Below are 57,671 nucleotides of genomic sequence, written 5' to 3'. Positions count from 1 at the left end.
TCGAGAAAGCTGCCGATGCCGGTCTGCGTAGTCTTTTTGTGGGTTTTGAAACTTTTTCCCCTCAAAATCTGAAACAAAGCAACAAAAAGCAGAACCTCGAAAAGGATTATGCGAAGGCCGTAAACCGGCTGCATTCGCTGGGTATCATGATTAACGGAAGCTTCGTGTTCGGGCTCGATGACGATGATCGCGATGTCTTTAAGCGAACCGTCGACTGGGGCGTAAGCCAGGGTATTACCACCGCGACCTATCATATATTGACACCTTATCCGGGTACCGATTTGTACAAAAACATGGAAGCGGAAGGCAGGATCATGACCCGGAACTGGGACCGGTACGATACGCGGCACGTAGTTTACAAAACGATCGGGCTCGATGCGGAAAAATTGGAGGAAGGATACTGGTGGGCCTATGATAATTTTTATAGCTGGAAAAACATAATAAAATCCAGTTTACAACATGATTCCCTGAAATATATCGCCAAGCATTTTTTCTACACCGGCGGCTGGAAAAAATTTGAGCCGCTCTGGAATTTTATCATTAAAACAGGCGGGTTGAATGCCATGCTGCCGCTTCTGGAATCGATTTTGTCGAAAGTGAAAACGGGAAGAACATCCGAAGGACTGCGCGATCGGATCGAACTGGATGCTAACCCATTAATATTGAATTGAATGTGCAGACGTAATTATTTGATAGCGGCCTCGGTTATGTTCGCCGCAGAAGTCTGGATCGCGTTGTATGTGCACGACGACCTCGTCAGGCCATGGGGAGGCGACGTGCTGGAGGCGCTTCCAGTACTTCCATATCCTCGGGTTACTTGGTTTGGAGGATAACGCGGTTGCCCGGATGGTCGTCTGGACTACCTTTTCGTGGTTGGAAATTGCTGGTTATACGTTGGGTATTGTGTTTGTGCCGGGATCAGAATGGATAATAGACAAAAGGCATGCTGTATGAAGTGGTTCGTAAATGAAGGTTCGATTGTGCGGGATATCTGGGGAAAAGCGGATACGATCCTGTTCATATTCGCGGGAGCGTCGGCCGAGTTCGCGCTGAACAAGTCGGTAGATTGGCTGTACTTTACCGGGAAACTCCCCGCAGATCCGCTGGGCAGGCTGTTTTCGACGGTCGGATATGCGCGCCAGATTGTGTTCGCGGAATACGACGATGCCATGCGCGCAATCCGGCAGATCGCTTCGATCCATCAGGGTGTCGAACGCAGCCGTAATGCCCGCATCCCCGACAGTGCCTACCGCGATGTGCTTTTTATGCTTATCGATTATTCCATTCGATCATTCGAACTGCTCGAAAGAAAGCTGACTATTGCCGAGAAAGAGGAGATATTCGAAGTTTTTCACGCGGTCGGCGAGGGCATGGGTGTGCCCGGGCTTCCGGGCGATCTGCGCGAATGGGAGCGGATGCGCGCCGCACATTTGCAGGAGAATCTCGTTAGAAGCCATTTCACGGTCGATTTGTACAAGCAATACAGAAAGCATTTGGGTGGGTTCCGCTATTATTTGTTACGGCATGTTCAAATGCGGCTTGTTCCCCAAAAGGTGAATAATCTGATCGGACTGGGAAGCGACCGGCTGCTCGGGATATTGCTTCCTGTTTATAAAATAAGCCGGTGGATCGGTGCAGGGGCATATCTTCGCAATCTGTTGTTGCCGGAAGAATATAAAATGCAGGTAATCAGGCTTGATGAGGCCGGGCATTGATCACTTGAAATCCCTGGACGCCGGGAAAATTTCCGCTTGCGGATTTTTGAGCGGTAGTATCTTCCTGGATTTGCCCCGTGAATCGGGTTGACCCTTTTCATCAACCTCTGACAAGGTAAGCACATCGGCTCCCTGCTCTTCGATGGCTGCAAGTTTCCGAAGCAATCCGGATACATTGAAACATTTGCCCGCTACGACATGGATCACCTGGCCTTCCTTTTGCACCTTCCCTTCGATCATCAGCAGTTTCGACCTCAGTATTTCTTTACGGTAGGCATCGAAGATATTCTTAAAAACCACCAGGTTTGCCGTGCCGGTTTCATCTTCGACTGTAATAAAACAAATGCCGCTCGCTGTGCCCGGTCGTTGTCGGACAAGCACCAGACCGGCCACTTTGACAATCTGACCATCGTTAAGATGTTGGAGATCGATACTTCGTGTCGCACCCAGTGCATTCAGCTGATCCCTTACAAAACTGACAGGATGTGCTTTCAATGAGAGGGAGGTGGCAGAATAATCATGAATGACGTGTTCGGACAACGTCATTGCGGGCAAGCGAACATCGGGTTCGCTGTTGCTTGCCGGAGCATGTCCCGCGAAGAGCCCGGCCGGCCTGTCGGTCAATGCGGAAATCTCCCAGAACGCCTGCCGCCGGTCGAAGCCGATGGAACAGAATGCGTCCGCGTCGGCGAGCTTTTCCAGCGTAGTATTTGAAATGCCGATTTCGAGCAATTGATGAATATGGGTAAAGGGCCTGGTGCGGGAGGAAACCAGGATATGCATTTCTTCCTCCTTCAATCCCTTGACCTGCCGGAAGCCGAGCCGTAGGGCGCAGCGTTGGTCGGGGATATTTTCGAGGGTATTGTCCCAAAAGGAGTAATTGATATCTACCGGCCTCACTTCTACGCCGTGATTCCGGGCATCGATCACGATTTGTGCGGGCCGGTAAAAGCCCATGGGCTGGCTATTAAGCAAAGCGGCGGCAAAAACATCGGGGTGGTGGTATTTGATCCAGGACGAAACATAAACAAGCAATGCAAAACTGGCCGCGTGGCTTTCCGGAAATCCATAGCTTCCGAAACCTTCGAGCTGCTTGAAAATACGCTCGGCGAAATCCTTTTCGTAACCTTTCTTCATCATGCCACTTACCAACTTTTCCCTTAATCTGGATACTACGCCCTTTGCTTTAAAAGTTGCCATGCTCCGACGTAGTTCATCAGCTTCGGTAGGGGTGAAATCGGCGGCAACGATGGCAATATTCATAGCTTGTTCCTGAAACAGAGGTACTCCCTTAGTCTTTTCCAGAATTTTCCTCAGTTCCTCACTTGGGTATTCTTCTTTTTCTATTTCATCTCTTCTTCTTAGGTAAGGATGTACCATATCTCCCTGAATCGGTCCCGGCCGCACAATGGCGACTTCAATGACCAAATCATAAAATTCCTTAGGCTTCCAGTCTAGGCAGCATTGACTGCTGTGCCCGGCTTTCGATCTGGAAAACGCCGATCGTGTCGGCCCGGCAAATCATATCGTAAACCTTTTCGTCATTTGGGGGGATGCTTGCAAGGTCATGGACAATATTATAATGCTGTTTAAGTAAATCAAAAGCCTTTCGTAAGCATGTGAGCATTCCCAGTGCAAGCACATCGATTTTCAGAAAACCCAGGGTATCGATATCATCTTTGTTCCATTCGATGCAGGTGCGGTTTTCCATTCGGGCATTGAGAATAGGGCAGAGGTCTGATAATTTACCCTGGGTAATCACAAAACCACCCGTATGCTGGCCCAGCTGGCGCGGGAAACCCTTGTATTGTCCCGCCAGATCGAGGATTTTGGCCAGGTGCGGGTCGTTGGGGTCGAAACCATGTTCGGAAATGATTTTGCCATCGAACCATTCATCCGAAAACTCCCATAACGAGCTGGAAAGCCGGTTAACCGCATCCATGGACATGCCCATAGCCTTTGCAACATCCCGAACGGCGCCCTTTTGCCGGACCTGTGTAACCGTTGCGACAATGCCTGCCCGGTCGCGGCCATATTTGTTGTAGATGTATTGCATCACCTCCTCCCGGCGCTCATGCTCGAAATCCACGTCAATATCGGGAGGTTCATTCCGGGCCGAGGAAATGAAGCGTTCGAAAAGCAGATCGATTTCTTCCGGATTTACTGCGGTAATCCCGAGGCAATAACAAATCACAGAATTGGCTGCGGAACCGCGCCCCTGGCAGAGTATTTTTTGTTGGTTCGCAAAGCGCACAATGTCGTACACCGTCAGGAAATAGGCGGCGTAATCCATTTCTTCGATGAATTTAAATTCGTGTAAGATTTTAGCATGCACATCAGGAGGGATTCCATTCTGAAAGCGCTTTTTAGCACCGATCCAGGTAAGGTGTTTCAGTTCCTCCATCGGTGTCCGTCCTTCCGTTGTCAGCTCTTCCGGATATACATATTTCAAGCTGTTCAACGAAAACCGGCAGGCGTCGGTAATTTCCCGGGTGCGTTCGATGGCCTCGGGAAACTTAAAAAAGAGCCGTTGCATTTCCGCGGCTGGTTTCAGATAGCGTTCTGCATTTTCATGTAAGCGAAAACCGGCATTGTAAATGGTGCATTTTTCGCGGATACAGGTAAGTATATCCTGCAATTCACGTCGTTGCAGGTTGTGATAATGCACATCGTTGGTTGCTACCAGGGGAATATCGAACCGTTTGGAGAGCTGGTCGAGGCGGTAGAGTTTTTTCATGTCATCGCCCTGATAAGACCTTACCGCGCCGAGGTACAGATGGGCACCGAGTTTTTCGCGGTATTCTTGCAGGTTTTCGGCAAAAGAAGGATCGAAATCAAATGATTCGTTGAGTGCCGATGGCGGAACCGCGATAAATTTCATACCCTTTGCATTACGGTAAATATCAGTTTTATAAAGATGGCATTGGCCTTTCTCGGTGCGCAGGTTTCCTTCCGTGAGTAATGCGGAAAGCCGGCTGTAAGCCTCCCTGTCGGTAGGATAGGCGAGCAGGCTGGGGCCATCGAGCAGATCCAGACGGCAGGCTGGTATGATACGGAAATCCTTGTTTTTCGCAGCTGCATGCGCGCGTACGATACCGGCGAGCGTATTGCGGTCGGTGATGGCAATAGCCTTGTAACCCAGTGCGATGGCGTGTTCTACCAATTCTTCCGGGTGCGATCCGCCCCGCAGGAAGCTGAAATTGGTGGTTACCTGTAATTCGGTATAATTCATGTCGATGAAGTGTAGTTTTTCAGGCAAAAAAGCCGTGTATAAACCATTCCGGCTGCTCCTCTCCTTCTTCTTCGGAATATGGACCGAACCGGAACAGCCAGTAGCGCCTCCCTTCCCGGTCTTCTACGGTATAATAATCGCGAAAGAGGCCTTGTTCCAGCCACCATTCCTGTTCTATGCGCTCGGGTCCTTCGGATTTATCGATATAATGTACCTTGCCTTTGTACACGAACATGGTAGGCGGATAATCCGGTATAGGGGCGGTAACCTGAATGGTTTCCGGCTTTGGCAAAAGGAAAACGGGCCTCTGCCTGTCGGTCCGCCAGCCGGTTCGGGGTTTTTCATGTAAAGAAGGTGCCCTTTTAACCGATCTTTCGGGCCAATGGTGCTCCTGGGGCAGATACCGTTGTATCGCTTCCGCGCCTGTACGTCCGGTAATGGCATCGAGCAGTTCGGTAATCGCCGTATTTTCGAACCCGCCGGTTGTGTCCCACATCGTTTCCTGGGTTATGGTAACAGCCTCCACTTCCGGAGCTTCGAGAGTGAACAGCTCGATGCCGAAACCGGGAGCAATGGTTTTGATTTTGAGTTCAAAAAGCCGGAAAAGGTGCTTTACGTGATACGAGGCCCGGTTGGTCACAATATCGATTTGCTGCGTTCGGCCGTCTATCCGGAAGCAGGTCAGGACGCCACGGCGAAGTCCTTTACCTTCTCTCATCAACCGCGCGCAAAGCGTTTCCAGTAATTTCTGCAAGGCTATTTCAATGCCGGCAGCCGTCACGATCGGTTCCAGGCATGGCAACCGTTCCTGGTAGGGAACAACCTGGCGAATGGGTACGATAAATTCCTGCGCATAGCCAAGTGCCTGCTCCAACCTGTCGGGTAAAATTTGCCCAAATCGCCTGCGCAGCATTCCTGCCGGTATCCGTATGAAATTGCCGATCCGGTAAAAACCCAGCTTTTGCATCTTTTCGAGGGTTTCCGCGGGAATGCGCAACGCTGCCGGCGGTAATTTTTCCAATGCGGTGCGCTGGCCGCCGGGTGGAACGATCGCTCCCGGCGGACCGAAATGCGCATATGCCCACGCGGTCCCGATGGTATCGGCCAGGGCCGTTCGTATGGTATATCCCGCCTGGCTGAGCTTGCAGATCAGGTCATCCATGTATGCGCGCTCACCTCCCCACAGGTGCGCGCAACCGGTAACATCCATAATAAGTCCATCCGGTTCGTCCAATGCGACGGTGGGGGAGTAGCGTAAACACCATTCGGCCAGTGCCTGCAATGCATGCCGGGTAGTGTCCGGCTCGTCGTCCAGCACCACTAGCGAAGGGAGAATAGCCCGTGCATCGGCCACGACCATGCCGGTTTCAATGCCCATTTCCGAGGCTTCTGCATTGGCGGCCCGCACGATCATCTTTCCCCGCTCGGGCGTTGCCAGCACAAATTCGAGCCCGAAAAGCTCAGGCCTGAGGCGGATCCGGTGATCCGTTGCCAGCTGTGGGAACCATATGGAGACGAAGCGGTTGGGCATTTCAATAGATTGTCGATGAGTGTATTATAGAGAATTGATATTATAAATACCTCAAAATGGATTACAATAATATCAAAATGCTTTGAAAGTTGCCAGTAATTTTCTTGCTTTGCTGAAATTATTTTGCACACTTAAAAATGGAATGTTATGACTTCACAACAAGCTCCCTCGCTCTTTGAGCAAATCAGGAAATCGGACGACGGCGGCAACGAATTTTGGAGTGCCAGGGATCTGGCAAAAGTGCTGGAATACACGGAGTACCGTCATTTTAAATCAGCCATTGAACGTGCAAGAGAAGCCTGCATGAATAGCGGGCAGAATATAGGGGATCATTCCGAGGATATCCTAGGAATGATAAAACCGGGAAAAGGAGGCAAAAGACACGTGGAAGATGTAAAGCTATCCCGCTACGCCTGTTATCTCATAGTCCAGAATGCCGATCCGGCGAAAGAAGTAGTTGCATTGGGACAGACTTACTTCGCGGTGCAGACTCGTTTGCAGGAAATCAGGCAAATGGAGGAGTACAATCAATTGAATATCGAGAACGAAAAGCGGCTATTCCTGCGCAGCGAACTGACGAGGAATAACCTTCTGCTGGCGGAAGCCGTAGCCCTTGGGAGTGCCGTTAACTCAAAATATTGTGATCCAGGGGATTCAGGAGCGATAGTATGTGTATCCGGCATTGTGTTTGGCTGTCTGAGATGATAAGTTTGCAGTCCGGTTCGCGGGCCGGACTTTGCATTCGCGTCTCATATCTATCCATACACGCATGAAAATGGTAAATCAACTGATTCCGATAGTCGCAGCTTCACTGTTGCTGATGCCGGTCGCAGGTCTCGGCCAGAGCAATAAACAGGTTGTTAATTATCTGGACATCCCGGGCCCGATTGTGTTTCAAAAGAAAAATTACCGGCTGATATGGTCGTCGCATCCCGATGCTTCGCTTTACAAGCAGGAATATCTGGTCGCCGGCGACGGTTTTCCGAATTATAAATCGATGATAACCATTGACTTTGTGATCGCGGTAGCCGGCGTGGACGATGCCGTCCAGACCAAGCTTCGCGAACTTGACCAGTTAAAAAACACGCTCGATGTTAACTACGAAGTGATCGGCAACGCCGCCACTGGCGAGAAAATCATCGATTGTTTGCTCGGACAGACGGCGCAGAACGACGCCAAAAGTATTTACGAGCACGATGTGTACCGTTTCAAAGCGGTTACGGCGAAGTCGGGTCAAAAAGGTATCTTATTATACGCACTCAGTAGCCGCGCTTACGGCAACGATATCAAACCTTTTCTGACGCGCCTGAAAACGGAACGTAAAACGCTCATCACGGATGTGGCCAGGGCGCCGATTCCGGATATTACCATTAAAAAGTAAAGTCAGAACCAGCTACATGGAAAAGGAAACGGACCGGTACATCGGCCCGCCCACTACGCGGTACGCGTATGCAAGGGAATTTTGGGTTGAATGCCCGAAATGCGGGAAGGCGGCGCTGGTGCTTAAAAAGGATCTGGTGGGAATCGGCGACGATAAGCTGATTTGCCATCATTGTAACCACTCCGAGGGGGCAGATGAGCGCCTGCGTTATACGGCTATCGTGAGTCGGGCTTGCCGGAATTGCGGCGAATCTATCGAGGTGAGTATTCCGAATAATAAGGAGAAAGTTGCTGAACTCCGATATTCTTGCCCGCATTGCCATGTGCCTGAGGTTTACAAGCCTGCCAATGTCCCTTACCGATTGAAATACAGCAAGGAAAGGCTCGCAGATCCGGTGTTTGGACTCCCTCTCTGGTTCCGGGAAAATGTGAAGGGCGATACGCTTTGGGCCAGCAACAAGGAACATTTACTGGAAATCCGTAATTATGTAACCGCCCGGCTGCGCGAAAGACAAACCATGCGCATCACCACCATGGTCGAGAAGCTGCCGCAGTTCATTAAGGCTGCCAAAAACCGGGAAGCGGTTTTGAAGGCTATTGAACGGATGTTGAAGAAGTGAAGGGGGCGGAAGGAGGAAAGGGGAGGAGGGTTTTAAAATCATAGATATGGAAACGGATGCCGTCACTTTTTCCCGCAGCTTATATTCCCAATGAGGTGAGGAATATCGATTTTATGTGGATGTTCGAGAGACGGATTTGGTTAACTTGCGGGAATAAAATCAATCCCACCGAGATGTTTAAAAAGCTCCTTTCCGCATTCCTGATCCTCTCTGCATTGTCGACCAATGCCCAGCATGTGCTCGATTCGTTGCTGATCGAAGGCCATTACCGTGTTTTTGCATACAATCCGTCGCTGAAAGTCAGGCCGGGCGCAAGTATGGTATTTGTGATGCACGGGTCGGGCGGCGAGCCGCTGGGTTTTGCGCGTCGTGGGGCGAAGCTGGAATCCCTGGCGGAGTCGGAGAATATTGTTGTGGTTTATCCGGGCGGGTATAAAAAGTATTGGAATGAATGCAGGAAAGCTTCCACCGCGGTTGCCAACGTGGAGAACCTGAACGAAGAAGCATTTTTCGATGCGCTGATCGATCTTTTTGCTTCCCGGTATAAAATCAATAAAAAGCAGGTCTTTGCAACCGGCTTTTCCGGGGGAGGGCATATGTCGTATAAGCTGGCGCTGACCATGCCTGGCAAGATCCGGGCTGTTTCGGCAATAGTTGCCAACATGCCTACGGATGAAAATATGGATTGCACGCCGATGAACATGGCCATTCCGGTTATGATAACGAATGGCACCGCAGACCAGACCAATCCTTACAATGGCGGCGAAGTAAAAACCCCCGGCGTTACGCTGGGAACTGTTCGCTCGACGGACCAATCATTCCAATACTGGGCCAGGCTCGATGGTTATACCGGTGAACCGGTGAAATCCATAATGCCGGATGGCGACACTTCCAATGATATTACGGTGGAAAAATACACCTATCAAAAGAAAGGAAAGCCGGAAGTGACACTGTTGAAGGTCGTCAACGGCAGGCATGAGTTTGTGACGGATTTCGACATGTTCGAGGAATCCTGGAAGTTTTTTAAGCGACAGATAGGTAAATAGTTGCCTTACCAATTATTTGCCATCGGCTGCAAAATCGTCCGGGAGCTTTTTAAACCATAAATTCACCACCCGGCCATTCGATACTTTGATACCGGTGACTGCGCCGGAAGGATTGCGGACGACTTCGATATTTTGAACAAACCACCAGGGCGCATTGAGCTTGTCCTTACCGACAATCTTCAAATCAGCCTCCCCATGGTGTATATGCCGTATTTTCAATTCATTACCCTTTTGAGCAATGGTGTAAATCGTTTCAAGCTCGGGGCTGTAATATTGGCCGACGAACGGGACAAGATCGGTGGCGACGGGTTCCTGCCCGTTGACTCTGGTTCCCGGATGGTTTCCGTTTTGCTGCAAGGTAATGCGATTGACTTTGCCGTCTTTGGCTCTGTGAAATACCACCGAAGCTTCTACGACTTTCAGGAAAAACGTCGAGTCCGACGACGGGAATATGGCTGCCGATGGTTGACCTGTGGCCTGGGTGTAGTAGTTGTTGCCGTCCCGCCAGAATTTTAGCACGAAACCGGGAGCTTCGTCCAGTGCGTACGAGCCGGCATAAGCGCGGAACAAGGTCGAGTCAAAAGCATAGGCGCCGGATGGGGCCGGTTTGGGACTTACAGCGGCAGGTTTGCCTTCCTTCATGAAGGAGGATAAATACAGATCCGCCATTTCCAGGTTCTTTTTGGGAGGGTTGAATTCCGCCTGGTTGCTTAGCACAATGAAGCCGTAATCTTCTTTCGGAAAGTAAATCAGCGAAGAGCGGAAGCCGGCATCGGCCCCATCGTGGCCGTAGTAAGCCAGGCCTTTGTGCTTGCCATGAACCAGTCCGAATGCATACGTAAGCGTATCGCCTTTAGTGAGCCGACCACGTTCAAGCATTTGTTTCATGATCGTCGCAGTGCCTATTTGCGGGTTGCGGAAATTATCGATCCACAAAGCCAGATCGTTCACGGTCGTGAAAAGGCTGGTCGCCCCGACGTTGCCATAGCTTAATATGCTTTTGCTGAACATCGTCGGCCCGATGGTACCGGGCGTGCGGTGAAAAGAGTAGGCGCGCCCTTTGACAATGCCTTCCTGGTTATCAAAAAACTGGGTATTCTTCATGCCTAATGGTTTGAATACGTTGCGTTCCATCCAGTAAGCGAAGGGTTGCCCGGTGACGCGGCTTGCGGCTTCGGCCAGGAGCGTATAACCCGTATTACAATAGGCATAAGCACTTCCAGGTTCGAAATTTAGCTCTTTCTGACGGGTAACGAGGTTCATGACGTGCTGTTTGGTGATCACGTCGTCGAGCTGCCAGCCGGCCATAGCCAGCAGGTTCCATTGATCGCGCAGGCCACTGGTATGGTTGAGCAGGTGCCTGATAGTGATGGTTTTACCAAAATCAGGTACTTCCGGGATGTATTTGCGGATGTCGTCGTCAAGCGAAAGTTTGCCTTGTTCCGCCAGCAGTACGATGGCGTAAGCGGTAAACTGTTTGGAAACGGAAGCAACATGAAAAATCGTTTCCGGCCCGATTTTGGCTCCCGTTTCCAGGTCGGCTTCACCGAATCCTTTGGCGTAAATCAGTTTGCCTGCATGGACTACGCCCACTGCCGCACCGGGCATTCCGGGTTTGTTCCATTCCGCAAATAGGGAATCCGTTTTAGCTGCCATGCGGGATGTCTGGCATTCAGCGGGCAGAATGCCTGCGGCAAATACCAGTGTAAGGATGTTGAGGCGTAGCGACGCTTTCATACCGGTGATTTTGGTTAAAGTCCGAATACAATACAATATAAGACTTGTCCGGAGGCGTTGCGAACAGTTCAGGTGTGAAGGCCGAAAGAAGGTGATAAGCGGCAGTTTAGTGGTTTCGGTAATCAAAAGGTATTTCCAGGTAGTACCGGACACTGACCGGCTTTCCGCTTTTGATAGCCGGCTTCCATTCAGGCATGTAATGGATAAGTGTCAATGCAGCCTGGTCGCAATCGTATTGCAGGCTTTTAACGACCATTGCTTCCGTTATTTCCCCGGTTTCGGTAATGTAAACGACGTATGTACATTACCGTTTATTCTGAATTTCGGGACGGCGTCGGGTATTTCAAGGTATTTATCGATGTATTTTCGAAGTGCAGGCTGCCCGCCGTGAAATCGTGGCTGTACATCCACGTCATCGGGTATGAAGTCGTCGGGGATCATTAACAGCTCTGCACCTTCGAGCGCATTGGGCATATTGTCGTGGAAATGGCGACCGAGTGCTTCATCGTTGGGGATTTCCTCTATAATTGTATCCGGAATGTCGGGTGAGTTCTTGCTGATATCCGGCGCCGGTTTTTCACAGGTAAGAAGCGCCGCATGGAAAACCATAGCGAACAAAAGCGTTGGGTAACTGGTCACGGCTATGAGATTTTATTTAATTAATATAAAATAAAATTATATATAAAACTAAATAAAAAAAACATTGCCGCCAATCTTTAAGCTCTTTGGGAGATATAAAAAGGAGCAACTTCCGCCGCTTTTTGCGGGTGTTCCTGAATGTCTTTTTTCAGATGTTGAAACCGCCCCGACACCCATTCCATATCCCACTCACCAGGCTCGCCGTTGCGGATTTTTTGCAATTCCACATGCCAGCACGGGCGGCCCACTCCCGGCATCCCCGGTTCGATCCGGCTGGCCATCGGCGTTACCTGCCATCGCGACACACATGCGAGCGGGTTCACCGCGCGTGGATTGTTCCGGTGGAGGAAACCTGTAACACGGCTTTGTTCGACAGCAAGCTGTAACCGGCGCGATTCTGTGAACGTAATTTCCCGTAGCTCGCCTACAACCGCAGCAAGCGATTCGCATTTAAGGGCTTCTTCTACGGCCCAGATCACGTCTTTTTCTTTATTCAAATCGATGAAAATAATTCGATGCGGCTCCACACCGAAAATTTTCAATGCTGTGGGAAATACTATCGGTTTAATGCCGACCCAGAGACATATGCCATATTCGCCCATCAGTTTTCCCAGCAATCCCGCCATAAAGCCGGTGGTAGCCGCAGCGTTTTCCGGACCCATGCTGATAAACTCATGCACCGCGCCGATGGGAAAAGAATGGCTCGGGAACGAAGCATTCATAATTCCCAACCCAAGATCGATCTTTTTGGCTCCGGGGAGCGTGCTGAACCCCTGCAATGCAAGAATATCTTCTTGCAACCTGTTAAACATGCCGTTTTTCAGGAGCGGGAGAGCCATAAGGGAACGTTTGAGTTATAATATTGGTATTTTTAATATCAAAAAATAGGTTTCAAAAATAGCAAAAATGCCGACAGTAAACAAGATGAACTCTTCGTTTAATGTATGGGATGGGTAAGGCAGGTGAGGTAACTGCTTTTAAACAACACATAATTAGTGTCAACCAAGCGGTGTTGTTAAAGCAGAATCCTATGAAAAAAATCCTGGCCCTAGCCGTTGTGGCATGGGCATGTTCTGATAAGAATGTTGAAAAACGGGACAGTTGCGTGCCGGTTGAGCAAATGACGGTTTCGTCGGATTGCTATGACGGGACGGGTGGGCTTTTGCTGACCGCTAACACGCCGACGTCGATCGGCCTCGACTGGGCCATTGCGCCTCTGAAGGATACGTCAGGTGCGCAGACGTACGTGCCCTATTATGCCAGCAGCACTTCCAACCAACTGGTCCTGCCCGATAGCATTGTTCAGAAATACCCGAAAATCGGTGTAATGTATGTGGGGGCGTACGGTTGTCCCTCCGATATTTATTTCAGCTTTGTCCGCAGGGTGGATAAAGATTCCTGTACACGCTGGTATTTGCAGGAGCGGTTTGTGAAGCATGAATAAAGCCGGAGCGTGTAGCCCCGGCTCAGGAAACGTGTGTCGGCTACTGCGCCCGTACGTCGATCATCCAGTCGATGCCGTACTTGTCCTTGAAAGCGCCGAAAATGTCGCCCCAGACCTGCTTTTCCATCGGTACGGTAATGGTGCCGCCTTCACTGAGCTGTTCGAATTTTTTGCGGAGGTTGGCTTCGTCGAAACCGCTGAGCGAAAGCTGGATCTTGTCGCCTGCGAGCGGGCCCGGCTGCGGACTGTCGCAACCCATAAAATCGACTTCTCCTCCCATAAGCGATGCATGCATGATCTTCTCGCGCAGTGCGGCCGGGCAGCTGTTGTCGACCTGTCCGAATGTCATCATGTTCAGCTCGCCGCCGAAAATACCTTTGTAAAACTCCATCGCTTCGTGGCAATCGCCTTCGAACATCAAATACGGATGCAATACGGCCTTTTCCATAATTTTTTGTAGTTAAGGTGGTTGTATGGTGTAATGTGGGCAAAGGTAATTTCCGGCCCATAACACCTGCGGGGGATAACAGGACAACCGGAGGGGGGCAACGCGACAACCCCCTGGTTCTTAAAGTTTTCTTAACTTGATGTTACGGTACCAAACCGTGCTGCCCCAGTCCTGCAAGCCGATCCGGCCGTTATAGTTTCCGCTGGCTATGGGTGCGGCTTTCAACCCGCTGTTGGCGACTTTCTGTTTCCAGTCGGCACCGTTGAGGTTATGTTCCTGCACGATAAATTCGTTTTGATAAACCGTCAGTTTGCCCTTCTTGACGATGAAATGGATCTTGTTCCATTCTCCCTGCGGGTTACCCTCGCGCAGGCGGGCGTTCGCGATGCCGAAAAAGTCGCTGGCGCGGTGCGTATTTTCCCGGGCGCCTTCATAAATTTTGTCGTCGATCACCTGCAATTCCAGTCCGGTATCATGCATGTTTTTGTATTTGGGCGATTCCTGAACGAAGAAGAAAATGCCGCTGTTGGCATATTTACTCACTTTCCACTCCGCTTTGAACTCAAAATCGCCGTTCACTATTTCGTCGGTGACGATGTCGCCTCCGTTTTTGGCCTTGTTGCCGGCACGCTCGGGCACATTCAGTTTAATAGCGCCATTCTCGATGATCCAGGCCGAACCTACCGACTTGCCATTGTAGGCGTGCCAGCCTTTCAGGTCTTTGCCATCGAAAAGCAGTTTCCAGCCTTCTTTCTTTTCGGCGGCAGTGAGCGTGTTCAGCGCCTGGGAAAATGCGTTCAGGGAAAGTAACGCGGCGAATGCTGTAACGAAGAAACGGGTCATAGGGGGCTTGATTTAATGTTTCGACAGGTTTTAGCCTTGCAAAATACTGATAATTTTTCATGAAATTACCTTATTTTGCTCCTTCCAAACTCGCTACCTGACTTATGCGGCCTCGTCTTTTCGGGACAAAAATAGCTGAGGTTGATCCCATCGGATTTTTACGCAACAACCGCATCATGCTGCTGCCGATCCGCGGAATACACGCCGTTTCGGCAGGAAGGCCGAAAATGGACCTGACTCCCGGTGCGACGCAGAAAGTTTTTTGTAACTACCGAGCATATATCGGAGTTTAGGAGCTGTTGGATAAATAACCGTTGGTTGACTTCCGCATTCAAAATTGCCGTTTCGGCCCCGGAAAACGGGCGTTCCGCGATTTGCATTTTCATTCCAAAAGCCGCGTTGCCAAATTGGGGCAAACAGCAGAAGGTTTGTGTTATGCCTGTCATCCAATTCAACGCCCACAAAAAGTACCATGTGCTTCAAAGCAAGACCCGTGTTTGGGAAACCCACAATGAACTGACGCCCCATTATCGCATGATATTCATCCGCTCGGGGGAAGGCCATTTCAGCCTGGATGGAAAATTATACGATTACACCCCGCATGGCGTAATCATGCTTCGCCCCGGCCAGCATCCGATTTTTCAGGAAGACGGCAGCGCCGAAATTTTCCTTATCGCATTCGACACCTGGCTTTCGGACGATTTTTTAAAGAAAAAAGAGTTCAGCCCCGATTTTGCCGACATTTACAAACAAGCGGAACATCTCTGCGAGGGCGTGCGGCTTACACAGGGCAAACCATTGCAGAACGAGCGCGACGCGCAAACCATTACTTACCTGATCAACCAAATCCTTTTTGAAATAACCCAGCAACCTACGTCTCATAACAAACTCATTCGTGGCAGCATCGATCTGATTGTCACGATTCTGGCCAGGAATAATTTCGAAAGCAGAAAGATAGAGGAAACGGCCGGTCGCCAGAACCTCGCCGAGTCGATTATCCGCTACCTCCGGGAAGAACTGCACCAGAACAAGAACATCCGCGTGCCGGAACTGCTCATGCGGTTCAATATTTCGGAAGAGGTGGCCAATATCTGTGTGCTCAACCAAACGGGCATGTCGCTTCGTAACTTCATTTTCAAATACAAGGCTGATCTCTTCAAAAGCCGGATGCTGAAAGTCGATATCTCGGAGCTGACCAGCTATTTGTCCGTTTGAGACAGTCGCTGTGTGAGCGCGGCATAGCGCATTCGGGGCCGGGTGAGAGGTGTTGTACGAACGACTTATTTTACGGAAGTATATGCGCTGCCGGATTCCGGGTAAAAATCCCGACCTTCGTGCAGCAAATAACACACATACTTTCAGTTGTTTACGTATGAGGCGCGTCTCCATCCTGATCATTCTGTTTGCATGCATTACCAATACGGTTACCGCACAACGCGAAGCACCGCAGACGTCGTTGAACCACTATGTCGAATTTTTGAGCGAGTCGTCGGAAATAGTTATCCGACGGTTTAAAATGCTCAGCGAATACCAGGACGATGTAAAGCGTTACCGTAAAAAGTCGGACTACGGGCTGCGCTTGCCGTCGTCGGGGCCCCTGGAAGAATATTACTATCAAAAGGCGCTGGCCGGCACCGGTATCGAAGCAGGGAAGAGAAAACAGCTCAATGCGGGCGCGGAGAACGTCTGGAAGGTGCTCGGCAAGTTGGATGAAACCTGCAAGGCACTTGAAACTTACGTGCGTTTAAAGGACTACGAACGGGACAATCTTAAAAAATCAGACGGACTGGTCGCTGAAATGCAATCGCTTTTTGAGCGCTACGCGCACGATAAAAACGCGCTTTACACACAAATCAGGCAGGTTTATACCAGTCTTGCCGATCGCTCCGCCACGGACCCTTATCTGATAACCGAAAAAGGCATGGGAGAGGTGATTGCCGCACAGCAGCGGTTGCTCGAAGCATTGCCTTATTATTTAAACGACGCCACCAAAGCGGAATGGCCGGTAAACCTCGTGCGCCAGAGCATGCTGGACGACGAAAAGGCATTGGCGACCATCGGAAATACGGCCTCACAGCTACAATATCCCGCTTCGGATATGGTCGGAAGTTTTAAATCGGCGCTGGCTTCGATGCAGGATGTGAAACGGAGGGCGCTGGATGACCATAATTTCGCGGCTCAGCAATCGGCGCGGCATGGAAACGAGGTGTACATGTCGCTGGTAGAGCATTTCAATCATGATATGCTGGAATTTTACAAGGCATTTGTCGGGTACAGCAAGCCCGGGCATCTGCTGCTGGGCTATCCGGCATTCAGCCCGGTAATGACTCCGGAACGTTCCGTCGAAACCGCACCGGCGGGTAAAGCAACCCCGCCGTTTCAGGACAGGTCGTTTCAGCTGCTGAACGTGAAAAGGGCACCGGCACCGGCCAGTCCGGCGCTGATCACGACTTTAAATCAATATGTTGATTGGATCAATCAGTCGCTGCGGCAAATGCATTTACTCCAAATGATCCTGCGCAACTATCAAAGCTCGGCGGAATATTACCGTGATCCCGCCAAAGCCCAAAAGCGGGCGAACCTGAGCTATTCGCATGAGGATTTCAAAGTGCCTTCATCCGAATACGCCTTGCTTTTAAGTGCCAGTACCTCTATTCCCGAACCTTACCGCAAATCGGTAACCGGCCAGGCCGAGGTTCTAATGAACGTTTTGCAGGAAATGGACGGCCTGAGCATTGAACTGGTGCGCTATACCTCCGAAAAACAATACCTGAAAGACCAGCTCCGCCGTTCTGACGCTATTCTCGATCGTTATATCGTGCTTTTTGATGTTTTGGATAAAAAGAAAGAGCAACTCTACAACGACATCCGCCGCATTCACGAAAGCTATCCGAACGCGCTGCCCGCAGGCTCGTGGTATGTTGCGGGCAGCGCGATGCTTAAAACCATGGATAACGGGCACGACGTTATGTTCGGTTTACGCGACTATTTGCGGGGCGAATCTTCAAAACTTCCCGAAACCACGGCACTCGAAGCGGACAGCCGCCAGCTGATTGCCGACGAATACAAAAATATGAAGGGCCTGAAACGATATGGCCGAAGTAACGGGCTTTGCCCATACACGCCCTATGAAGACCTGGGCGCCAATGCCGGCCGGTTTGCCGAAAGCGTGAAAAAATATAAACCCGCTTCTTCGGGCTATGCGGCGCATCCTTACGAGTCTTTTTATTATTTCTACAATAACGAGCTGGTTTACGAGTACAACAATTTTATAGAGCTCTCGAAGGCGGGGCTTTTGAAAACCATCAATCAACCCGACGTGTTCGCGTTCCGGCGTACGAAACCGCAGAAACCGGTGCCGCCACCGGAGAAAGAGGAAAAGTCGGGAATTGAAGCACCAACGGACGGGCCGGACGAACCGGTTAAAAGCATAGCCCAGGCCCAATCAACAAGCATGGAAGCCGGGGCTCCCGCACGTACAGATACGCGTCCGCTCACGAGCGAAGCCGCACCCGTAACGCGCGACACCGTTTACGTCGAGCGTGTGCGCGTGGATACCGTGTATGTCGACCGCAATGCGCAATTGCAAAATGTAACCCGTTCGCTCGAAGGATTCGCGCCGAACAATATGGTGCTCTTGCTGGATGTGTCGTCCTCGATGAACTCGCCCTACAAAATGCCTTTGTTGAAACGCTCGATCAAATCGCTGCTAACGCTCGTGCGGCCCGAGGACATGATCTCCATTGTATTGTATTCGGGCAAGGCCAGGGTGGTGCTCAAACCGACTTCCGGCGCCAAAGCTGCGGAAATAGCCCGGATGATCGACCTGTTGCAATCCGACGGCGATACCGACGGTAACGAGGGCATTAAACTGGCCTATAAAACCGCCAACAAACAATACATCCGCGCAGGTAACAATCGCATTGTACTGGCTACGGACGGCGAGTTTCCGGTTAGCGACGAGGTCGTGGATATGATCCGGCAGAATGCACATCAGGACGTGTATCTGAGCGTTTTTACTTTCGGGCGTAACGAGCACACCGGGCAAAAGCTCAAAAAGCTAAGCGAACTGGGCATGGGTTCCTATGCGCACGTAACCGACGCCACCGCCGACCTGCAACTGATCCTGGAAGCCCAGGCAAAGAAGCTGGCCGGCAGGTGACGGGTGTTTTACAGATCGGTGTAATGTTTTACGAAGCTGATCCAGTCATTTCCCGAAGGAACAAAAATGTACTTTCCCGCCGGAGTTATCAGTAATTTGGTAGGATAACCGGGTACTTTATACGTATGTTCGATTTTGTTGTCCGACATTGCTACGGGGAATGAAAAGTTCTTTTCGGTCATGTAGGTAGTTACTTTTGCTTCCGTATCGCGGCATGCAATCGTCAGCAGGGCGATTTTATCGGCATTGGTTTTGATACTGGATTCATAGAATTTCTGCATTTCGGGATGTTCGGCGCGGCATGGCCCACACCACGTTCCCCAGAAATCGACCAGCAGCCATTTCCCTTCCGCGGCGCTGTTCGAAAAGCGGGATTTATCCAGCATTGAAAGCGAAATAGGAGGGGCGGTTTGAGCGTAATTGTTTACACTGGCCATCCAGAATTTCGGAAAATCAGCTTGCGGGCCATTTATTTTTAGGTAGGCAGTTTTCAACCTTTCTTTGTATTCGGGTTGTTGTAATGCAATTTCAAGCAGTGTGGAAAGTAAATTGTTCTGATCCGAATGGGCAGTAAGGTATTGAAGATATTCCTCCCGGAAAGAGCTTTTTTCTTTTCGAAACATGATGTACATATCATAAAAGTAGGCCCATTGATGTTGCCTGTCAATTACATCCGGGCTGTAATCGTAGGCCGTTTTCAGGAAAGCTTTCCGCTTGCCCGAATCAGGCTCCCGTTCCGATTTAATTACATTCATATAAGCATAAAGGTACCGGTGCCAGGCACGTTGTGTCAGCTCGTTTTGCGTAGAGTTTTCCGAAGCCTTTGCTAATCCTTTTTCAAGTCCGGCATTTGCCGTTTCCAGCAATTTTTCTGCCTGTGGTTTCAATTCCGGTTTGGAATTGAGTATCGGATAAATCATCAATGCGTAACGGCCCGTGCGGTTGCGGTAAATGTCTGGCCCTGAAAGCGTCTCTCTTACAAAGCGGCCGGTAATATCCGCGAGCTGCCTATCGTCGTTTATATGCTCCCGGATCTCCAAGTACAGGTATAATGGTTTGATAATCTGTTTTATAAGTTGGCTGGTATCGGCCATAATGGCCGGCATCAGTTTTTTGTGGAATGCCTGAACCCGGCGAAACGCATTGATTTTGGAAGTGTCCATACCAGCAGGGAACGAACGGTCTAAAATCTGCTGGGCAAATTCTTCATGGATAACATTGGGTAACCGTTCGGACGACAGCTTGTTGCTCTCAATTTTTCGCAGATAAAATAAAGCCGAATCGGCATTAAGTTCGGTGGAAGTGTATTTGTAAAAATTATTGAGATACCTTATAGGGGCATTATCCGGCCGTGTTTGTGCGAAGGATGCTGTGAATAATAAAACACCTGTCGAGATAAGAAACGCAAGGGCTATTTTCATGGCTGTGATTTTGAAATGGTTTGGAGGTATTTCCCATACCGAATTACGTAATTAAATGCTAAGCCTGTTGCGATTTCATTAATAATTGATGATTGATTGCAAAAATCCAATTGCGATCAGGATCGGTCAACTACCAGCCTTCATAAAGGCCAAAAAGCCGGCTCTCATGATGAGAACCGGCTTTTTGTTCTTTCAATCCACGGAATCAACCTTGCTGTGAAGGAAAATTGATCATCCAGTGCACTCCGTATTTATCCTGAAACGCCCCGAAATAATCGCCCCAGAACTGATCTTCCATCGGCATTTCGATGGTGCCGCCGGCCGAAAGGCCATTGAAATACTGATCGGCCTGTTCACGGCTGTCGGCGAAAATGGATACGTAGTTGTTATTGCCAACGGTGAGCGTCTGGCCCATGGAAGGCATAATGTCCGAGGCCATCAGCAACTCGTCGCCAATAGGCAATGCGATATGCATGATCCGGTTTCTTTCGTTTTCGGGCAAATTCTCCGAGCCTGGGGTGCCGTCCATTCTGTGAACGCCCCGAAATTCACCGCCAAAAACGGATTTGTAAAAATTGAAAGCCTCTTCCGCAGTTCCGTCGAAGTTGAGGTAAGGATTGATTTTGGGCATAGCTAAAAGATTTTAAAAAGTGATTGAATTGATTTTAGATTGTTGACGGGTGCAAAAGTATGGCCTTGCACCGTCATGCATGCGCCCTAAAACGGACATTCGCAGGGGGTGGTCGCGACAAATTGAAGCGCTTTTTTCCAGACTTCAAAATTAACAAATAAATATTGCGCAAGTAAATACTTGCATATATGTTTGCAAGCAAATACTTGCATGTTATGAAAGCGCGAAGAGATGTATATCAGGCCATTGCCGATCCCACCCGCCGGGCGATCATCGGAATGCTGGCAGAACACCCCCAGAATGTCAACGCCATTGCTGAGCGCTTCGACGTAACGCGCCAGGCGATTTCCCTTCACGTCAAGATACTGAGCGATTGCGGGCTGATATTCATCCGGAAGGAGGGGCGGGATCACATTTGCGAAGCACGCCTCGACCAGCTGAGTGAAGTATCTGCCTGGGTTGAGCAGTACAAAAAGCATTGGGAAGCGAAACTGGATTCATTGGAAAACTATTTGGAACAACTAAAAAGAGAGCGATATGGAAAATGAAAAAAGCAGTACGCACGACCGCGAACTGATCATCACCCGTAAGCTGAACGCACCTGTCGAACTGGTGTGGGAGGTGTGGACGCAGCCGGAGCACATCGCAAGGTGGTGGGGGCCAGATGGTTTTACGAACACAATCACGGCGATGGACGTCGTGCCGGGCGGTATATGGGAGCTCGTCATGCATGGGCCCGACGGGAAAGACTACCAGAACAGGAGTATATTCAAGGAAGTGGTTCCCTTAAAGAAGATCGTGTACCAGCACTTTGCCCCCAACTTCCTGACCACGATAGAGTTTGAAGCACAGGGAGAGGAGACGTTCCTGCGGTGGCATATGCTGTTCGAATCGGCAGAGCAGATGATCCGGATCGTGAAATCGAACAACGCGGCCGAAGGCCTCAAGCAGAACGTCGAAAAGCTCTCGGTGTACCTGGAAAGGAGAAAAGCATCGCGGCAATCATGAAAGCCATTGCAGCGGCATTGCTTTGCACCCTATTGAATTTATCCGTTCACGCACAGCAAATAAAAATGGAACAGCAAAAAACAACCGGTTATGCGCCTGTCAATGGCCTGAAAATGTATTACGAGATGTACGGAAGTGGTGGTATACCGCTCCTGCTGATCCATGGGGGCGGTTCTACGATAGAAACCACATTCGGCAGGATACTGCCCGAGCTGGCGGCATTTTCCCCGATCATCGCCGTAGAAATGCAGGCTCACGGCCGTACGAGCGACCGCGACGCGCCCGAGTCGTTCACGCAGGACGCCGACGATGCGGCCGCATTGCTCAGGTATTTGAAGGTGGAAAAAGCCAATGTTCTCGGTTTCAGCGACGGCGGCTGCACGACGATGCAACTGGCCGGCCGCCATCCGCAGCTGATCAACAAGATCATCGTAGTTGCTTCCAACTACACGCGGGCGGGGATGATCGACGGCTTTTTTGATATGATGGAGAATGCCTCGCTCGACAACATGCCTGCGCCATTGAAGGAGTATTATCTCAAAGTAAACCCCGATCCGAAGGGCCTGCAAACGATGTTCAATAAAGACCGCGAACGCCGCCGCTCCTTCGCCGACTGGCCACAAAGCGACCTCACGCGCATTCAGGCGCCCGCGTTGATCATGACAGGCGATAAGGATGTGATCAAAACAGAACACATTGTCGAAATTTCAAAACTGATCCCAAATGCCGAACTCGTGATTCTTCCTGGTGTGCATGGTGCTTTGCTGGGGGAGATTTGCACGGCAAAAGCCGGTAGCAGGCAGCCCGAAATCACGGCGATGCTCGTAAAGGAGTTTCTGGAAGAAAACTAATCAGCCCAATACTTCCCTGATCTTTGTCCATTTAATTTCCGGATAGCGCGCATTATCCAGCGGGTCCAGTTTCGGCTGACCGCCGAGCATATTGAGAAGATATTGCATACCCTGCCAGGGCGGAAACACCTGATCCCTGGCAGGCGCGACGGTACGCATGATTTTGATTGTTGCTTCCAGAAACCGTAGTCCTCCCAGCCGTAGTAACCCAAAATCCTTTCCGTAGGCGTGGCTGGCGGCCTGCTGCAAACCGCGGATTGTCGCTACCTCGCCTGCGATCCGTAAAAAGCGTGGCGCTTGCGGGTCGAGCGCGGCCGCGGCGGTGAATGCGGCAGTGTTGGCCATCGTGGTGAAATCCATTGGCTGACCGGCATTACCCCAGTAAATCACGCGTTTCAGTTTGGGAAGGATCAATGGAGCCCGGCCTGCGAGTAGATCGGTGAACATGCCGTTTAGAATGGACGTCGCATGAATAGGCGTCGCATCGAGAATTCGGGCGAATTCGCGCCGTAAATCGAGGTTACGATTGGAGCCCCGGGGAAGTCTGGTAAAATCGATGCAATAATCGGACGGTATGAACCGGGGCACGCCGGCGTGGAGCGAAGCTTTGAGGAGGGCCGATTGCGTATCTACGATCACATCGCGCAAGCCCGACAATGCCGAAACTACGCATTGTGCATTCCCAAGCGCCTCTGTGAGCGTCAGGGTATTCTGATAATCGACGGGTATTATAATTGCACCGGCTTTTTCGAGCGGTTCCATTTTCGAGAGCGGCGTATCCTTGCGCACGAGCGCTTTCACATGTGCATGGCGGGCGAGCAATTCTTTGGTAATCAGTACTCCCAGGTGCCCCGTCGCACCTGCTACGACGATAGTTTGGTGTGTGATAAATTGTAATCCAATCATTTGGTGCCGATTTCTTTACATGTGTGGTATGGTTTGAAATCGATGTCGAAACAATTATGCCAACTAAAAGAGAGGCATATGCCTCTCTGAGGCTGTTCTTCCCTAAAATTGGCATTGATCATCGTCAGAAAACCGGCGGATAATGGATTCCCAATCTTTCACACCTTTTACTTTATGGAGAGGCATTGCCTGATCACCAGCCGCGAGAAGCATAAAGCTACAAATCCAGAATGTAATCATGCCGCACTACGTCGCCTTCGGGTACCTCCCTGAAAAAGCGAAACTGTTGTTTGGTAAGCACATTGATGGACGCACGGTTTTCGGGAGCAACCAGCGCAACGAGCGATTCGACCTTCCCGCATGCGCGGGCATAGGCAACGAGCCTGCCGGTAATTTCCGACGCGTAACCCTTGCCCCAGAATTCGGGCAGCAGCGCATAGCCGATTTCCGTGAAGCCGTCTTCGAAAGGAACGATTTTGCCGAGGCCTACATATAAATCGCTGGCCTGTTCATAAACCGCCACAAAGCCCATATCGCTCTGCTGGCCGTCGGCGCGAAGCGATGTCTCGAACCTTCGCCGGGCACCCTCGAGATCGAGGCCGCAGCCGCTGATGTGCAGCATTACATCCTGCCGCGATACGAGCCGGAAATAGTCTTCGAAATGGCCGGGAGTAAATTTTTCGTAGCGTAAACGTTCGGAATAGAATTGCATTGTGAAGTGTAAAATGGGCTTTTAATAAATTTTTGATCATGGCAACTGCCTGTGGGATGTCTTTCGCAGTGCTGTCACTGGTTTGAACAAAAAGTTTACAAAAAGAATTTGCCGGTTAACGGAATTCCTGCATCGCCCGGCGCTTTCGTTATACCGCGCTAACAAATTGTATAGCGGTGTACGGCGCACACCGGATGTGGTGTTTTTGTTTGCTAATTGAAGCCGACGATGGTTTCAGCAACCGAAAGGAAACAGATCATGGAAAATCAAAGGATAACGAGGAGAATAGCAAGCATCAAAACGCCGCCCGTCCAACCCGGCTTTCTCGGACCCGACCATACTGCCCGGGCGGTGATTTACAACGAATTCGCGCACAGCGACCCGTTCATTTTGCTGATGGACGATTTTCTGGATAAAAAAGACGATAAACCCGTGGGCGGGCCACATCCGCACGCCGGTTTCGAGACCGTTTCGCTACTGCTCGAAGGAGAAATAGGTGACGAAACGCATACCATGAAGCAAGGCGATTTTCAAATGATGACGGCCGGAAGCGGTATTGTCCATTCAGAAACCATCGAAGGCCGGTCGAGAATGCGCCTGCTTCAACTGTGGCTGAACCTGCCGAAAGCCGATCGCTGGGCCGAGCCGAGGGTTCAGGACCTGGCATTCGACAATGCCCCGGCTGCCGAAAAGAATGGCGTCCGTATGGTTTTATACAGCGGCTCCTTCGCGGGTTTGCATTCGCCGGTTAAAAACCATGTGCCATTGGTCGTGGCGGATATGCGGCTGCAACCTGGTGCCCGACTGAATGAGACATTGCCGGCATCCTACAATGCGTTTTTGTATGTAATCGAAGGGGAAATTAGAATAGGAGATGATGAGCAGAATTTGAGAAGCAACCAGATTGGCTGGCTGGACAGGGGAGAAGCAGGAGCGATAAGCGACATATCTGTGCTGGCGGGTAACGTAGGCGCACGCGCGGTGCTGTACGCAGGCGAGCCTCAGCATGACGAAATCGTTTCCTACGGCCCTTTTATTTCGGATCACCAGGACGAAATCAAGGGCCTTTACAACGATTTCCGGCATGGAAAAATGAAACACGTTTCGACTCTCGGGGACGGACAACGGTTTCATTATTAATCGAAAATCCCCATGAAGGGAAAAGCGTTTTAGCGGGCGGTCAATCTTTCTTAATTTGTAGGCACATTCAAATCCAACTGCAATGAAAAGACAAAGATTGACCGTTCTTTTGCTGGCCCTCCTTTTGATACCCGTGTCGACCTTCGCCCAATCACCACTGAAAGGCTCCGTCGAACGCATTAAAGTGCATGGCAAGTCGCTGGAAGGCAACCTCGAGGGCAACCCGGCCGACCCGGATGTTTCGGTGTATCTCCCGCCGAGCTATAAAAAGGAACCGAAGCGCCGCTATCCGGTGGTTTATTTGCTGCATGGCTTTACGGATACGGACGCGCAGTGGTACGGATTTGTGAAGCATTGGATCAATTTTCCCGTCATTGCCGATAAGGTCTTTACTTCCGGTCAGGCGCAGGAAATGATCATCGTGACGCCGAACGCGCTTACACGCAGTGGCGGAAGTTATTATTCGAATTCCATCACTGCCGGGAATTGGGAAGATTTTGTTTCAAAAGAACTGGTAGCCTATGTCGATCAGCATTACCGGACGATTGCCCGGGCGGCAAGCCGTGGTTTGGCGGGGCATTCGATGGGTGGTTACGGCACGATCCGCATCGGTGAGCGCCATCCCGAGATTTTTTCAAGCATTTACCTGCTGAGTCCCTGCTGCCTCGCACCGGGTAACCCGCGCTCGGCGGAAGCGCTCGCGAAAATCGAGGCTGTGAAAACCCCCCGGGGATATCTCCAAAGCTGATTTTATGACCAAGGCTGCGCTTGCTTATGCGGCCGCCTGGTCGCCCGACCCATCCAGACCGCCATTTTACACAGCGCCGATCGTCGAAAACGGAAAGCTAAACCCGGCCGCGGAAATTAAATGGAATGCCAACATGCCGCTCACCAGCATCGATCAATACATTACCAATCTGAAACAAATGAAGGGAATCGGCTTCGACGCCGGTGACCGCGACCAGCCGATCGCCGCTAATATCAAAATCCTGCACCAGGTGCTTGATAACTATAAAATCGAACATTTCTACGAAGAATATCAAGGCGATCATATTAATAAGATCGGCGAGCGGATTGAAACGAAAATGTTGCCGTTCTTTTCGAAAAATCTGGCTTTTAAACGATAGTTATGCTGGTGTTCAGCTGTCCATGTGCTCTTTGCTTCCCACTCCTTCCATGAAGGCATCGATGTTGTCGGGGGAAATGAGGACCGTTCTTTTGCCTTTGATTTTAATCAGCACAAGGTGGTCGCGCCGGGTTACGTACCAGATCATTTTACCGTAAACAGCATTGTAGAATTGGCCGAAGTAACCCCAGAAACCCCCGACTCCGAATGTGCGGATCGTGAATTTCAGGTCTTCTCTCGGTATCGTCCTGACATCCTCGAATGTTCCGCGGGTGTAGGTGAGATCGCCGATCGGACGATGTATCGTCAGATGGTGGTCTGTCAGGGTATAAGCAACCGGTCGGTAAAAGTAAGCAAAGCCATAGACGGCCACCAAAATCGCTGTTGAAATATAAGCGCCGGCCCTTGCTCCGCCGGAAAATGTAAGAAACTCGAAAACGGATATACCGACGAACAGCACCGTGATCGCGACGGTGATGATCCTGGTTGTCTTGTCAAGTGAAGCATTGTATTTCATGGCAGTCGGGTAGAAGGTCGTCGTGCCTAAATATAAGCATTCTGTGTCTTAAATCCGGCAAGTTTTGGCGATTGGTGGGGAACAGACGCTGCGTTTAGTCGGTTGTTTGTTGTGGATTACACTAAATGCCAAGTACAATGAAAAAAGTAACGTTAGGAAAAACCGGGTTGCAGATTGCGCCCATTAATCTTGGTGGAAATGTTTTTGGATGGACGCTCAACGAGCCGGAATCTTTCGCAATTCTGGATGCGTTTATAGACGCGGGATTCAATTTTATAGACACCGCAGACACCTATTCGTGGTGGGTGGATGGCAATAAGGGAGGCGAATCAGAAACCATCATCGGCAACTGGCTGAAACAGCGCGGCAATCGTGAGCAGGTCGTGATAGCGACCAAAGTCGGCTCGCAAAACCGCGAACACCCGATCGATATCAGCAAAGCATACATTCTCAAAACTGTGGAAGAGTCGCTGAAACGGCTTCGTACGGATTACATTGACCTTTACTACACGCATTTCGATGACGAGAAAACGCCGGTGGAAGAACCGCTGGCTGCTTACGAGCAATTGCTCAAAGACGGAAAAATCCGGTACATCGGCGCATCGAACCTCAGCCCGGCGAGGTTGAAAGCATCCCTGGAAGCCTCCGAAAAGGACGGTTTGCCCCAATACCAAGTATTACAACCGCATTATAACCTTATCCAGAGAGCGACTTTCGAGCAGGAATATGCTCCTTTGGCCGATCGATATAACTTGGCCGTGCTTCCCTACTACGCACTGGCTGCCGGTTTTCTCACAGGTAAATACAGGTCGGACGCCGATTTGGGTAAAAGCCAGCGCGGTGCCGGCATGAAGGACCTGCTGACACCCGGGAACCTTCGGATTCTGGATACGCTCGACAACCTTGCGGGAAAGCACGATACCGTTCCGGCTGCTATCGCGCTGGCCTGGCTTTTACACAAACCGCTCATCGTCGCCCCGGTTGCAAGCGCTACCAGCAAAAAGCAGCTGGAAACGCTTGTTAAGGCGACAGAGATAAAACTGGATCCGGAAGATCTGTCGACCTTGGATGAAGTAAGTGCCTCGTAACAGATAGCAGGGAGCGAGACCTGCTCCCTGCATTACTTATTGCACCACCAGCTCCTCCGTTGCTCCGGCATTGCCGGATCGTGCTTTCAAAATGTAAATCCCCTGTTTGAGCGATTCGATATCCAATGGCTCTTCCGGCGATTCGAGGCGGGAGGTTTGTAACATATTGCCTGTTTTGTCGAATATCTGTACATCCACCGGGTATTTCCATGAACCTTTCAACCGCAGGTTCAGCGATCCGGATGCCGGATTTGGAAATATCGTGACAGCGTTGAGCGCATTTTCGATGCCCCGTTTCTTTTTAGCCGAATAGGTAAAGGCGATGACTTTGCTCTTAACTGCCGGTTTATCCAGGTCAACTGTACCGAGCTCCTGCCCGGACGCACTCCGCACGGTGAGGAGGGACCCGTTTCTGATGAAATCGAGTTGCGGACGAAGTTCCTGCGCATTCGCTATGCCAATGCCCGAAGCCGCAATGGCGGAAATCAGAAGTTTGATATTTTTCATAGTGTATTAAATAAATAGTGATGTAATTATTTGTGATCGAGGGTAATGCCTGTGAATTCGAAGTTGACCTGCCATTCGTCGTAAACAGGGTCGAATGGGTTAATCGTAATGATATGATCGTTTATTACCGTCTGGCCGTTGAGGGTTACCGAGAAGCGGGGCTGATCGAAGGGATAATACACCGGGGGATCGGAAATAGCCAGCATCTTCAATTTCAAGGTGTATTTGCCAACCGGCTCATCTTTGGCGAATATTCCCAGCACGGAGTTTTCAGAATCGACTAACAGCTCCGAAACGGGGTTACCATTGGCGTCCACCACCGCGACTTTGTTTCCATTCGGGTCCAGGATTTCGAATCCCAGTATGTAATCCGCATTTTCAAACGAAAATGGATCGGAAGGGTTTAGCTCATTCCTGAAACCACTGAGCTGAATGCTTAAATCTTTCGTAGGAGTGGCCGGCGGGTTGTTGTTGGCGCCTGCGATCGTTGAGAATAATACTGTCCATGGGTCGAGCCCGGGGCAGCTTCCAGAGTTTTTGATGATAAGCGTGTAGTTTTTTCCATTATCGAGTGTCCCTGCTGGCAATACCATCGAGGTCGACGTGGTCGGGGCATTGTTAAAGCCGTTCACCGGGTTTCCGTTAATAAGGATCGTGACCAGATACTGTTCATTGGGTTCCTGCCACATACTCGGTTCCCACGTCATCGTCACGGGCAGTGCAGGGTCTATTTTGTCGTTGTCGTTAGGGAATTTAGGAAAGGGCTGGTCCTGACATATGGTATAGCTGAATTCAGGGGACAATTCGGTTTCAGCGCCCAGGGGACCGACAGCCAGCACGCTCACCTCTATGCCCTCGTGGTCATCATACATTAACTGATCGACAATTTCTTTTTCCAAGGCTTTCCCCGGTGTGTTAAAGACAGTGACCTGGCCAGCCGCCTTTTCCTCGACACGGACTTTGAAATGGTCGACAAGGCCCAGGTTGACTGTCCCTGCGTTCCATTTGAATATCTTACCCAAATAGGTTTTGTAAGGGATAGGTATTTTTTGGTCCGGTCCGGCCATGGCGAGCAATGTTGCGTTTTTGTCGGTTTTGATCCGCCAGACGTTGGTGCATGTCGAATAGACGATGCCTTTTTGAGGCAGCACTCGCACGAAGAGATTGGTTTGGTCGGCCATTGCCGGCAGGGTCACCAATGCGTTCGTTACATTTCCGGGAGCAACCTGTGACCGGACTATGTTTGCAAACGCATCGTCTGTGGCAACTTGCACAAGGTATTGAGCTGCACCGGGCGCTGTATAGTAATCAACGCCGAAGCCCAGGGAACTTACGATGGTGGGTGGGTCGTTAGGTTTTTGGTTGAGGGCTTGCAAAACGCTTGTGGGAGGTGTATGCACCTTTATACTGTCGGTCTTTGACCACGCTCCCACGTTGTTAAAAGGGTTGTTCCTTCCGGCACGGACACGTATATAGTAATACTTGTCTGGTTCCAGCGCATTAGCCATGATGGTGCCTGATTCCGGAAAGCTTCCGGTATGGTTAGTACTCTCCGAATCGACGATATTGATAAAATCTTTTTCCTTGGCAATCTGAAAGCTATATTTCTCCGCACCTGCCACCGGTTTCCATTGAATCTGGGGATTATTCCATGCATTGCCGATAAACCCGACACCGGGAACTCCATGCCAAAATTCCGCTTTTTTTGTCGCTTAAAATAAGGGCGTTTGTCGGTGTATATTGCTGATATAACTGGCATAATAGGTTCACACCTCTACAAAAGTTTGCGTCGGCTTCTGTGATTTTTGCTCTTACAAATATGGTTTCGTCCGGAAGGAAAGATCCGACAGCGTTTCCCGTATATACTACGCCTCCTCCCGGCTTAAAAAGCTTGTCGAAATTGCTTACTTTGATTATCTGAGGATTGTCCGAAAAGTCATATTTGCGGGACATTTGCACTTCCACTTCTTTTACGCGTGGGTCATCATCCCATGAAAAGTTAATTTTTACTCCGGGCCAGGGTTCGACATTGGAGGCTGTGTTGACTGGATATATTTTGAAGAATGGAAAATTATTGTCGCACACGCCAACCGCACACCATGCTTCTTCGACAGCCAGGTATTCGGCTGAGTTCAATCCATAGAGCAGTTCAGCTGCATTAAGCGTATATGTTTTCAGTGAAGAATAATTTGAATAAGCTTTCAGATCTGGTATCACATTCCAAATGATTTGAATAGCTTTTTCAACACCTATTCCCGCCAGGTTTTCGTAAGTATAGCCCAAGTCATTTTTGCCGGTTCCCTGAAATCCGACTGATAGCAGGTAAAACCACCTCGAAGCGACTCCGCTTGCCTTGTAAGGGTTGGCTCCCACGCAGGAGTCGGGGTAGTATTGACCGTGATAGGTATCCGCGAGAAGATACGTTTTTGGATTGCCTATGTCAAAGTTCAGGGATAACACTTCGGGCGCCATTATCCATTGATAGTTCTGAGGAGTCGAATTGTTGATTTTATTCCTGATATATACGCCGAAGATGTTACAAATTCCTTCGTTAATAGCAATGAATTCGGAGCACTCGATATCTCTTTTTGAATAGATACCTGTCTTATACCTGATGATGGAATGAGTCATTTCATGAGCAAGCGCATCTATTGTAATTTGAAATGGCTTGTTGTCGTTCAGATTTCTCTCGAAATTGAAGTATCCACCATTGGCATTGCCAGAGTAGTATGTAAGGCCTTTAGAGCCGGTCTCAAACTGATTCTTCATTCTGATATCAATGGGAACTGTTCCTGTTCCGTCGCTTCCTTTCCACGTGAACCGTTGATCAAACGTTTGCATCACACGTTGAAATCCCGAGAAGATTTGAACGGCTTCCGTGCTCAAATACGGAGTTTGATTATCCGTGTATTGATCGTCATATGGTAGCTTGTCTTCGAACTGGACCGATGTTCCCTGATTAATTCCTTGTAACATAATAGCGGGAAATCCATTTTCCGGTAACGTCTGCAACCGATAAACTTTTTCGCTCTGCGGATCCTGATTCACTGTATATTCGAGGGCACGGAATGTCTGTGAGCCATCAAAAAAACTCAATGCAGTTTTGTCTACGTTCTTAGGATTGTACAAGGTTTGCGCAAAGCCGGCGTGGCAGACGAGGCAAATGAAAATTATACAGGAGGCAATTGTAAAGTGTTTCATGTTTGTAGTGTTGTGGAGATTAGCAGCCTACTTTATATCCAAATTAATGTCACCGAACTGAAACCCGACTTGCCATTCGTGAAATGGGGAGGCGGGGTTTACAAAATCGACTGTAATGACGTGATTACTGATTACCGGTTGTCCATTAAGTAAAACCGAAAACCTCGGCTGATCGAAAGGATAGTAGGCAAGTGGGTTGAAAATGTTGACCATTTTCAGCCTTAGTTTATACTTGCCTTCCGGCCTGTCGTTGCCCTTCGCTACAACACCGGAGTTTTCCGAATCCACCAGCAGTTGTGTAACAGAGGCACCATTCGGATCAATGAGCGCGAGTACATTACCATCCGGATCAATCAGTTCAATGCCGAGGACGTAGTCGGAGGTTTCCCAGGCCAAACCATCCAGATCGTTGCGGAATCCTTGGATTTCGATTGTAAAATCCACCAGTTTGGGCGCCTGGGGTTGGTTAGAGCCGCCAGAACCCACGGCAGTGAAGAATGTCGACGGTACCAGCAGCGCTGCGCATGAAGACGAGTTCCTGACTGTTACCGTATAGCTTTTACCATTGACAAGTGTACCAGCGGGGACAGTCATAAAATGGTTCGTGGTGGGTTTGTCTTTAAATCCCGGTATCGCAACTCCTCCGTCTTTAATCGTTAACAAATACTGGCTACCAACCGCAAATGACTGGCTCGGAAACCATTCGACTTTAAAATCTTTGGTAGGGTCGACCTTTCCCAAATCGCCGGGGAAGAAAACAGCCGGGTGGTCCGGACATATATTATAATCGAATGGGAGTGACTGTGCAGTTTTGGCGCCCAGTGCATTCACAGCAATCACCGATGCCTGTAAGCCGTTGTCATTCAATAAGAGCGGATCCTGAATGAGAAAATCAAATTTCTTACCCTGAGTGGGGAATGTCGCTGTGACGCCGGACGGTTTTTTGGTGAGGACAAGTTCAAAATAGTCAACAGTATTCATGTTAAGCGTCCCGCTTTTCCATTCTATCACATTCACGCCAAAGTCTTTGAATGGAAAGGTAGTTCCGTTCGGCGGTCCCTTCATTAATGCCAAGGCTTTGGCTTCATCCACTTTAATGCGCCAAACGTTGCTGCATACCCCGAAAATAGGACCGTTTTTCGGAAGCACGCGCACAAATAGGTCTGTCAGATTGGCTAACGGTGGAAATAGCATGGTGGTACTCGCCAGATTCCCCGACACCGTCTTTGTCCAGATAATGCTATTAAATGTATCATCTGTTGCCACCTGCACGACGAAATTCGACGCGCCGGGTACCGGGTCCCAGTTGACCTGTCGACCCAGGGTTCCTACTTCAAACGGCGGATCATTCAGTTTCTGAGTTTTCGCCTGGCTGATCGCGGTCGATGGCATCGAGGCGGTGATGACGAGTGGATCGGACCACGCTCCATGGTTGTCTTTCAGTTTCAGAAGATCGAGTCTCTCGGCCCGGACACGTGCGTAATAGGTTTGGCCAATGGTAAGGTCGGTTCCGATTTCTCCCGTTTCCATGAAATTGCCGGTATACGGGGCAATGCCGTCGTAAACGAGTGCGGTAAACATGGAATCACTAGCTACCTGCAACCGGTAGCGTTCAGCGTCATCAACCCATTGCCAGGTGACTTGACCTTTCCAGGCTTTTACACTAGTGGACTTAGTCGCTGGCCAGAAATTAGTTTTCTTATCTTTGAGCCCAAATGCATGCGTCGGCCCAAACTTTTGATAGAGAATACAAAGTGGATTAAGCCCCTTACAAAAATTGGCTCCCGCCTGGCTGATTTTCGCGCGGGCATATACCTTTTTGCCGGGATGGAAGTAACCTTTCGCCGTAGCTGTGCTCATGAGGGTCTGGTTAGGACCTATAACAGCTGTAAAATTTGTCAGCTTAACCGTTTGAACGCTGTCTGAAAAGTCATACTTGGGCGACATTTGCACTTCCCATTCCTGCACCAGGTTGTTGTTTTTCCAGGTAAGATTGATATCCACCGTAGGCCAGGGGTCGATGAAATTGGTGGCATTGGCGGGAGACATGGAGAAGGCCGGGAGGTTATTGTCACACACACCGACTGCGCACCAGGCATTCTGAACGGCCAGATACTCGGTAGAATTGAGGCCGTAGAGTTGTCCCGCTGTTTCGAGGGTGTATGTGCGAAGAGCCGGGTAAGTAGTGTATTTCTTAATTTTTGAGATCGTTTGCCAAAGAATTTCAATGCACTTTTCGATACCTATTCCGGTGAGGTTTGAGTAACCGTAACCTAAGTCATTATACGCCGATCCCGGAAACCCCTCGCTGAGCAAGTAACTCCACTTGTACAACACACCCCCGTTCGGGTGTGGGGCGAATGTGAGGTGGCAGTCGTTTTTGTAGTACTCGCCGTTGTATGTATCGGGGAAGAGAAACCCTTTGGGATTTGCTAGTGTCGCATTATATCCTTGGAACTTCCAGTCAAAATTTTGTGGAGGCGTTTGCTTCACTTTATTGTGAATATAAATCCCAAAAATATCGGCAAGCCCCTCTTCAATACTGTGCATCTCAGCACATTTATCCGGGTTATAGTTCTCAAAGCCTCGTTTATACCGCATAATCGCGTGAAGGAATTCATGCGCAACTGTTTCAATTCCGTTATTGAAGTTTTTCACACCGTTTACTTCCTTGATGAAAAGAAAATTGTCAGATATTCCGTTCGTAGTATAGGAAGCGCTGGCCGATAGTGGATATTTTTGGGCATCACCCATGATGGCATATACAGTAGCTGTACCCGTTCCATCCATGCCTTTCCATCCAAAGCGCGAGTCGAAGGCTTTCATGATGCTTTGAAATGAGTAGAGTGTTTGCGCACCTTCCGCACTAGTAAATGGGCTTGCATTATCGTTGAATACGTTATCGTAAGGTAATTTATCTTCAAATTTGATGTATCCCATTTGAACGTTCGAAGTCAGGACGATAGCCGGAAAGCCGTTTTCAGCTAATGTTTCCAAGCGATAAATTTTGTTGGTGCCGGGCGCAGGTTCAACGTATTCCAGCACACGAATTGTTTGCAGGCCGTCGTAAAAGGTCATGATAGATCGGTCGACGTTCTTTTGCTGCGCGAATGAGGCCAGGCTGTTTAAAAGAAATAGGAGAGCAGCCGCGGTAATTCTACGTGAATAGTTATAATACATATAGATGTGTGTTCAATATTTGAAAGTCCTGTCATTTAACGTCCAATACAATATCCGCAAACTGGAATCCAACCTGCCATTCATTAAAAAGTGAAGCCGGATCGACAAAGTCTACGGTAATAATGTGCTTGCTAACAATCACTTGTCCATTGAGTGATACAGAAAACCATGGCTGGTCGAACGGATAATAGAGGAGCGGATCGAAAATGGCCTTCATTTTCAGCCTCAGTTTGTATTTGCCTTGCGGCTTTTGATCCCCAACCAGGATTACACCGGAATTTTGAGAATCCACTTCCAGGTATGTCACCGCATTACCATTTGTTGGGTCGTGAAGGCCGAGCGGCGTACCGTTGGGATCGAAGAGTTCTATGCCAATTTCATAGTTGGAAGTGCCAAATTCAGGCGGGAATACCGTGCCGTCGGGATCGTTTCGAAAGCCTTTAAGGTCGATCTGGAAGTCGACTAGCTTTGGCGGTTGCGGTTGATTCGAGCCTCCCGATCCCACCGCATTGAAGAACGTTTTCGGCAATAGAATTCCGGCGCACGAGGACGAATTCTTGACGGTGACCGTATAACTCTTTCCGTTTGTTAGCTTACCCGCTGGCACGAGCATGAAATTTTGTGTAGTAGGCTTATTATTAAAGCCGGGTAGTGGCGTTACACCTTCCATAATCGTAACCAGGTACTGACTTCCCGGTGGAAACGAGGCGCTGTGATGCCATTGAACGTTGAAATCGAGGGTAGGATCGACTTTGCCCAGGTCACCGGGGAAGAATACGGCAGGATGATCAGGACAGATGGTATAACTGAATGGGGCAGACAATGCCGACTTGGCACCCAGCTCATTAACGGCTAATACGGCCACTTCAAAGCCCTGTGGATTATCGAAGAGCAAAGGGTCCTTGATCAAAATGTCGAAAACCTTGCCGGTCGGAAAGATTGAAGTGAGGTTGGAGTTTTTCTTTTTAAAATGGAATTCGAAACCTTTAACCAGATTAAGGTTTAGGGATCCGCCCTGCCATTCGAATGTGGCGGCAAATGCGTTGAAAGGGAAAACTGAACCGTTTGGCGGCCCTTTCATCTTCGGAAGAACGGCATGCCCGTCCGTCTGGATGCGCCACACATGGTCGCACACCCCGAAAACACTGCCCTTCTGCGGAAGGACGCGCACAAAAAAGTTGCTTTTATCAGGCGCGGCGGGCAATAGCATTTCGACCGCAGTCAAATTCCCGGCAGCATTCTGCGTACGGACAATGTTGGCAAATGCAGGATCGGTAGCAATCTGGATGACATAATGGCTGGTGCCCGGGTAGGGTAACCACCCAACCCAAAAACCGAGAGTGCTAACGGCCGTAGGCGGGTCGCCAGGCATTTGGTTCAGCGCCTGGTATACCGAAGTTCGTGGAAACATCACCTTAATCGTATCCATATCCGACCATTCTCCGACGTTTTCGATAACCTGCGGACTGTTAGCATTCTCCGCCCTCACGCGGGTGAAAAGCGTCGTTCCGGCTTCCAGGACGGTACTGATTGTCCCTGATTCGCTGAAATTTCCACTGGACGGAACAGTTTCGGTGTAGATAATTTTGGTAAAGGCATCGTCCTCAGATACCTCAAAGGTGTATTGTTGAGCGTTCGGCACTGACTTCCATTGGATCGTCGGGCTATTCCAGGGGTTCGCAGTCCAGTAATTAAGGGGCAATAGGTGCCAAAACTGGACTTTTTTGTCATCAAGTGTAAAGGCGTGAGCCGGACCATATTGCTGGTAAAGGACGCAAAGTGGATTGTACCCTTTACAGAAATCGGGCTCAGCTTCGATGATACGTGCACGCGCGTATACGCGCTCACCAGGCGCAAAGTAGCCGGTCGCAAAACCTGAGTAGGCTGCTCCACCATCGGGGTTGATAACAGTGGTGAAATTAGTGATCACAACCGTTTGAGGATTGGAGAAGGCGATATCCGTATCCATTTGCACTTCCCATTTTGTGACAGGCTTGCCTTCCCAAATGACATTCACCTTTACGCCTGGCCAAGGTTCAACACCCGCGGCTCCATGCGCCGGTGACATGTAAAACGGGCCAAGGTTGTTCTCGCAAATGCCTACCGCGCACCATGCGTCTACAACTGCCAGATATTCGATGGAATGCAGGCCGTAGAGTTGCTCAGCTATTGTAAGCGAAGCCTTTTTTAAATCGGAGAAACTGGTGTGTTTGCCAATATAGTCCAGGCACTTCCATACAATTTGGATCGCTTTGTTGACGCCAATTCCATTGAATTTGTACGAGTAGCCAAGGTCGTTCGTCTCGGTCCCGACCGTACCACTGGCTAATAGATAATACCAATGATCAATTACGGTTGCATTCTGGTGCTCTATAAAAGTACCGTTTCCCGGACAGCTATTCGCATAATAGCTTCCATAATACGTGTCCGGTTGTCCGTTGCTATTAGGATTATCAAACGACCTCCCCGGAAAAATGTATCCTTGTGAAAGGGTCCAAATATAAAGTGCCGGTGAGTTTTGTTCGTATTCATTTCGGACATAAAGTCCAAGGATATCACAGAGCGCTTCGGCAACCACTTTTCTTTCGCCACAAGGGTCAAGTCCAAGAGAGTTTTCGTCCCCTATTTTCGCATTGATAATGCCATGAACCAGCTCATGGGTAACGGCTTCGATATGGGTTAATTTATCAGCTTCGGTTCCATTAGTCAGGTAATTAAATTCCTTGCTGATTAGGCTATAATAAGGCGAAGCGATAATTGAGGGACTGTTCGGAGCCATGATATTCCATATAATAGCCTTGCCATTTACACCCTGGTTGTCTAATCCCGACCAGCCAAACTTATCCTTGATCACTTTCAATGCGACTTCCGTTCCGAAAAGCAGCGTCGCAGCATCAACGCAATGCTGAATATCAAATAGCCCATTGTCAAATAATGCGTCAAATGGTGGCTGATTTACAAGGGGAATTTCTTCAAACTGATCGTTGATAATTCTAACGCGGGCCGAGGGTAAACCATTTTCGGGTAAAATTTCTAATCGCCTTTCGATAATGGTCCCGTTTTGATCAGTGGAGTACTCCATAACTTGCATGGGCACAGGGTTGTCGTAGTGCTCTGTCAGCACATCTTGTGTGATATTTTTCTGATTGTAAATCGGCTGAGCATCGACAGAGATGCACGATACCCAAAGGCAGTAAAAAGCCAGTAATAAAAATCTATTCATATATGTTGTGCTGTTTTTGTTTTGTACTAAATACAAGCGCAAATAGCCTGAAAAACATCGAACTGTGATGATATCTCCGGTGGTTAAGAACCAGCCAGGGTATACTTTTGACTAGTCATTCCGGCAAGTAGAAGGCGGAAGCTGTGCTGGATAATTGACGATTGCCGATAGAAAAGTTGGGATAGGATTGTCAGGGCGTAAACGTGTTATTCTCCAAAAACATTTGTCAGTGGCACCCTATGAAAGATGAAAAAATACCTATCGGAGATAATATACGTTTGGCGCGTAACCGTCTGGGGTACTCGCAGGAATATGTCGCCACGCGGCTGCATATTTCAAAGCAGCGTTACCGGCAACTGGAAAACGAGGAGCAGGAGTCGATCACGATAGGCCGGCTCGCGGAGATTGCCCTGATACTCGAAACGGATATTGAAACGCTGTTGAGTCTGCACAAGGTAAAATTTACAAAAAAACATATTCCGCCGGGAGATAGCCATGTGCTTCACCAGCTTATACAAACGCAGCAGGAGCTGATCCTCGTACTGCAGGGGAAGATCAGCTCCGAATGACGCATGCCGCCGATGTTATTCGCTGCGAAGACTCTTCACCGGATTAAGCAGTGCCGCGCGGATTGCCTGGTAGCTGACAGTGAGCAACGACACCACAATGGCAAGCAGGCCGGATACTGCAAATATCCACCACTGGATGCCCGTGCGGTATTCGAAGTCGTTGAGCCAAAGGTTCATAACATACCAGGCGACCGGCGTTGCAATGACGATCGAAATTATAATCAGCGCCATAAACTCGCTCGAAAGTAAGGCCGCGATACTCGTCACCGAAGCCCCCAATACTTTTCGCACGCCGATTTCCTTGACACGGTTTTCGGCCATGTAGGCCGCAAGACCGAATAGGCCGAGACAGGATATAAAAATGGTGAGACCTGCAAATATGCCGGTCAACTTCGCGACCCGCCGGGTATCTTCGAATTTGCGGGCGTAATCTTCGTCCACAAAATGGTATTCGAAGGGATAATCGGGGTTATAGCGACGAAAAATAGCCTCCACCGCGGGCATGAGGTCGGCCACAGACTTGTCCGCAGCGAGTTTCATGTGGATTACATTGAAATAGCTCTGCGCACCCTCGATGATCAACGGGCCCTGGTGGTCATAAGGCGACCGGATCACGAAGTCCTTCACCACTCCTACGATGTGATAGGTAGCGCCATTGTCTTTGATCGTCTGTCCTATCGGGTCCTTAAAACCCATGATTTTCGCCGCAGTTTCATTAAGCAAGGCTCCGGCGGAGTCCGACGGGAATTTGGTAAGGTCCAGGTCCCGCCCCTGAATCAGTTGCAGGCCGGCGGTTTTGACAAGCCCCTCGTCTTCGGTAAAAATATCGAAATCGATTTTTTCCGCCATGTTCTTGCCGGGCCATTCGATGCCCCAGGTATCACTGGTAACGCTGCTGAGTGGCGAAGCGGTTTTGGTGACGGAGATAGCGATGCCGGCATTTAGCAACTCACGTTTGATTTGTGCATAGTTCTTACCCAGATCGCCGGTGATCCAGTGGTAAACCACTTGCCCGCGGTCATAGCCAGGGTCCCGGTTCTGGGCGTGACGAATTTGTTCCACCACAATAAGCGTGGAAATGATTAGCACAATGGCGAAGCTGAATTGCACCACCACCAACACTTTCCGTGGACTGAATGTCGAGCGTGCCCTTTTGAATGCGCCTTTCAATACGTTGATCGGCTTGAATGAAGAAAGATAGAAGGCGGGGTAGCTTCCGGCCAGGATGCCGGTAAAAAGGATAAATGTGAGCGCCGCAACCCAAAATTTCAGACTAGTTACCGGTACTTCCAGGTCCTTTCCAATCAATGTGTTGAATGCGGGCAAGGTAAGGTACACGGTGAGTAGTCCGATAGCTCCGGCGATAATGGCTATTAAAACAGATTCACCTATGAACTGCCCCACGAGAAGCCCTTTGTTGGCACCGGCCGTTTTGCGAATGCCCACTTCTTTCGCGCGTTTTTCGCTGCGTGCCGTACTGAGGTTCATAAAATTGATGCAGGCGATCAGCAGAATGAATGCCGCGATAATTCCAAACAGCCGCACAATGGCGATACGCCCGCCAACAACTTTTCCGTTCTCGAAATTGGAATACAAATGCCATTGGCTGATCGGATGGAGGAACACCTCGTGCTCTTCGGTATTGTTGGAATGCCGGATCGTGATATCCCTGATCTTTTCGGCAAATGCCTTGGGATCGGTGCCCGGTTTCAGTTGAACGTAGGTCCGAACGGTGTTGAAAGTCCAGCCCTCGTCGGCCGAGCCGATCTTTTTCAGGTATTCGATGGGAAGGATGTATTCAAACCTGAATTCGGTATTGGGCGGCAGGTCCTTCATAACCCCGGTAATCGTAAAATTGTCTTTGTCGATCGCTACGACTTTGCCCAGCACATCCTCGGTACCGAACATTTTGATCGCCATTTTCTGCGTAACCACCATCGAACCGACGGAGTTGAGCGCTGTGTGGGGGTTACCTTGCAGGAGAGGAAAATCGAACATGTTCAGGAAAGCGCCGTCGGTAATAATAGCCTCGCTGGAAACCTTTTTATCGCCTGCACGCGTCACAAACCATCGGGAATAGTTTCGTGAAATATTGCTTACTTCCGGGTATTCTTCTTTAAGGGTCGGGCCGAGCGCTTGTGGGGTCGAATTCCAGCATTGCAGTTTACCGTCGAACGTTCCGCGGTTCCAGGCTTCGTAGAGATAATCCTTGTTTTTATGGAAGCGGTCGTAGCTGATTTCATTATACATCCAGAAAAGGATGAGCAGCGCGCTGGCCATGCCTACTGATAATCCCAAGATATTGATCGCCGAAAAAGCCTTGTTCCGGAGCAGGTTCCTGAATGCGATTTTGAGATAGTTTCTTAGCATTTTTTTGTTATTCCTGACGAGTTTGAAAATTCTCAACGGAAAATAGCCTGCCAGAAGATTAACTGCTTGACAGCCAGTCCTGTACAGGCCTGGAAGGTTCGAATTATTGTCCGGTAACGAACAGTGTCCGTTCGCTCAGGTGCACTTGTGTTATGCTATCATTAAAAAAACAATCCTGCCTCCGAGGGGATGCAGGATAAATGCAGCGCGTTCATTATCTTCGTGATACAAATCCGAAGAAGAAAATGCTGAATAAGGTTTTACTGTTTGTGCTGCTGGTTGCGACCAACATTTCCCTCTACTATTTTGTAATCATCCTCGAACCCCGGGTGGATTACCGGGCGGTTTTCATCGTAGTCCGCGCTATGCTCGTAACGAGCGTGCTCATGCAGGTACTTACCGCAACGGGTTTTATGAAAGAAGAAAGGCTCTGGTGATCTTACCGGTATACTTCAAATTCCATAATACCCATTTGCGCCCCTTTTTCTCCACGTTTGTCGGGTTTCAGAGACCTGATCTTGAAATAGCGTACATCGATCGGGTCAAATTTCAGGTCGATGTTTATATCGGTATTATCCATCTTGTGCGCAAGCGTGGTCCAGGTTTTATTGTCTGGTGACGCCATCAGCTGGAATTCGGTCGAATATGAATTTTCCCCGAAAGTGATTTTAGCTTCCCTGATTCCTTTTTCGACCTTCAACAAATCCACCAGCAGTGTCCAGGCGTATTGGCCGCCCGCTCTGGCCATGGTGGTAGGGTCGCCGTCGATTCCATTTTCGGCGAAGAATATTTCGTTGCCCGGGCCGAGGCCGGTGTCGTTGTTTGCCCGCAAAAATGCCTGTTTTCCGATAGCCAGGTTTGGTTTTGCATTTTTGGATATGATTTTTTCAAATTTGAGACTAAGTAATTGGCCCATTCGGTCATCCACAATCGGCAGTTTCGTGCCTTGCGGGCTCAATATGTTGTATCCGATAACCCGGTAGTCGTCGTTTGCCGGAACGTTTTTCAAATCGTCGGCTGCAAATTTGTCGTTACCGTTCTCCTGAAAACCGATCAGATATGATTTCCCGGCTTCCAGCGTCAGGGGAGGAATCTGCGCATATTGGTAGCCGTCGGCCGCCACGGGCAGAGAAGCGGTGTTGAGCGCGGCAGTCAGCAATGGATAATGATCTACATACCGCTTGATGATCAACGAATGCCTGCCATTATTTCCCGCGAAATATTTCCGGCCAACTTCGGTGAGCCTGATCGGCACGGAGCCCACTGTGATACGCATACCCCTGTAAAGACCGTTCGGATCTGTTTTGCCTTCGGTCGCCGGCGGGGCTGCGGCCGTTGCGGGCGCTGCCGCCGTACGCGCGTTTGCCGTTGCATTTTTGGAAATGTTGAGAATAGTAATGGTTTTATCGAGCAACTTGCTGGCGGGCTTGCCGGGTTCGACGGCGATTGCCTGAATGCGACTGGTTTTTGTGAGTGTAATGGGCCCTTTGTAAACCTTGCTTGCCGTTGTCGGGCGGTTTCCGTCGATTGTGTAGTATATTTTTGCCCGGGCTGGTGCCTTAAGCGCCAGTTTCTGACTGCCGGTATAATCAACGGTGTCTGAAAGAGATGTCTCCGGAGTGGCGCTCCACCCCTGGTTTTTCTTGACAAAACCGGCAATCTGTTTCAGTTCTTCCTGGTAGATCTCGGGGAAGATGTCGCCATTTGCCGGCACCGGATAGCTGAGTATGTAGGTGGCGCCGACTTCCCAGTTTTTCCTGATATTGTTGATCATCATGTCCAGCGGTTTGGGTGACCTCAGTTTCGGATCTTCCCGCCACGACCATGTGTTATCCAGGAGGTTATCCACTTCAATGGCCAGTTTTTTTCTCACCGTGGCAGGCTTGGCTACTTCCAGCGCCGTTTCGTGCGGCGAAGTGCCGCCCTCGTACACGATTACGTCGGTGTTGGGGTATTGCAGCACCGTTCCTCCGAAGCCCAGGCCTGTATTATTGGCAAAAATCACTTTCGGATTATTGGTGCGCATAATAGGGATCATCTTGTTCCAGGGAAACCAGTTATAATCGAATCCCTTGTAAAGTTCCGTGGCGGAGGTCATGTCGATCCACAGGCCATCCACGCCCATTTGCACAAGCTCCCTGATCAATCCCTGGTTCAGGGTGCCATAGGTGCCGTCCAGGCCGGTGTCGACAATATCCTTATTCCAGCCCTTATCCGGAGCGAAATAGGCTATGAACCCGATCCCTCTTTTGTGGCAGGCATCAATCAGCTCTTTAACGATGTTCCGCTGTGTTTTCAATTCCAGCTTGCTCGGAGTCGTGGAGGGCCAGAGACGCACGCCGTCACCCGTATTGACGGTGACAGTGAGCACCTTGCCTCCCAGGTTAACCACCGTTTGCGCCCATTCGTCGGCGTTGAATTTGGTGATCCGTTTTTCAAACTGCGCGATGCCATCCTTGCCTTTGAGCGAAGGCTGTGTGAAAACACCCCACTGCACAAATATGCCGAATTTAGCGTCGGCGAACCATTTAGAACGATAGGGCGAGGCCTCGAAAGTAAGTGCTTTGGTGGCGGTGGCTCCCTTTGCGTCGGTCACTTTCGCGGTAAACGAGTAATTTCCCTCCCTGGTCGCCATTCCGTGGATCTTCCCATTTTTATCGAGTTGCAACCCGGCGGGCAACGCGCCGCCGGCAATGGACCAGCTATAAGGGGGGCGTTCCTCCATCGGCAGTCAACTGGAAAAATGGCGACGGCCCGGCCTCCGTCCATGACTGATAAATGATGTTATCGACAAATGCGGGATAAATCGACGTCTTGGGGGATTTTTGATATTCGCTCGAAGATGTAGTGGTGATCCGGAGCCCGTTTTTTTGCCCAAACGCAGGCAGACAGGCTATCAAAAACACAAACAAGATACCACAAACCAATTCGGAGATCCTTTTCATAGCAGCAAGGTTGTTTTGGCAAATATGGTTAGAAATACTGTGCCAAATGGTTACCGGCGTATTAAAAATAACCTGCGGTACAAGCAAACCTGTCTGGGTGATCTTTATATGTTATTATGTATGAATGTGTTATATTATTGTATGTCCAGTCCTATGCAACGGAAAGCGGTGACTAATTGTGAGTAGCGATCAACCCTGGTTTTCTTGCCAGTTATGTCAAAACTTTTGAATCGGTGACGGGTTCTTTTCCGCGTCTGACCACGCGTAGAACCCGACGAACCATTCTTTCGACAGATCGCCTTTGCGGTCGCGCAGAACCGCTAATTTGAACGGAGGATGTGTATGATCTTTCATCAGCTCGGAAAATAAATTTGTCCCGCTAATTGTCGCGTAAACGAAAAACGCCCCTGCTGTTACCAGCAGAGGCATTTTGCAGAGAGGAAGAGATTCGAACTCTCGATGCAGTTACCCACATACTACCTTTCCAGGGTAGCCCCTTCAACCACTCGGGCACCTCTCTATCGGGGTGCAAATATAGCAAACAGAATTTTCAATGCAAATCAAATACTCATTTCTCCGCGTAGCGGCCTACCGAGCATTTCAATGCAGGCGCCGCCGGGGCGCTCGCAGGCGAAGACGTACATCATTTTGGTGATGGCCGCCTCGGCGGTGATGTCCGAGCCGCTGATCACGCCGATTTGTTGCAGGAATTTGCTGGTCTGGTACTGGCCCTGCGAAACACGGCCGCCGTCGCATTGGGAGACGTTGAAAATGACGATGTCGCGCTCGATGGCGTTGCTGATCGCGTTCAGAAACCAGGGTTCGGTAGGGGCATTGCCGGCACCGTAGGTTTCCAGGACAATGCCGCGAAGGCCTTTGATGTTCAGAATGGATTCCACGACCTGCTGACTGATTCCGGGGAACAATTTCAGGAACGCGACGTGGTTGTCGAGGCTTTTATGGACTTTCAGTTTCAGGCCGGGTTGATAAGGTTTGATGTACGGAAAGTTGTATTCGATGTTCACGCCGGCATTCGCGAGCGCAGGGTAGTTTTCGGAATGAAATGCGTTGAAATCGGAGCTCTCCTGTTTTTTGGAACGGTTGCCCCGGAGCAAATTGGAATTGAAATAAATGCAAACCTCGGTGATAATGGGATGGCCTTCGTCATTTTTCGCCGCGGCGAGTTCCAATGCGGTAATCACATTCTCGCGCGCGTCGGAACGGGCCACACCTATGGGTAGCTGTGCGCCTGTGAGAATGACGGGTTTGTTGAGGTTTTCGAGCAGATAGCTCAATGCCGAAGCCGTATAAGCCATGGTATCGGTGCCATGCAGGATCACAAAGCTGTCGAATTGGTCGTAATGCGCTTCGATAATGGTTGCCAGCTCGATCCAGATGGCCGGATTCATGTTCGAGGAATCGATCGGTTCCGGAAGCGAAAGGAAGGTAATATCGAAGTCCAGCCGGCTGATCTCCGGGACTTTTTCGATGATCTGCTGGAAATCGAATGGAACGAGCTGCTTTCCTTTGGTTTCGTAGACCATTCCCAGCGTGCCGCCGGTGTAGATTACGAGCACCGAACCGACGGTCGGTTCAGGTGAAATAGGGTTGATATGTATTTGGGTATAACTCATTTTGATACTTTGTTCAACATGCTTTTCGCGTTCGCGGTAGTGGCGGCGATTACGTCCGCTTTGGCCATCTCTTTGAGATCGGCCACGCGCTGCGCTACAAGGTCGATATAGGCGACTTCGTTGCGTTTGCCGCGGTAGGGGACCGGGGCCAGGTAGGGCGCGTCTGTTTCAAGAACAATATGTTCCAGGCCGACATAAGGAATCACTTTATCCAGACCCCCGTTCTTGAATGTGGCAACGCCGCCGACACCCAATTTGAAACCCAGTTCAATAGCTTTGTGCGCCTCTTCCAACGTGCCGGTAAAGCAATGGAAAATGCCCGTCAATGCGGGATCGGCGAAGTCTTCAATCAGTTTTACAGTTTCCCAAAATGCGTTGCGACTGTGAATGTCGATCCACAGGTTGTGCCTGCGCGCGAGGCCGCATTGGTAGAGAAATGCCTTCTCCTGCTGCTCTTTAAAGGTAACATCCCAAAAAAGGTCCATTCCGATTTCTCCGACGGCGATGAACTCGTATTTACCGAGCCAATCTTCCATTACCTGCAACTCCTTCTCAAAATCCTCCTTCACATAGGTAGGGTGCAAGCCTATCATCGGGAGGCATTTGCCGGGGTATTTTTCGGCGAGTTCGAGCATGCCGTCGATAGTCTCGTGGTCGCAATTGGGCATCCATATTTGCTCGATACCTGCATTCCAGGCACGGTCGAGCATTGCGGAGCGGTCTTCCGCGTAATCGTCGCTGTATATGTGGGCGTGGGAATCGATCATTTTATGCTATAAGCTATAAGCCGTTAGCTTTAAGCTTTTTTGTTAATTGGGATATTTAAAATGTTTGGTTACGCAAAACACGTACTGCCAGGCTTATAGCTTACAGCTTAAAGCTTACAGCATTTTTAATGCTTCAAACCTGTAACCACGTTCCGTAAAAGTTTCCAGATACCGCGGCAATGCGTAAAGCATATTCTTCGACGCTTTAATGCTGTCGTGAAAGAGGATGATCGAGCCGGGGCGGGTGTGTTGGATGGATTTTTTTAAACAGATTTCGGGGCTGATTTCGGCGGAAAAGTCGCCGCTGAGGACATCCCACATGATGATCTGCTTGTCTCGCAGAACCACCTTCGACTGGCTCTTTTTAATGCGCCCGTAGGGTGGGCGAAAGAGCCGGGTTTCGAGTTTGAGCTGGTCCTGGCATTGCCGGATGTTTTCAAGGTAAACAGCATCTTCGGTTTTCCAGCCGTTCATATGATTGAATGTGTGGTTGCCAATGGAGTGGCCGCCGTTTTTTACCATTTCAAAAATATCGGGATGTTTACGCACATTATCGCCAATGCTGAAAAAGGTAGCTTTTGCATCGTATCCAGCCAGTATTTCGAGCACATTTTCGGTAATGTCCGGGATAGGGCCGTCGTCGAAAGTGAGGAAGATAGCCTTTTCTTTCGTAGGAATATGCCAGGTAAAACCGGGGAAGAATGCTTTCAGCCAGAATGGAGAATGGTGCAGGAACATTACTGTCGATGAATTTGAGTTCCAAAGATAAAGGGATATAAAACAAGAAGCTGCCGGGTGGGGCAGCTTTCTTGTAATACGTGATATAGAGGCCGGCTTAAACCGGCACCGCTTATGCGTGCGCAAATACAGGATTCAGCATGGATACAGCCTTGGCTTCAAGGAATGACTCACCCATGAGGTACTCGTCTACCGCGCGAGCCGCTTCCCGACCTTCGCTGATCGCCCACACCACGAGTGATTGGCCGCGGCGGCAGTCACCGGCTGCGAATACTTTCTCGTTGGAGGTCGATTGGTAGCCATTGGTTTTGATATTGCCGCGCTCGTCAAATTCCAGGTCGAGGTCGCTCAACAGGCCTTCTTGCTGCGGATGCAGGAAGCCGGCTGCAAGAAACGCCAGGTCGCAGGGAATGGTGCGCTCGCTGCCTTCCACCTCTTTCATTTGCATGCGGCCCGTTTCAGGGTCTTTCTGCCAGTCGAGGTCGACGATTTTCAAGGCGGTCAGGTTGCCGTTTTCGTCGCCGATGAATTCTTTGGTATTGATAGACCAATGTCTGTCGCAGCCTTCCTCGTGCGAGGTCGAAGTGCGGAGCATCATCGGCCAGTTTGGCCATGGCGTACTCGCGTCGCGTTCTTTCGGCGGAATAGGCATCAGCTCGATCTGCGTGACGGATTTCGCACCGTGACGGCCCGAAGTACCCACGCAGTCGGAACCCGTATCACCACCACCGATTACCACTACGTGTTTGTCGGTCGCGAGGATTTCGCCATTTGTATAAGCCACGCCGCGGTGGTCAACTACGCGGTCGATGCCTGCTACGCGCTTGTTCTGCTGGCTCAGGAACTCCATCGCGAAGTGAACGCCTTTGAAGTGACGGCCGGTGATCTTTACATCTCTCGGGACGGTCGATCCTACGGTTAAAAGCACGGAGTCAAATTCATTTAAAAGCTCCTCCGCTTTGATATCCACACCTACATTCACGCCGGTACGGAATTCGACGCCTTCTTCTTCCATCACCGCAAGGCGACGGTCGATAATGCCCTTATCGAGTTTGAAATCGGGAATGCCATAACGAACCAGACCACCGATTTTATCCGCCCTTTCGAGCAACACCACCGAGTGACCGGCCTGGTTCAATTGATTGGCCGCAGCCAGTCCCGCCGGTCCCGAACCTACCACCGCTACTTTTTTACCAGTGCGGGTTTTAGGGATACGGGGTTTTACCAACCCCAGCTCGAACGCTTTCTCGATGATCGCTTTTTCAATGTATTCGATCGCTACCGGCGGCTTGTTGATCCCCAGCACGCACGCTGCTTCGCAAGGAGCAGGGCAAATGCGGCCTGTGAATTCAGGGAAGTTATTGGTAGACGCTAATATTTCGTAGGCAAGTCCCCAGTTTTCGTCATACACCGCGTCGTTGAACTCGGGGATGATGTTGCCCAGCGGACAGCCATTATGGCAAAAAGGAATTCCGCAGTCCATACAACGGGCTGCCTGCTGTTTGGAATTAGAGTCGGTCGGTGCGGTTTCGATCTCACGGTAGTCTTTCAGACGCTCTTCCACGCTTCTTTTTTTCGGCAACTCCCTTTCAAACTCTAAAAATCCGGTTGGTTTTCCCATTCTTATTACTGATTTAAAAAATTCTGATAGTTGATCCTGAAACTGAAATTACTGATGTACCACGTCCACGACGATGTCTTTGTACACGACGTTTTTGTCTGCAATCTGCTGGGCGAGCGTGATACCGCGTCCTTCCAGCGCTTTGCGGAAATCGGACGGCATTACTTTCACAAATTGCTTTACAGATTCTTCCCAGTTCTGGATCAGTTGGAATGCGATGTTGCTGGTTGTGTATTGGAAATGTTTATCCAGATACTCACGCAGGATGCCTTTGTCTTCATCCGTGAGCGCTTCGAGCGACACCATTTCTTTATTCACTTTCTCTTCGAAAGTCCCGTTTTTGTCGAGGACGTAAGCCACACCGCCCGACATACCCGCCGCGAAGTTGCGGCCTGTTTCGCCGAGGATGATCGCCAGACCGCCCGTCATGTATTCAAGACCGTGATCGCCGACACCTTCCACTACTACCTTCGCGCCCGAGTTACGTACGCAGAAGCGCTCGCCCGCGGTCCCGCGGATATAGGCGTCACCCGAAGTAGCACCATAGAATGCCACGTTACCGATGATAATGTTTTCTTCCGGCTTGAACTTCGCGTCGCGGTCGGGGTACACGATCAGTTCGGCGCCGCAGAGGCCTTTTCCGAAATAGTCGTTCGCGTCACCTTCCAGTTCGAGGCGTACACCGGTGGTATTGAACGCACCGAAGCTTTGGCCGGCCGTACCGCGGAATTTGAAGTGGATATTGCCGGTTGGCAAGCCTGCGCCGCCGTATTTCTTCGAAATTTCGTTCGAAAGCATCGTTCCCACCGACCGGTTCAGGTTGTTGATCGGGAATTCGGCGTAAACCTCTTCTTTGCTGTCGAGCGCCGGTTGTGCCGTGCGGATCAGGTCGAGGTCGAGAATGGCGTCGATACCGTGATCCTGCTCTTCCTGCTTGAATTGCGCTACCGAAAGGTCGCCCTCTTTGTACAGGATAGCGTCGAAGTTCAGGTTTTTGTATTTCCAATGTTTGATGTCATTGCGCAGTTCGAGGTACTGGGCCTGGCCAACCATTTCATTGACTGTTCTGAAACCAAGCTGTGCCATGATCTCGCGCAATTCTTCCGCCATGTAGGTAAACATGTTCACCACGTGTTCAGGCTTGCCCGAGAACAATGCGCGGAGTTCTTTACGCTGCGTCGCCACACCCACCGGGCAGGTGTTCAGGTGGCATTTGCGCATCATGATACAGCCTGCGGCCACCAATGCGGCCGTTGCAACACCCCATTCTTCGGCACCGAGCAATGCGGCGATCGCGAGGTCGCGGCCGGTACGGAGCTGTCCGTCGGCCTGAACGGTTACCCGTCCGCGCAATTTGTTACGTACCAGCGTCTGGTGAGTTTCAGCCAAGCCAAGCTCCCACGGCAGACCGGCATGGCGGATCGAGCTCAATGGAGAGGCGCCGGTACCACCGTCGTAACCGGATATCAGGATATGGTCGGCGTGTGCTTTCGCTACACCGGATGCCACGGTTCCTACACCGGCTTCGGATACCAGCTTCACGCTGATACGTGCGGCGCGGTTGGCATTTTTAAGGTCAAAGATCAGCTGCGCCAAATCCTCGATCGAGTAAATATCGTGGTGAGGAGGAGGGGAGATCAGACCCACGCCCGGCGTCGAATGACGCGTCCGGCCGATCCAGTCGTCCACTTTGAAGCCCGGAAGCTGACCACCTTCGCCCGGTTTTGCGCCCTGGGCGGTTTTGATTTGCAGCTCGCCCGCATTGCTCAGGTAATGGCTTGTTACGCCAAAACGGCCCGAAGCAACCTGTTTGATCTGCGAGTTCATGCTGTCGCCGTTCGGAAGCGGCGTATAGCGCAGTTCGTCTTCGCCACCTTCACCGGAGTTGGACTTGCCGCCAATGCGGTTCATCGCGATCGCCAGCGTCGTATGCGCTTCCCACGAAATGGATCCGAAGGACATCGCACCGGTAGCGAAGCGTTTGAAGATATTTTCAACCGGCTCCACCTCTTCCAATGGAATCGGGTTGCCTTTTTTGAATCTTAACAAACCACGTAATGTCAGCGCCTTGTGGCTTTGATCGTCGATCAGCTTAGAATATTTCTTGAACTGCTCGTAGCTACCGTTGCGGGTCGCCTGTTGCAGTAAATGCACCGACTGCGGATTGAAAATGTGGGCTTCGCCACGTTGTTTCCATTGATATACACCACCCACTTCCAGCCGCGGCTTTTGCTCCGGATTTTCGTGGTATGCTACTTTATGACGCACCAGGATTTCGCGGGCGATCTCAGGGATACCCATACCCCCGATACGGGAAATAGTTCCTGTGAAATATTTGTCGATTACCTCTTTGTTCAAGCCTACACATTCGAATATCTGCGCTCCCTGGTACGATTGCAGGGTAGAGATTCCCATTTTCGAGAATATCTTCAGAAGTTCCTTGTTAACGGCCTTGATATAGTTGTAATGCAGTTTTTCATCGGTGAATTCACCTTCGATCATGCCCGTGCGGTTCATGTAAGAAAGCGTTTCGAATGCCATGTAAGGGCAGATACCCGCTGCTCCGTACCCGATCAGCGTCGCCACATGGTGGGTTTCCCAAACGTCTCCCGCTTCCACCAACAGACCTACCTTGCCACGCAATCCTTCGCGGATAAGGTGGTGGTGAATGGTCGCTGTGGCGAGCAATGAAGGGATCGGCGCGTGGTCGGAGTCGATGGCGCGGTCGGAGAGGATGAGAATCTCGAATCCGTCTTCGATAGCGTCTACCGCGTAACGGCAGATTCTTTCCAATGCTCTTTCCAATGCTTTTCCACCTTCGTCGGCACGGAAATAGGTATTGATGGTTTTGGCCTGGAAGCCGTCTTTATCTACAAAACGCAGTTTATCGAATTCCTGCACCGAAAGGATCGGGTGCGGCAATGCGATCTGGCGGCAGTGTTTGGGCGTTTCGGTAAGAATATTCTCGGTGCTGCCTACAAAAGAGATCAGGGACATGATCGCACGCTCCCGGATCGAGTCGATCGGCGGGTTGGTGACCTGTGCGAACAGCTGTTTGAAATAGGTAGACAAATGCTGCGACTGATCGGAAAGTACCGCCAGCGGGCTATCGGTACCCATTGACCCAACCGCTTCCTGGCCGGTTTGTGCCATCGGGGCAAGGATCATGCGCAGATCTTCCGAAGTATAACCGAATGCTACCTGACGTTTCAGTAATGAATTTTCGTCATAAGCGCGGTAGGTACGGATCGGGTGTTCGAGCGCGTCCACGTGCAGCTTGTTCTCATCCAGCCATTGCTGGTAAGGCTTAGCCGTACAGATTTGTGATTTGATCTCCTCGTCAGGGATAATGCGGCCTTGCTCCATGTCCACCACGAACATACGTCCGGGTTGGAGGCGGCCTTTCGTCACTACTCTCGACTGGTCCACTTCCAGCACGCCCGCTTCCGACGCCATGATAATCGTATCGTCGTCGAGCACCCAGTAACGTGAAGGGCGCAGACCGTTACGGTCGAGCGTCGCGCCTACGATTTTGCCGTCGGTGAATGAAATCGACGCTGGACCATCCCATGGCTCCATAATCGCCGCATGGTATTCGTAGAATGCCTTGCGCTCGGGGTCCATCTGGTCGTTACCATCCCAGGCTTCGGGAATGAGCATCATCATCACATGCGGCAACGAACGGCCCGAAAGGTGCAGCAGTTCGATTGCATTGTCGAGGTTGGCGGAGTCGGACTGGTTCCTGTCGCAGATCGGCAGGAGCATATCCATTTCTTCCTTCGTAAAGTATTTCGATTCGAAGGATTTCTCCCCGGCGCGGATCCAGTTCACATTACCTTTCACCGTGTTGATCTCGCCATTGTGCGCGATGTAGCGGAATGGCTGGGCCAGTTCCCACGACGGGAAGGTGTTGGTCGAGAAACGGGAGTGTACTACCGCCAATGCGGATACCACCGATTCGTTCTCAAGGTCGGGGAAGTAATATTTCAATTGGGCAGTGGTAAGCTGTCCCTTGTATGAGATAGTGCGGCATGAAAGCGATGAATAGTAAAAGCTTTTCGCGCCGCCTTTTACGGTGTCTTTAATGAGGCGTGTGGATACCTGGCGCAGGATGAACAGTTTGCGTTCGAATGCGAGGTCGTCCGTAATGTCGTCCGGACGTTTGATGAACACCTGCTCCACGCTCGGCTCAACGGAGAGCGAGCCTTCGCCCAGGGTGTTATTCAGGGTAGGTACCTTCCGGTAGCCGAGCAACTGAAGGCCCAGCTTCTTGATCTTTCGGTTCAGGATATCCCTGCATTCTTCCCTTACCGTCTCATTGCCGGGGAAAAAGATCATCCCTACACCATACTCACCCGCCGGAGGCAGATGGAAGCCCAATTTGGTAGATTCTTCTACAAAGAATTCGTGAGGGATCTGAATTAAAATACCAGCACCGTCGCCGGTGTTAGGGTCGAAACCGGTAGCGCCCCTGTGCTCCATCCTTTCGAGCATATGAATGGCGTCCGCCACGATCTGGTGCGACTTACGACCCTTGATGTTAGCCCGGAAACCGATTCCACATGCATCATGCTCAAATTCCGGGCGGTACAGTCCCTGATTTTCTACCATTTGTTCAGACATTTGCGACATTTATCGAATTGTAGGTAATTAACAAATTCGTAATTAGAATCTGTTTAAATAAGCACTTTAAAAGGAAAGCGAAAACGCCAGTGTGTGATGTTTTGGGTAAAGCCACGCAATATACCCATAAAAAATATTTGGCTTATTATGGGAATGGCAAAATTTTCTATCACAAATATGCATTTGGCCGATTAATTACAATTATTATCAAAATATTGATAAACCTGTAACGAATGCGCCTATTGGTTACCATTTTCAAAAGCCGGGAAGGCAGTTTTCAGCGACTTGGAGGATTACAAAAAGTGCCTAAGGAAAATATAAAAAGTGTTGGAATAGGTTAAAAAAACGTCCCGCCGAAGCCCGGCGGGACGTCGCCCGAAAATGCTGAAAATTATACTATTCAAATATCAGGGTTCTTGCGATTCGCTGACGCCCTCGTAGTCTTCGTCGTCGTAATCGTCATCGCCCGCGCCGAATTCATTTTCAAGACTGTGCATGAAAACGGCGTCGATTGCTTCCTCTTTGGTCGGCAAAACAGTGAGATCGGGAATACGCAGGTCTTCCAAAGTATCGATGAAATCGTCGTCGCGTGTCACGATCACGAGCAGGCCGAGGTCGTTCGCGCAAAGGCGATTCACTTTCTTTAATGTGGTAATGCCCGTAGCATCCAGCGATTTAACCGTCTGCATATTGACGATCAGGCTGTGATAGCCTTCGCGAAACAAGCCGCGGGCCGTTTCCTCGAAAGCGGCCGGCACATCGCCGGCGAAACCCGTCGCATCCGTATCGATATAGACGTATTGTTCTTTCTTTTCCAGTTTAAAATCCATTTCGGTTGTCGTTTTGTCGAACAAATGTTTTGTTAAGTGGTGACGGCGTCAGGCCAATGCACGCAGAATGGCCTTCTCGATTCTTTCGAGCGGGTGATCCAGGTTGTTTTTCTGGAATTTCATACCGGTGACCTTCTCGTACAACTCGATGTAACGTTCCGAGATCGAATTCACCTTTTCATCGGTCATTTCAGGCACGGTTTGACCGTCTTTGCCCTGGAAGCCGTTTTCGATGAGCCATTCTCTTACAAATTCCTTGCTAAGCTGCTTTTGGGGTAGCCCGGCGCGTTGATTTTCCTCATAGGTGTCTTTATAAAAGTACCGTGAGGAATCGGGTGTGTGGATTTCGTCGATCAAATAAATCGTGCCATCCAGCTGACCGAACTCATACTTGGTATCCACCAGGATCAGTCCCCGGTCGGCCGCCATTTCGGTTCCTTTCGCGAATAATGCGAGCGTATAGCGTTCCAGGTGCTCGTATTCGTCCTCGCTCACAAGCCCTTGCGCTAGGATTTGCTCGCGGGAAATATCCTCGTCGTGGCCTTCGTGCGCCTTGGTAGTGGGGGTAATGATAGGCTCGGGGAGCTTGTCGTTCTCTTTCAGGCCTTCGGGCAATGCGACGCCGCATACCTGGCGTTTCCCGGCTTTGTACTCGCGCCAGGCATGGCCTGCGAGATAGCCTCTCACCACCATTTCCACCGGGTATGCCTGGCATTTTATGCCGATGCTCACGTTCGGATCGGGCACTTCTTCAAGCCAGTTGGGAACGATATCGGACGTGGCGTTCAGGAAGTGGGCGGCGATCTGGTTCAATACCTGGCCTTTGTAGGGGATAGCGCGAGGCAGGATCACATCGAACGCCGAAATACGGTCGGTGGCGATCATTACCAGACGTTTTTCGAACGAGTAAACGTCACGGACTTTTCCTTTATAGAAGCCTGTCTGGCCGGGGAACTGGAAGTTGGTTGCTGGTATGCTGTTCATTAGATTATTGGTAAATTACCATTCGATTTCGCTCTTTTGCCCGGGTTTTTTATTGTATTGTTTGCGCCGGAGCTGGTAAATATATTGGGATTCGTTCGATTTCATGGCATCGAGGATCGCCCGTGCCTGTTCCTCGGACATATTCATTGCCTTAAGGCTTTTGAGCAATTCCTCCTTTTTGAAATCTTCCGTCACTTCCCGCGACTCCTGCGGCGGTTCGGGAGGTGTTTGCGGTTGCCCCTGGGCCGTCTGCTGCTGGTCCGACCTCCGCTTGCGGGTAGTCATGTCCGAAGGTTGCTCCACACCCGAGAAACTTTTTTTCAGGATAATGTAGTTGGTTCTCGCCGGCACGTTGCCTGGTTCGAGCCGTAATGCCGTTCTCAGGCTGGTCAATGCGCTTGCCGTGTCTTTTTTGCTGACGAGGATCAATGCGATCTGCGCATTGGCTACCGACGCAATGCCGTTGTTATCGATATCGCTAAGCAAGCGGTAATGCTTCAGAGCCTGTTTGTAGTCGCCCATTTTGAACAGCGAATGGGCGAGGTTCAGTCTTGCGGCGGGGTCCGAAAAGAGCGAGCCGTAGGTAATTTGCCGGTACAGCTCGGCCGATTTGGAAAACTCTTTTTTCTGGTATGCCTGTTCGGCGTCGAGTTTTCGCTGGTTCGCCTTGGTAATGGAATCGAATGTCCGGTTATCCCAAAGCCAAAGCAGGACATAGAGGATCAGAGACGTCATATCGGTTCACATTTGGGTGCAAAAATAGGGAATTGCACTTATAGTCGAAACGTTCCGATGGTAATTAGTACATCGAGCAGGATCAGCACCAGCGCCGCGCCGAGGAAATAGTAATATTTGTTGCTCACCACCGTGATGGTCCGCGAGTCAATGAGCGCGCCTTCCGCCTGGTTGATGTCGCCGATCAGTTTTTGAATATCGTTTTTCGAGTTATTGAGCTCGTAATAACTCCCGCGCGACGAATTGGTAATGCTGCGCAGGAAGTTTTCGTCCAGCTTGCTGATCACCAGCTTGTCGTTTTTATCCATCAGGGGCTTTCCGTTCTGCTGAATGCTGATGCCGACCTTCGTGCCCACTGCCACCGAATATACCCCGATACCGAAACGCCGCAGGTTATTGAACAATGCGTTGCCGCAATTCGAGCTGTTTTCGCCATCGGTAAAAAGCACCATCATTTTTGAGCGGCTCGTGGGATCCGCCGTATTCATGAGTTTGTTGTAAGCTAATTCGATCGCGCCGCAGATATTCGTTCCATTCGTCGGCAGCAGGTCCGTTTGCAGCGATTGAATGAAAAGTTCGAGCGCAGCCGCGTCGTACGTGAGCGGGACGTGTATATACGCGTCGTTGGAAAAAATGATAATGCCGATGCGGTTCGCCCGCTCGTTTTCGACGAAGCGGTTCAGTTCAAACTTTACTTTTTCCAGCCGCGACGGCGTCACGTCCGCCGCGTCCATGGATTTGGAAAGATCCACCACCATAAAAATATCCTTGCCCTTTGCCTGAATGTCGCGCTCGGCCTCTCCGAACGACGGTCCGAGCAGGCTGATGATCAAAAGCGAGAAGGTAATGCTGCGTAAAAAGAGTTTGATGATGAGTGTCCGGGCAGTGGTTTGCAATTGCCGGGCCACCCTGACGGTACGAATGATGTAGGCTGTGTAGGCGAAGATGAAAAAAAATATAAAAAAATATTCAGTGCTTTCAAAGGGGTAATTCCAGTTCATAATGAACGTATTGTGTAATTGAAACTTTGCCAAAAATAGGCATTTCGGGCTTCTGGCGAAGTTTTTTTCTTGAAATGTTTGCTTTTCTGAAAATGAACCCTCTATATTTGCAACCCGGAACGACGGACGAAGGAGGGATGGGTGAGTGGCTGAAACCAGTAGTTTGCTAAACTGCCGTACTCGCAAGGGTACCGCGGGTTCGAATCCCGCTTCCTCCACGCGGTTTCTGAAGCTCTGACAAAAAGTGCTCTTTCTTAAAGTAGAAGGAGAAAAATATCGGGGAGTGGCGCAGTCCGGTAGCGCATCTGGTTTGGGACCAGAGGGTCGCAGGTTCGAATCCTGTCTCCCCGACAAAAGTGAAGAGGCAGTAAGCCGTTTGCAGTAAAACTGCACTGCTGACTGCCTTTTTTTATGACCTGAATAGCCTACTGCTTAGAAGGCAGTTGCCATTAAAGAAACCAGGTCCCGTAGCTCAGCTGGATAGAGCAACTGCCTTCTAAGCAGTAGGTCTTTGGTTCGAATCCAAACGGGATCACAAAAACGATT

General features: G+C 50.1%; 51 protein-coding genes and 4 tRNA genes (1 of these 55 running past the window's edge). 22 read left to right on the top strand and 33 right to left on the bottom strand.

The window, feature by feature from the left end; genetic code table 11:
• The 3 genes from ABV298_RS05540 to ABV298_RS05530 form a co-directional block, all read left to right on the top strand.
• A protein-coding gene (locus ABV298_RS05540) for a radical SAM protein (RefSeq protein ID WP_353721172.1) crosses the window boundary here: on the top strand, positions 1-671 show its final stretch. 754 nt of this gene lie to the left of the window's left edge; only the last 671 of its 1,425 coding nucleotides appear in the window; its start codon lies beyond the left edge, outside the window; its stop codon occupies positions 669-671.
• Positions 672-833 carry a hypothetical protein gene (locus tag ABV298_RS05535; protein WP_353721171.1) on the top strand — a complete coding sequence of 54 codons (162 nt, stop codon included), beginning with the start codon at positions 672-674 and terminating at the stop codon, positions 831-833.
• 117 nt (positions 834-950) lie between these two features.
• A complete protein-coding gene (locus tag ABV298_RS05530; RefSeq protein ID WP_353721170.1) occupies positions 951-1,715 on the top strand; it encodes an oxygenase MpaB family protein in 765 nt (254 codons plus the stop codon).
• On the opposite strand, the gene ABV298_RS05525 is transcribed toward ABV298_RS05530, so the two are convergent.
• From ABV298_RS05525 to ABV298_RS05515, 3 genes are read right to left on the bottom strand one after another with little or no spacing between them, the layout of a single operon-like run.
• Complete coding sequence (locus ABV298_RS05525; protein ID WP_353723146.1) at positions 1,716-3,122, bottom strand: OB-fold nucleic acid binding domain-containing protein; 1,407 nt, start codon at positions 3,120-3,122, stop codon at positions 1,716-1,718.
• A gap of 34 nt (positions 3,123-3,156) precedes the next feature.
• Entirely contained in the window at positions 3,157-4,947 is a 1,791-nt protein-coding gene (locus tag ABV298_RS05520) for a PHP domain-containing protein (protein ID WP_353721169.1), read from the bottom strand.
• Positions 4,948-4,966: 19 nt separating this feature from the next.
• The gene (locus tag ABV298_RS05515) at positions 4,967-6,478 is read right to left on the bottom strand and encodes a DNA polymerase Y family protein (protein WP_353721168.1); all 1,512 of its coding nucleotides are present in this window, start codon (positions 6,476-6,478) and stop codon (positions 4,967-4,969) included.
• A gap of 147 nt (positions 6,479-6,625) precedes the next feature.
• On the opposite strand from ABV298_RS05515, the gene ABV298_RS05510 reads away from it, so the two are divergent.
• The 4 genes from ABV298_RS05510 (at position 6,626) to ABV298_RS05495 (ending at position 9,524) form a co-directional block, all read left to right on the top strand.
• Positions 6,626-7,183, top strand: coding sequence for a BRO family protein (locus ABV298_RS05510; protein WP_353721167.1), 558 nt, complete (start codon positions 6,626-6,628; stop codon positions 7,181-7,183).
• Between the two features lie 70 nt (positions 7,184-7,253).
• On the top strand, positions 7,254-7,859 hold the full coding sequence (locus tag ABV298_RS05505; RefSeq protein ID WP_353721166.1) for a hypothetical protein: 606 nt from the start codon (positions 7,254-7,256) through the stop codon (positions 7,857-7,859).
• A gap of 16 nt (positions 7,860-7,875) precedes the next feature.
• Entirely contained in the window at positions 7,876-8,478 is a 603-nt protein-coding gene (locus ABV298_RS05500; RefSeq protein ID WP_353721165.1) for a hypothetical protein, read from the top strand.
• Positions 8,479-8,651: 173 nt separating this feature from the next.
• A complete protein-coding gene (locus ABV298_RS05495) occupies positions 8,652-9,524 on the top strand; it encodes a PHB depolymerase family esterase (RefSeq protein ID WP_353721164.1) in 873 nt (290 codons plus the stop codon).
• Positions 9,525-9,536: 12 nt separating this feature from the next.
• On the opposite strand, the gene ABV298_RS05490 is transcribed toward ABV298_RS05495, so the two are convergent.
• The 4 genes from ABV298_RS05490 to ABV298_RS05475 form a co-directional block, all read right to left on the bottom strand.
• Entirely contained in the window at positions 9,537-11,261 is a 1,725-nt protein-coding gene (locus tag ABV298_RS05490) for a serine hydrolase (protein ID WP_353721163.1), read from the bottom strand.
• 106 nt (positions 11,262-11,367) lie between these two features.
• On the bottom strand, positions 11,368-11,517 hold the full coding sequence (locus ABV298_RS05485; protein WP_353721162.1) for an energy transducer TonB: 150 nt from the start codon (positions 11,515-11,517) through the stop codon (positions 11,368-11,370).
• 8 nt (positions 11,518-11,525) lie between these two features.
• On the bottom strand, positions 11,526-11,900 hold the full coding sequence (locus ABV298_RS05480; protein WP_353721161.1) for a hypothetical protein: 375 nt from the start codon (positions 11,898-11,900) through the stop codon (positions 11,526-11,528).
• A 77-nt stretch (positions 11,901-11,977) separates the two neighbouring features.
• Positions 11,978-12,739, bottom strand: coding sequence for an Error-prone repair protein ImuA (locus ABV298_RS05475; RefSeq protein WP_353721160.1), 762 nt, complete (start codon positions 12,737-12,739; stop codon positions 11,978-11,980).
• Between the two features lie 191 nt (positions 12,740-12,930).
• Here ABV298_RS05475 and ABV298_RS05470 point away from each other — a divergent pair, with 191 nt between their 5' ends.
• On the top strand, positions 12,931-13,344 hold the full coding sequence (locus ABV298_RS05470) for a hypothetical protein (protein WP_353721159.1): 414 nt from the start codon (positions 12,931-12,933) through the stop codon (positions 13,342-13,344).
• Between the two features lie 40 nt (positions 13,345-13,384).
• Here ABV298_RS05470 and ABV298_RS05465 read toward each other — a convergent pair whose 3' ends face one another.
• Complete coding sequence (locus tag ABV298_RS05465; protein ID WP_353721158.1) at positions 13,385-13,792, bottom strand: VOC family protein; 408 nt, start codon at positions 13,790-13,792, stop codon at positions 13,385-13,387.
• Between the two features lie 120 nt (positions 13,793-13,912).
• On the bottom strand, positions 13,913-14,635 hold the full coding sequence (locus ABV298_RS05460; RefSeq protein ID WP_353721157.1) for a DUF1080 domain-containing protein: 723 nt from the start codon (positions 14,633-14,635) through the stop codon (positions 13,913-13,915).
• A 435-nt stretch (positions 14,636-15,070) separates the two neighbouring features.
• Here ABV298_RS05460 and ABV298_RS05455 point away from each other — a divergent pair, with 435 nt between their 5' ends.
• Together ABV298_RS05455 and ABV298_RS05450 are read left to right on the top strand one after the other, a co-directional pair.
• Positions 15,071-15,850 (top strand): hypothetical protein, encoded by a 780-nt coding sequence (locus ABV298_RS05455; protein ID WP_353721156.1) that lies wholly within the window; start codon positions 15,071-15,073, stop codon positions 15,848-15,850.
• 157 nt (positions 15,851-16,007) lie between these two features.
• Complete coding sequence (locus ABV298_RS05450) at positions 16,008-18,797, top strand: VWA domain-containing protein (RefSeq protein WP_353721155.1); 2,790 nt, start codon at positions 16,008-16,010, stop codon at positions 18,795-18,797.
• Between the two features lie 8 nt (positions 18,798-18,805).
• On the opposite strand, the gene ABV298_RS05445 is transcribed toward ABV298_RS05450, so the two are convergent.
• Together ABV298_RS05445 and ABV298_RS05440 are read right to left on the bottom strand one after the other, a co-directional pair.
• Complete coding sequence (locus tag ABV298_RS05445; protein WP_353721154.1) at positions 18,806-20,218, bottom strand: TlpA disulfide reductase family protein; 1,413 nt, start codon at positions 20,216-20,218, stop codon at positions 18,806-18,808.
• 205 nt (positions 20,219-20,423) lie between these two features.
• Positions 20,424-20,849, bottom strand: coding sequence for a VOC family protein (locus ABV298_RS05440; RefSeq protein ID WP_353721153.1), 426 nt, complete (start codon positions 20,847-20,849; stop codon positions 20,424-20,426).
• A gap of 215 nt (positions 20,850-21,064) precedes the next feature.
• Here ABV298_RS05440 and ABV298_RS05435 point away from each other — a divergent pair, with 215 nt between their 5' ends.
• Genes ABV298_RS05435 through ABV298_RS05425 form a run of 3 tightly spaced genes read left to right on the top strand, consistent with a single transcriptional unit; the run spans position 21,065 to position 22,708 of the window.
• The gene (locus ABV298_RS05435; protein WP_353721152.1) at positions 21,065-21,397 is read left to right on the top strand and encodes a metalloregulator ArsR/SmtB family transcription factor; all 333 of its coding nucleotides are present in this window, start codon (positions 21,065-21,067) and stop codon (positions 21,395-21,397) included.
• Positions 21,387-21,857 (top strand): SRPBCC family protein, encoded by a 471-nt coding sequence (locus ABV298_RS05430; RefSeq protein WP_353721151.1) that lies wholly within the window; start codon positions 21,387-21,389, stop codon positions 21,855-21,857. The genes ABV298_RS05435 and ABV298_RS05430 overlap by 11 nt, the downstream gene beginning before the upstream one ends.
• Positions 21,854-22,708 carry an alpha/beta hydrolase gene (locus ABV298_RS05425; RefSeq protein WP_353721150.1) on the top strand — a complete coding sequence of 285 codons (855 nt, stop codon included), beginning with the start codon at positions 21,854-21,856 and terminating at the stop codon, positions 22,706-22,708. Before ABV298_RS05430 ends, ABV298_RS05425 begins: the two co-directional genes overlap by 4 nt.
• Here ABV298_RS05425 and ABV298_RS05420 read toward each other — a convergent pair whose 3' ends face one another.
• Positions 22,709-23,614, bottom strand: coding sequence for an NmrA family NAD(P)-binding protein (locus ABV298_RS05420; protein ID WP_353721149.1), 906 nt, complete (start codon positions 23,612-23,614; stop codon positions 22,709-22,711). It abuts the gene before it with no gap.
• Between the two features lie 217 nt (positions 23,615-23,831).
• Positions 23,832-24,326, bottom strand: coding sequence for a GNAT family N-acetyltransferase (locus ABV298_RS05415; RefSeq protein ID WP_353721148.1), 495 nt, complete (start codon positions 24,324-24,326; stop codon positions 23,832-23,834).
• 258 nt (positions 24,327-24,584) lie between these two features.
• On the opposite strand from ABV298_RS05415, the gene ABV298_RS05410 reads away from it, so the two are divergent.
• The 3 genes from ABV298_RS05410 to ABV298_RS05400 all read left to right on the top strand — a co-directional run bounded on the left by ABV298_RS05410 (position 24,585) and on the right by ABV298_RS05400 (position 26,593).
• Positions 24,585-25,466, top strand: coding sequence for a pirin-like C-terminal cupin domain-containing protein (locus ABV298_RS05410; protein WP_353721147.1), 882 nt, complete (start codon positions 24,585-24,587; stop codon positions 25,464-25,466).
• Positions 25,467-25,548: 82 nt separating this feature from the next.
• A complete protein-coding gene (locus ABV298_RS05405) occupies positions 25,549-26,214 on the top strand; it encodes an alpha/beta hydrolase-fold protein (RefSeq protein WP_353721146.1) in 666 nt (221 codons plus the stop codon).
• A gap of 4 nt (positions 26,215-26,218) precedes the next feature.
• The gene (locus ABV298_RS05400) at positions 26,219-26,593 is read left to right on the top strand and encodes a hypothetical protein (protein ID WP_353721145.1); all 375 of its coding nucleotides are present in this window, start codon (positions 26,219-26,221) and stop codon (positions 26,591-26,593) included.
• A gap of 12 nt (positions 26,594-26,605) precedes the next feature.
• Here ABV298_RS05400 and ABV298_RS05395 read toward each other — a convergent pair whose 3' ends face one another.
• Positions 26,606-27,109: a PH domain-containing protein gene (locus tag ABV298_RS05395; RefSeq protein ID WP_353721144.1), complete on the bottom strand. Its 504-nt coding sequence runs from the start codon at positions 27,107-27,109 to the stop codon at positions 26,606-26,608.
• Between the two features lie 137 nt (positions 27,110-27,246).
• Between ABV298_RS05395 and ABV298_RS05390 the strand changes: the two genes are divergently transcribed.
• Complete coding sequence (locus ABV298_RS05390; protein ID WP_353721143.1) at positions 27,247-28,197, top strand: aldo/keto reductase; 951 nt, start codon at positions 27,247-27,249, stop codon at positions 28,195-28,197.
• A 36-nt stretch (positions 28,198-28,233) separates the two neighbouring features.
• On the opposite strand, the gene ABV298_RS05385 is transcribed toward ABV298_RS05390, so the two are convergent.
• Genes ABV298_RS05385 through ABV298_RS05365 form a run of 5 tightly spaced genes read right to left on the bottom strand, consistent with a single transcriptional unit; the run spans position 28,234 to position 38,308 of the window.
• Positions 28,234-28,704, bottom strand: coding sequence for a T9SS type A sorting domain-containing protein (locus ABV298_RS05385; protein WP_353721142.1), 471 nt, complete (start codon positions 28,702-28,704; stop codon positions 28,234-28,236).
• A gap of 26 nt (positions 28,705-28,730) precedes the next feature.
• Positions 28,731-30,326 (bottom strand): hypothetical protein, encoded by a 1,596-nt coding sequence (locus tag ABV298_RS05380; RefSeq protein WP_353721141.1) that lies wholly within the window; start codon positions 30,324-30,326, stop codon positions 28,731-28,733.
• Positions 30,327-30,348: 22 nt separating this feature from the next.
• A complete protein-coding gene (locus tag ABV298_RS05375; protein WP_353721140.1) occupies positions 30,349-31,905 on the bottom strand; it encodes a M4 family metallopeptidase in 1,557 nt (518 codons plus the stop codon).
• A gap of 27 nt (positions 31,906-31,932) precedes the next feature.
• Positions 31,933-35,085, bottom strand: a complete 3,153-nt coding sequence (locus ABV298_RS05370) for a M4 family metallopeptidase (protein WP_353721139.1) — start codon at positions 35,083-35,085, stop codon at positions 31,933-31,935.
• A 31-nt stretch (positions 35,086-35,116) separates the two neighbouring features.
• The gene (locus ABV298_RS05365) at positions 35,117-38,308 is read right to left on the bottom strand and encodes a M4 family metallopeptidase (protein WP_353721138.1); all 3,192 of its coding nucleotides are present in this window, start codon (positions 38,306-38,308) and stop codon (positions 35,117-35,119) included.
• A 239-nt stretch (positions 38,309-38,547) separates the two neighbouring features.
• Between ABV298_RS05365 and ABV298_RS05360 the strand changes: the two genes are divergently transcribed.
• Positions 38,548-38,877, top strand: a complete 330-nt coding sequence (locus tag ABV298_RS05360; protein WP_353721137.1) for a helix-turn-helix transcriptional regulator — start codon at positions 38,548-38,550, stop codon at positions 38,875-38,877.
• Between the two features lie 15 nt (positions 38,878-38,892).
• Here ABV298_RS05360 and ABV298_RS05355 read toward each other — a convergent pair whose 3' ends face one another.
• A complete protein-coding gene (locus tag ABV298_RS05355; protein ID WP_353721136.1) occupies positions 38,893-41,247 on the bottom strand; it encodes an ABC transporter permease in 2,355 nt (784 codons plus the stop codon).
• 245 nt (positions 41,248-41,492) lie between these two features.
• Between ABV298_RS05355 and ABV298_RS05350 the strand changes: the two genes are divergently transcribed.
• Positions 41,493-41,684 (top strand): hypothetical protein, encoded by a 192-nt coding sequence (locus ABV298_RS05350; protein WP_353721135.1) that lies wholly within the window; start codon positions 41,493-41,495, stop codon positions 41,682-41,684.
• A 2-nt stretch (positions 41,685-41,686) separates the two neighbouring features.
• Here ABV298_RS05350 and ABV298_RS05345 read toward each other — a convergent pair whose 3' ends face one another.
• The 13 genes from ABV298_RS05345 to ABV298_RS05285 all read right to left on the bottom strand — a co-directional run bounded on the left by ABV298_RS05345 (position 41,687) and on the right by ABV298_RS05285 (position 57,125).
• Complete coding sequence (locus tag ABV298_RS05345; protein ID WP_353721134.1) at positions 41,687-43,972, bottom strand: alpha-L-fucosidase; 2,286 nt, start codon at positions 43,970-43,972, stop codon at positions 41,687-41,689.
• Positions 43,950-44,192, bottom strand: coding sequence for a hypothetical protein (locus tag ABV298_RS05340; protein ID WP_353721133.1), 243 nt, complete (start codon positions 44,190-44,192; stop codon positions 43,950-43,952). The genes ABV298_RS05345 and ABV298_RS05340 overlap by 23 nt, the downstream gene beginning before the upstream one ends.
• A 216-nt stretch (positions 44,193-44,408) precedes the next feature.
• Positions 44,409-44,546, bottom strand: coding sequence for a hypothetical protein (locus tag ABV298_RS05335; protein WP_353721132.1), 138 nt, complete (start codon positions 44,544-44,546; stop codon positions 44,409-44,411).
• A gap of 79 nt (positions 44,547-44,625) precedes the next feature.
• Positions 44,626-44,712: transfer RNA gene (locus tag ABV298_RS05330), tRNA-Ser, on the bottom strand.
• A 40-nt stretch (positions 44,713-44,752) separates the two neighbouring features.
• Positions 44,753-45,826, bottom strand: coding sequence for an asparaginase (locus ABV298_RS05325; RefSeq protein ID WP_353721131.1), 1,074 nt, complete (start codon positions 45,824-45,826; stop codon positions 44,753-44,755).
• On the bottom strand, positions 45,823-46,593 hold the full coding sequence (locus tag ABV298_RS05320; protein ID WP_353721130.1) for a TatD family hydrolase: 771 nt from the start codon (positions 46,591-46,593) through the stop codon (positions 45,823-45,825). Before ABV298_RS05320 ends, ABV298_RS05325 begins: the two co-directional genes overlap by 4 nt.
• A 114-nt stretch (positions 46,594-46,707) precedes the next feature.
• Positions 46,708-47,331: a polysaccharide deacetylase family protein gene (locus ABV298_RS05315; RefSeq protein ID WP_353721129.1), complete on the bottom strand. Its 624-nt coding sequence runs from the start codon at positions 47,329-47,331 to the stop codon at positions 46,708-46,710.
• A gap of 112 nt (positions 47,332-47,443) precedes the next feature.
• Positions 47,444-48,952 carry a glutamate synthase subunit beta gene (locus ABV298_RS05310; protein ID WP_353721128.1) on the bottom strand — a complete coding sequence of 503 codons (1,509 nt, stop codon included), beginning with the start codon at positions 48,950-48,952 and terminating at the stop codon, positions 47,444-47,446.
• Positions 48,953-49,000: 48 nt separating this feature from the next.
• Positions 49,001-53,584, bottom strand: a complete 4,584-nt coding sequence (gene gltB / locus ABV298_RS05305; protein WP_353721127.1) for a glutamate synthase large subunit — start codon at positions 53,582-53,584, stop codon at positions 49,001-49,003.
• A gap of 398 nt (positions 53,585-53,982) precedes the next feature.
• Positions 53,983-54,405: an STAS domain-containing protein gene (locus tag ABV298_RS05300; RefSeq protein WP_353721126.1), complete on the bottom strand. Its 423-nt coding sequence runs from the start codon at positions 54,403-54,405 to the stop codon at positions 53,983-53,985.
• Between the two features lie 48 nt (positions 54,406-54,453).
• Complete coding sequence (locus ABV298_RS05295) at positions 54,454-55,389, bottom strand: phosphoribosylaminoimidazolesuccinocarboxamide synthase (protein WP_353721125.1); 936 nt, start codon at positions 55,387-55,389, stop codon at positions 54,454-54,456.
• A 15-nt stretch (positions 55,390-55,404) separates the two neighbouring features.
• Positions 55,405-56,124, bottom strand: a complete 720-nt coding sequence (locus ABV298_RS05290; protein ID WP_353721124.1) for a tetratricopeptide repeat protein — start codon at positions 56,122-56,124, stop codon at positions 55,405-55,407.
• Positions 56,125-56,162: 38 nt separating this feature from the next.
• A complete protein-coding gene (locus ABV298_RS05285; protein WP_353721123.1) occupies positions 56,163-57,125 on the bottom strand; it encodes a VWA domain-containing protein in 963 nt (320 codons plus the stop codon).
• 131 nt (positions 57,126-57,256) lie between these two features.
• Between ABV298_RS05285 and ABV298_RS05280 the strand changes: the two genes are divergently transcribed.
• The 3 genes from ABV298_RS05280 to ABV298_RS05270 all read left to right on the top strand — a co-directional run bounded on the left by ABV298_RS05280 (position 57,257) and on the right by ABV298_RS05270 (position 57,660).
• Positions 57,257-57,343 (top strand) — tRNA-Ser (locus ABV298_RS05280).
• 59 nt (positions 57,344-57,402) lie between these two features.
• Positions 57,403-57,476, top strand: a tRNA-Pro gene (locus ABV298_RS05275).
• Positions 57,477-57,586: 110 nt separating this feature from the next.
• Positions 57,587-57,660: transfer RNA gene (locus tag ABV298_RS05270), tRNA-Arg, on the top strand.
• The last annotated feature ends 11 nt before the right edge of the window (positions 57,661-57,671 follow it).

Source organism: Dyadobacter sp. 676 (assembly GCF_040448675.1).
Lineage (GTDB): Bacteria > Bacteroidota > Bacteroidia > Cytophagales > Spirosomataceae > Dyadobacter.
The sequence above is the reverse complement of the archived record's forward strand: the minus strand, read 5'-3'. Positions and strand labels throughout refer to the sequence as shown.

Bases quoted from the DNA above. Each gene is read 5' to 3' on its own strand.
- ABV298_RS05535 (WP_353721171.1), top strand. From the start codon at position 672: ATGTGCAGACGTAATTATTTGATAGCGGCCTCGGTTATGTTCGCCGCA.
- ABV298_RS05530 (WP_353721170.1), top strand. From the start codon at position 951: ATGAAGTGGTTCGTAAATGAAGGTTCGATTGTGCGGGATATCTGGGGA.
- ABV298_RS05520 (WP_353721169.1), bottom strand. From the start codon at position 4,947: ATGAATTATACCGAATTACAGGTAACCACCAATTTCAGCTTCCTGCGG.
- ABV298_RS05515 (WP_353721168.1), bottom strand. From the start codon at position 6,478: ATGCCCAACCGCTTCGTCTCCATATGGTTCCCACAGCTGGCAACGGAT.
- ABV298_RS05510 (WP_353721167.1), top strand. From the start codon at position 6,626: ATGACTTCACAACAAGCTCCCTCGCTCTTTGAGCAAATCAGGAAATCG.
- ABV298_RS05505 (WP_353721166.1), top strand. From the start codon at position 7,254: ATGGTAAATCAACTGATTCCGATAGTCGCAGCTTCACTGTTGCTGATG.
- ABV298_RS05500 (WP_353721165.1), top strand. From the start codon at position 7,876: ATGGAAAAGGAAACGGACCGGTACATCGGCCCGCCCACTACGCGGTAC.
- ABV298_RS05495 (WP_353721164.1), top strand. From the start codon at position 8,652: ATGTTTAAAAAGCTCCTTTCCGCATTCCTGATCCTCTCTGCATTGTCG.
- ABV298_RS05490 (WP_353721163.1), bottom strand. From the start codon at position 11,261: ATGAAAGCGTCGCTACGCCTCAACATCCTTACACTGGTATTTGCCGCA.
- ABV298_RS05485 (WP_353721162.1), bottom strand. From the start codon at position 11,517: ATGGTCGTTAAAAGCCTGCAATACGATTGCGACCAGGCTGCATTGACA.
- ABV298_RS05475 (WP_353721160.1), bottom strand. From the start codon at position 12,739: ATGGCTCTCCCGCTCCTGAAAAACGGCATGTTTAACAGGTTGCAAGAA.
- ABV298_RS05470 (WP_353721159.1), top strand. From the start codon at position 12,931: ATGAAAAAAATCCTGGCCCTAGCCGTTGTGGCATGGGCATGTTCTGAT.
- ABV298_RS05465 (WP_353721158.1), bottom strand. From the start codon at position 13,792: ATGGAAAAGGCCGTATTGCATCCGTATTTGATGTTCGAAGGCGATTGC.
- ABV298_RS05460 (WP_353721157.1), bottom strand. From the start codon at position 14,635: ATGACCCGTTTCTTCGTTACAGCATTCGCCGCGTTACTTTCCCTGAAC.
- ABV298_RS05455 (WP_353721156.1), top strand. From the start codon at position 15,071: ATGCCTGTCATCCAATTCAACGCCCACAAAAAGTACCATGTGCTTCAA.
- ABV298_RS05450 (WP_353721155.1), top strand. From the start codon at position 16,008: ATGAGGCGCGTCTCCATCCTGATCATTCTGTTTGCATGCATTACCAAT.
- ABV298_RS05445 (WP_353721154.1), bottom strand. From the start codon at position 20,218: ATGAAAATAGCCCTTGCGTTTCTTATCTCGACAGGTGTTTTATTATTC.
- ABV298_RS05440 (WP_353721153.1), bottom strand. From the start codon at position 20,849: ATGCCCAAAATCAATCCTTACCTCAACTTCGACGGAACTGCGGAAGAG.
- ABV298_RS05435 (WP_353721152.1), top strand. From the start codon at position 21,065: ATGAAAGCGCGAAGAGATGTATATCAGGCCATTGCCGATCCCACCCGC.
- ABV298_RS05430 (WP_353721151.1), top strand. From the start codon at position 21,387: ATGGAAAATGAAAAAAGCAGTACGCACGACCGCGAACTGATCATCACC.
- ABV298_RS05425 (WP_353721150.1), top strand. From the start codon at position 21,854: ATGAAAGCCATTGCAGCGGCATTGCTTTGCACCCTATTGAATTTATCC.
- ABV298_RS05420 (WP_353721149.1), bottom strand. From the start codon at position 23,614: ATGATTGGATTACAATTTATCACACACCAAACTATCGTCGTAGCAGGT.
- ABV298_RS05415 (WP_353721148.1), bottom strand. From the start codon at position 24,326: ATGCAATTCTATTCCGAACGTTTACGCTACGAAAAATTTACTCCCGGC.
- ABV298_RS05410 (WP_353721147.1), top strand. From the start codon at position 24,585: ATGGAAAATCAAAGGATAACGAGGAGAATAGCAAGCATCAAAACGCCG.
- ABV298_RS05405 (WP_353721146.1), top strand. From the start codon at position 25,549: ATGAAAAGACAAAGATTGACCGTTCTTTTGCTGGCCCTCCTTTTGATA.
- ABV298_RS05400 (WP_353721145.1), top strand. From the start codon at position 26,219: ATGACCAAGGCTGCGCTTGCTTATGCGGCCGCCTGGTCGCCCGACCCA.
- ABV298_RS05395 (WP_353721144.1), bottom strand. From the start codon at position 27,109: ATGAAATACAATGCTTCACTTGACAAGACAACCAGGATCATCACCGTC.
- ABV298_RS05390 (WP_353721143.1), top strand. From the start codon at position 27,247: ATGAAAAAAGTAACGTTAGGAAAAACCGGGTTGCAGATTGCGCCCATT.
- ABV298_RS05385 (WP_353721142.1), bottom strand. From the start codon at position 28,704: ATGAAAAATATCAAACTTCTGATTTCCGCCATTGCGGCTTCGGGCATT.
- ABV298_RS05375 (WP_353721140.1), bottom strand. From the start codon at position 31,905: ATGAAACACTTTACAATTGCCTCCTGTATAATTTTCATTTGCCTCGTC.
- ABV298_RS05370 (WP_353721139.1), bottom strand. From the start codon at position 35,085: ATGTATTATAACTATTCACGTAGAATTACCGCGGCTGCTCTCCTATTT.
- ABV298_RS05365 (WP_353721138.1), bottom strand. From the start codon at position 38,308: ATGAATAGATTTTTATTACTGGCTTTTTACTGCCTTTGGGTATCGTGC.
- ABV298_RS05360 (WP_353721137.1), top strand. From the start codon at position 38,548: ATGAAAGATGAAAAAATACCTATCGGAGATAATATACGTTTGGCGCGT.
- ABV298_RS05355 (WP_353721136.1), bottom strand. From the start codon at position 41,247: ATGCTAAGAAACTATCTCAAAATCGCATTCAGGAACCTGCTCCGGAAC.
- ABV298_RS05350 (WP_353721135.1), top strand. From the start codon at position 41,493: ATGCTGAATAAGGTTTTACTGTTTGTGCTGCTGGTTGCGACCAACATT.
- ABV298_RS05345 (WP_353721134.1), bottom strand. From the start codon at position 43,972: ATGGAGGAACGCCCCCCTTATAGCTGGTCCATTGCCGGCGGCGCGTTG.
- ABV298_RS05340 (WP_353721133.1), bottom strand. From the start codon at position 44,192: ATGAAAAGGATCTCCGAATTGGTTTGTGGTATCTTGTTTGTGTTTTTG.
- ABV298_RS05335 (WP_353721132.1), bottom strand. From the start codon at position 44,546: ATGAAAGATCATACACATCCTCCGTTCAAATTAGCGGTTCTGCGCGAC.
- ABV298_RS05325 (WP_353721131.1), bottom strand. From the start codon at position 45,826: ATGAGTTATACCCAAATACATATCAACCCTATTTCACCTGAACCGACC.
- ABV298_RS05320 (WP_353721130.1), bottom strand. From the start codon at position 46,593: ATGATCGATTCCCACGCCCACATATACAGCGACGATTACGCGGAAGAC.
- ABV298_RS05315 (WP_353721129.1), bottom strand. From the start codon at position 47,331: ATGTTCCTGCACCATTCTCCATTCTGGCTGAAAGCATTCTTCCCCGGT.
- ABV298_RS05310 (WP_353721128.1), bottom strand. From the start codon at position 48,952: ATGGGAAAACCAACCGGATTTTTAGAGTTTGAAAGGGAGTTGCCGAAA.
- gltB (WP_353721127.1), bottom strand. From the start codon at position 53,584: ATGTCGCAAATGTCTGAACAAATGGTAGAAAATCAGGGACTGTACCGC.
- ABV298_RS05300 (WP_353721126.1), bottom strand. From the start codon at position 54,405: ATGGATTTTAAACTGGAAAAGAAAGAACAATACGTCTATATCGATACG.
- ABV298_RS05295 (WP_353721125.1), bottom strand. From the start codon at position 55,389: ATGAACAGCATACCAGCAACCAACTTCCAGTTCCCCGGCCAGACAGGC.
- ABV298_RS05290 (WP_353721124.1), bottom strand. From the start codon at position 56,124: ATGACGTCTCTGATCCTCTATGTCCTGCTTTGGCTTTGGGATAACCGG.
- ABV298_RS05285 (WP_353721123.1), bottom strand. From the start codon at position 57,125: ATGAACTGGAATTACCCCTTTGAAAGCACTGAATATTTTTTTATATTT.